The following is a 56,196-nucleotide window of genomic DNA, read 5'->3' as shown; positions in this document are numbered from 1 at the left end:
TCATGATGATGGCTCGTCAAAAACAGCAGAAGCGCCATTGTGGCGCTTCTGTCATGGGGCTTGCAATCTGTCAGCCGAAGGTCTGGCTCAGTCCCCTGAGCTCGCGGGCCCGCCTGAGCAGCTCCTGGCTGGAGTCGTCCACCGCCTGGATCTTCTGGCTGTTGGCGCGGGAGTATTCGGAGATCTGGTGGATGTTGCGGCTGATCTCCTCCACCACCACCTGCTGCTGCTCCGCGGCGGCGGCGATCTGGGTGGAGAATTCGGTCACCTGATCGATTTCCCCCAGCACCAGGTGCAGGTTGCCTGATCCCTGGCGGGTCATCTCGACACATTCCCGGGTCTGGGCCAGGTTGTCCTGCATCATGCCCTGCCAGCGCTCCAGGGTGTGCTGGATCTGGCTGATGCTGCCCTGGATCTGCTCGGTCGCCTTGTGGGTTCGGGTCGACAGGGTGCGCACCTCGTCCGCCACCACCGCAAAGCCGCGCCCTTGCTCGCCAGCACGGGCGGCTTCGATGGCGGCGTTGAGGGCCAGCAGGTTGGTCTGCTCGGCGATGCCCTGGATTTCACCCATCACGCTGCCAATGCGCTCCGACTCGCTGGCGAGCTCCACCGCGGAGTGGAAGGCCTGCTCCGCCTGGCTGGCCAGCCTGGTCATCTGCTGCTGGGTCTGATCCAGCTGTTCCACCGTGCTCTGGCAACTGCTGCGCGCCTCGGTCACCTGGCCGTTGGTGTCCTGGATGTTGCGGGCAATCTCGTGGGCGGTGCTGGCCATCTGGGTCATGGCGGCCGCCATCTGCTGGGTCTGGGCATCCTGCTCGTTGATGTCGAGGAAGGCGCGGTGTGAGGAGTCTTGCAGATCGGTTGCCAGGGCCTGAAGCGGATGGGTGGCATCGTCGACCCGCCCCAGCACGGTGCGGATCCGGGCTTGCAGCATCTTCAGGTGAAAATCGGCGATGGCACCCGGGGCATCCCCCGAATAGACCAGCCGGGTCAGGCTGTCATATTGCTGACCGAGCTGCCTGAGATAGCGGGGCAGGGCGATGAGCTCGCGCCAGTAGGCGCCCGCGATGGCGAGGGGGGGGAGCAGCATCAGCAGCGCGGTGAGGGGGCCCTGGGTGAGGGCGGCCCAGACCAGCAGCGCCAGCAGCGGCAGGCCGAGCATCAGCGGCCTGAAACGGCGCAGCGAGGGGCGGGCCGGGGTGCCCCGTTGCTCGGCCGAAAGCAGGGCCTGATAGGCCTGGGCGGCAGCCTGCTTGAGCTGGGGGTCGGGCTTGCAGCGCACCGACTGGTAGCCGCTTATCTTGCCGTGCTCGTAGATGGGGGTGACGTAGGCGTCGACCCAGTAATAGCGGCCATCCTTGCAGCGGTTTTTCACCACTCCCCGCCAGGGGTTGCCCTCCTTGAGGCGATCCCAGAGATCGGCGAAGGCGGCCTTGGGCATGTCGGGGTGGCGAACCAGGTTGTGGTTGTGGCCGACCAGTTCATCGACCTGGTAACCGGCGATGCGGCAGAAGGCGGGGTTGGCGTAGGTAATGACGCCGCGCAGATCCGTGGTGGAGACGAGTTGCACGTCGGCGGGAAATTCCACTTCACTGTCCACGACCTGGGCGTGTTTGCGGGCCATAAGGGTAAGCTCCGATCTGTTTGCTGATTGTTATTGTGGCGGAACCGCAGGGAGATGCATCCCCTGTCTGGTTTCATCGGGGGCCTTATTTTGCCAACAAAGGCAGATGAAAAGTAGGGGCTAGGTTGGGTTTTTGTTGTCGATGGGTAAAAAAACGGCGACCAAAAGGTCGCCGAAAAGAAAAAGATAACACTACCTCTGTGGCACCCGGTAACGCACTTGCAACTGGTCGAGGATGTGCAGCTGGCCGGGCAGACGGGCGACGAAGTGCTCCCACACCTTGCGGGCGGGAGTGCTCCAGGCCACCTCTGCCGTGGCCAGCATGCGCGGGAACAACATGTAGTCGAGACGATCGCGAGAGGTGATCAGTTCCGACCACAAGGGGCTCAGCACCCCCAGGATGTTATCGTTGGCATGGAAATCGGCCGGGGCAGGATCGCATGCATGCACCTGCGCCAGGTTGAGGGTACCCGCCCAGTAGAGTCCCGGCTCGTGGATGTCCTGACTCCAGGCGAGATCCAGATAGAGGTGCTGGGCAGGCGCCATCACCACGGGGTAACCGGATGCGGCGGCGTCCAGGCCGGCCTGGAAGCTGGTCCAGGCGAAGACGGTGGCCTCCCGGCTCACCTTGTCACCGTGCAGTATCTCTTCCCACCCCAGCATCTGTTTGCCCTTGCCAGCCAGGTAGTGCTGGCAGTGGCGCAGCAGGTGGCCCTGCAGCTCGCGGCAATCCTGATACCCTTGCTCGGCCATCAGCTGCTGGCAGGCGGGACTGTCGGTCCAGACGCCGGTGGGCACTTCGTCCCCCCCCATGTGAACCTGACTCCCGGGGAAGAGATCGCACACCTCGTCCATCACGGCGTCCAGGAACCGGTAGGTGCCGGGCAGGGCCGGGTTGAGCACGTTGTCGTCGAAATATTGCACCGAGAGGTAGCGGGAGCGGTCTGCCTCTTCCACCAGCAGCTCGGGCAGCGCCTTGATGGCGGCGTGACAGTGCCCCGGGATGTCTATTTCCGGAATGATGGTGATGCCAAGCCCGGCGGCGTAGGCGACCAGCTCGCGCACCTCGCTCTGGGTGTAGTAACCGCCATAAGGGTCGGGGCCGCCGCTCAGCTGGGGCCCCACCGCCAGGCCATGGCCGCGCCAGGCACCCACGGCGGTCAGCTGGGGGAAGGCCTTGATCTCAAGGCGCCACCCCTCGTCATCGGTGAGGTGCCAGTGGAAGCGGTTGAACTTGTAGAGGCTCATCTGCTTGAGCAGGCGCTTGAGGGTGGCGATGGAGTGGAAGTGGCGGGCACAGTCGAGGAAGATGCCGCGAAAACCGAAGCGCGGTGCATCCCGCACCGTCAGGCAGGGCAGGCTCTCTCCGTGTTGCAGCGCCCACTGGGCCAGGCTCACCAGCCCGTGTCGCCAGCCCGCCTCGCCGGCGGCCCGGATGACGATCTCCTCAGGGGTGATGGTGAGCTCATACCCCTCGGGGGGAAGTGTCGCCTCGACGAGGTGGATCTCCGCATCGTGATCCTGGGTCAGGGCCAGGCCTGTCAGCTCGTTGAAATGGGCTAGCAGGGAGGCGAGGGGAACGGGGCCGTCGACGTGGGCCCGCTCGGCCAGCCGGAAGTTGCCTTCTGTATAAATCAGGTGGGCGGGCTGGGGCACGAGGCCATTGACGGCCTCCACCTGTGGCAGGTCGGGGCCCGGGGAGGGCGGGTTGGTCAGGCCAAGGTCTTCCCCCTCCAGCACCAGGGGTTGCAGCTGTCCCTTGCTCTCCAGGCTCAGGAAGAAACCCTTGGGCATATCGGAGTCATGCTTGAGCGGGGTGTTGCGACAACAGAAGAGCAGCTCGCTCACCCCCTCATGGGGCACCATGACCTTGTAACTGCCGCTCTGACGCTCCAGGGTGCCCCCTTCGATCGAGTGGGGATCGATCTGGCGGGCGAGGCAGAAGTGGAGTTTCCAGGGGGCTGCTGGCAGTTGGCTCAGGGTGAAGCGAAACCAGACATCGTCACCGTCACGGTGATCGACCCGGGTGTGGATCAGGGGTGCGGACATGGGAATTCCTCTGATGGGGTGAAGGAAACGGGAACCTGTCCCGCAGGTGTTGTCGGCCCGGCCAGGCTCAGGGATGCAGACATGGCAGCGCCTCCGTCCTGGCAAACAGGATGGCCCCCTCCAGCGCGTCGCGCTTGGGGGCGACCAGATGGAAGTGGCCCAGACGGGGGGCGAGGCGCGTGCCGATGCCGCCCAGCAGGGCGATCCGGTCTGCCCCGAGCTGGGTCATGCCCTCCAGCAGCATGCCGAGCTGGGCACAGGTCTCATCCAGCAGGGCGGTGGCGAGATCGTCCCCGTCGCTCGCGGCATCGAACACCCAGGGGGCGAAGCGGCCATAGTCGGCCGGGATGGCGCGCGCAGCCCAGCGCACCACCTCGGCCTGATCTCGCTTGAAGTGATCCATCAGGCGCACCGCCAGGGTGCTGGGGGGCAGGATGCCGTCGTGGCAGAGCAGGGATTGCTGGATGGCGCGCAGCCCGAGCCAGGCGCCGCTGCCGAGATCCGAGACGGGGAATCCGCGACCCGAGCAGGTGCGAAGGCGTCCCTCCCGGTAGATGAGCCCCGCCGAGCCGGTGCCCGCGATCAGGATGGCCCCCTCCTGGCCGTCGAAGGCGCCGAGGCAGGCACCAAAGGCATCGGAGGTGAGCTTCACCCGCGCAAACGGGAAGGGCATGGTCAGCATGGCGTGGTAGCAGTCGGCGAGCTCGGCGGAGGCGAGTGCGAGCCCGACTCCCATCCGCTGTTCGCTCTCCCTGGGCAGACCCGCGTCGATGCGGGCCTGATCGATGGCAGCCAGCACATGGCCGTGGGCGAGGGCGATGCCCAGCTCCAGATTGGAGCCGGCGGCGCGCCCCTCGCCGAGCAGCTTGCCTGCGTTGTTGCGAATGCGGGCCCGGGTGTGGGTGCCGCCGCCGTCCACCCCGACCCAGAACTCAATCATGGGGGCCTCCCTGCGCGCTTTGCCAGGTGATGGCCAGGGTAAACCTGGCTGGCGGTATGGAGGATCCAGGGCTCTCCCCGGTGCCAGTGATGTGTGAACCGCTCTCAATCATGGTGGCCTCCTTGTGCGCTCTGCCAGGTGATGGCCAGGGCGAACCAGGCGGCGTGCGGGATCCATTGCTCCCCCCAGCGCCAGTTCTGATCCAGCCGATCCTTGTACGCCTCTGGAATAAAGGCCACGTCATTTTCGTCATTGAAGCCGGCGGTGATGCCGTTGCAGATCCCCCCCTGTGCATTGGGGTAGCCGGCGGTGTATTCCGGGTTGTTGATGCCCTGACCCGCCAGCATGCAGGCGTTGAAGGGGTTTTTCCCCAGGATCCAGTCGAGCTGCTGCTGGCCGAAGGTGCGCAGCAGTGCGCTCTGCCCGGGCAGGTGCTGTGCGGCAGCAAACGCCATGGTGGCGAGCGATGCCAGCCGGGCGTTCTCCCCCTGCCACCAGTAACCCGACTCGTTGTGATGGGGCATAAAGAAGCTCACCCGGGGCGCCTCATCGACCCCTTTCACATACTGGCGGGCGAGGGCGAAGGGATTGCCTGCCCGGGCCGCGAGGGCCAGCTCGGCCGCCAGGGCCTGCTCGGCGACGGTCCGGGCCGCCCACTGGCGCGCCGGATCCGGCTCGATGGCGAGATACTCCAGCAGCGCCAGCACCGGCAGGCCCGCCTCGGCGGCGTGGTAGTAGGGGCGAGAGCCATCGTCGTTGGCGGCCCAATGGTGGCCGAGATCGGGGTGGGCGCGCTGGCGGGCGCACAGCCGGCCGGCCCGATCCCGCGCCTCGGCGAGCCACTCGGCGCCCAGCGTTCTGGTGAGCTCGACCGCCGCCAGCAGGGCGCAGTAGTCGTCGATGATGTTCTCGACCCCGTCGTCCAGGTAGGCGAGGTTGTGCTCGCGCAGGTGCAGGTAGCCGCGTCTGGCCGCGTCGGCGTACTGGCTTGTGTCAAGGTCGCCGCCACTCGGTTCCCGGGCGGCGCGGGCAAGGGCGGCGATGGCCATGCCACCCCCCTGGCGAAAGCCCGCCTGCCAGTGGGCGGACTTGATCCCCTGCTGGGTCGAATAGGCGCACAGCTCCCGCTGCTCGGGATCCTTGCTCCACTTGTCGAACAGGGTCATGTAGAAAAAGCCGCTCTCGTCCTGCATCCGGCAGAGAAAATCTGCCCCGTGCAGCCCCTCGTCATTGAGCCGTTTACACAGGTTCATCCCGTCGATATCGCGACGTGTCGCCAGGAGTTCCCTGCACTTGAGCAGGGACCAGACCACCATGGGGGTCTGCTGGGGATTGAGGTAGTTGGCGTAGGATAGGTGACTCAGGTACTTGCTCATGTCGCCGCTGGCGTCGAACCAGCCGCCATGTACGTCCCGGCGCTGATCGGTGCCAAAGAGGCGTGCCCTGCGGTCCGCCCGGTCGAAGGTGCCGCTGGCGCGTTGTCCCTTGAAGTAGTGGATGACATCGGAGAGGCAGCGGCGCGCCAGCAGCCCCCGGTCGATGGCAAAGGGGGTGGAGCGCACCAGGCGCTCCTGCGCTTCCGTGGTCACGACGGCCTCCAGCCGGTAGTGGCCGGGCTCGGTGAAGGCGGAGAAATCGGCCCGCCAGTAGTGGCGCCCCTGCCAGCCGGGGACGCATCCCGCCGCCACCAGCGGCGTCTCCAGCAAAAGGTGGTCGTCCTGCTGGCGCAGCAACCTGACGTGGCCGCGGATATCGAGGTCGGCGCCGCACTGCAGCAGGGCGCTCTTCTCCCCGTGACATTCGTAACCCACCTGGTTGATCAAAAGTTCCATCAAGGTCTTACTCCGAAGGCTCGCCCCTGGCGGGCGAGGCTCATTGCGGGGCCTTGCGGCCCCGACGCGAGGCATGGCCGGGCGACGGCGCACGGCCGCGGGCCTGCTTACCCCTGTTCGTGGAGGTAGCAGCGCACGAAGTGGTTGTCGGCGAGCCGGGTCACCGGGGGCAGGCTCTCCTTGCAGCGGGGCATGGCCTGATGGCAGCGCCCGGCAAAGGGACAGCCACGGGATTCCGGGGTCCAGAGCGGGATCTCCCCCTTGCGGCCTCCCTCCAGCTCGGCGTGGATGCTCTTCTCGGGATCCGGCACCGCCGAGATGAGCAACTGGGTGTAGGGGTGCTGGGGGTGGTGCAGGATCTCGTCCACCTCTCCCCACTCCACCATGTGACCCACGTACATCACCGCCAGATCTTCCGCCACGTAGCGGGCGGTGGCGATGTCGTGGGTGATGTAGAGCATGGAGATGCCGAGCTCGTTCTTCATCTGCTCCATCAGGTTGAGGATGCCGATGCGAATGGAGACGTCGAGCATGGAGGTGGGCTCGTCCGCTAGCACCACTTCCGCCTCCACCGCCAGGTTGCGGGCGATGTTGACCCGCTGGCGCTGGCCGCCGGAGAGCTGGTGTGGGTACTTGGCCGCGGTCGCCTTGGCGGGAGTCAGCCCCACCTTTTCAAGGAGGCCATAGACCATGTCGGGCAGATCCCGCTTGTCACTCACCTTGCTGTGCAGCAGCAGGGGGCGGGCGATGTGGTGGTAGATGGTGTGGGTCGGATTCAGTGAACCGAACGGATCCTGCCACACCATCTGCACGCTCTGGCGATAGTCCAGCAGGGCGGTGCCCTTGTTGAACTCCTCGAGGTCGCGGCCACGGTAGAGGATGCGGCCGTTGGAGAGCTTGTACATCTTGGCGATGATCTTGGCGATGGTGCTCTTGCCGGAGCCGGATTCCCCCACCACTGCCAGGGCGCGGCCCCGGTGCAGGTTGAAGGTGATGTCGGACAGCGCCCGCATCTTGCCGCTCTTGATGGCGTTGGAGTTGACGGCGAAGTCCTTGTAAAGGTGCTGGACCTCGATGATGGGCGCGTCGGTTTGGGCGATTTGCATGACAGACATCCTTAACAGCCTGCGGCCTTGTCCAGATGGATCGGAAGATCCGGTTGTTCCTCTGCTGCCTCATGAAGGTGGCAGGCAGCCTGTTGGCCGGGCCGGATCTCGGCCAGCCGGGTGTATTCCTGGCGGCAGCGCTCGTGCACCTTGGCGCAGCGTGCCTGAAAGCGGCAGCCCACCGGCACCTCCAGCAGATTGAGTGGGCTGCCAGGGATCCCCTCCAGCACGGTCTTGGGCCCTTGCAGGGGGGGGAAGGAGTTGCCAAGGCCCCGGGTGTAGGGGTGCAGGGGCGCGGTCAGGATCGCTTTGGCCGGCGCCACCTCCACCAGTTCCCCCGCGTACATGATGCCGATGCGATCGCAAAATTCGACCATCAAGGAGAGGTCATGGGTAATGAAGAGGATGGAGAAGTTGAACTTCTCTTTCAGTGCATAGACCTTCTGCAGGATCTCCCGCTGCACCACCACATCGAGCGCCGTAGTGGGTTCGTCCATGATGAGCAGCTCGGGGTTGAGGGCCATGGCGATGGCGATCACCAGCCGCTGGCGCATGCCGCCGGAGAACTGGTGCGGGTAGTCCTTGAGCCGGCTCGGGTGGATGTCGACGATCTCCAGCAGCTCCTGGGCGCGCTTGATCGCCTCATAGCGGGTCATGCCGGGGTTGTGGGCCAAGAGCACGTCGCAGAACTGCTCCTCCATGCGCAGCACGGGGTTGAGCGCATTCATGGCGGACTGGAACACCACGCTCGCCTGGCGCCAGCGGTAGCTGCGCAACCGCTCGTCATCGAAGCCGAGGATGTTCTCTCCCTTGAACAGGATCTCGCCGCCGCTGATGTAGGCGGGCGGCTTGTGCAGCCTGGCCACAGAGAAGGCGACCGTGGACTTGCCGCAGCCGGACTCGCCGGCGAGGCCGAACACCTCACCCGGCATGATGTCAAAGCTGACCGAATTGACGGCGCGCACGTCGCCGCTCTCGGTGATGTAGTCGACGCAGAGCTGGCGCACCGACAGCAGGGGTTGTTGCATGGTCATGCTGTCTTCTCCTGAGCAGTGATGGGAGTGGCAAGCTGCTTCCAGCGACGCAGGCCCTTGTGGGAACGAAGCTGCGGGTTGGCAATTTCGTCGATGGCGAAGTTGAGCATGGCGAGGCCCGCCCCCAGGGTGGCGATGGCGAAGCAGGGGGCCAGGATCTCCCACCAGGCGCCCACCAGGATGGCGCTCGAGGTCTGGGCGTTGTAGAGCATGATGCCCCAGCTGACCACGGTCGGGTCGCCGAGCCCCAGGAACTCCAGGGTCGCCTCGGTGACGATGGCGTAGATGATGGACCCGATGAAGCTCACCCCGATGATGGAGATGAGGTTCGGCAGTATCTCCACCAGGATGATGCGCCAGGCCGGTTCACCCAGCACCTCGGCGGCGATGACGAACTCCTTTTCCCGCAGGGCCAGGGTCTGGGCGCGGATGACCCGGGCACCATAGGCCCAGGAGGTCAACCCTATGATGAGGGCGATCACCATGGGGGAGGCCTCTCCGATGAAGCTTGCCAGCACCAGCAACAGGGGGAGGTTCGGGATCACCAGCACCACGTTCATCAGGAAGGTGAGGCACTCGTCCACCACGCCGCCGAAGTAGCCGGCGGTGATGCCCACCGTGATGGCCAGGGCGCACACCAGCAGGCCTGCCCCGAAGCCCACCATCAGGGAGATGCGGGCGCCGTTGGTGAACTGGGCCCAGAGATCGTGGCCCATGCGGTTGGAACCCATCACCAGCTCCACGCTGGGGGGCTGGTGGGGGCGGGCGACCCGCTTGGTGGGTTCGTTGCTGGCGAGCAGCGGGGCGAACAGGGCCATCAGCACGAAGGTGACCACGATGGCGAGGCCGAAGGCGGCCTTCTTGTTGCCCAGCAGGATTTTCAAGATAGTCGGCATACGCATCTTATTTGCCTCCTGTACGCAGACGGGGATCCAGGAAGACGTAGAGCACGTCCGCCAGGAAATTGAAGCTGAGCATGGTGATGGTCATGATGAGCAGTTGCCCCTGGATGAGGGGGTAGTCACGTGCCAGGATGCCCTGATAGAGGGTCAGTCCCAGACCGGGGTAGTTGAAGATTACCTCGGTGATGAGGGATCCGCCGATGACGAAACCGAGCGCCATGGAGAGGGCGGTGACGCTGGGCAGCACGGCGTTGCGGGCGCCGTAGTTGAAGATCACCCGGTTGCTGGAGAGCCCCTTGGCCTTGGCCATGGTGATGTAGTCCTCGCCCAGGAGGTTGATCATGTTGTTGCGCATGGTGATGAGAAAGCCCCCTACCTGCACCGCGGCCAGGGTGCCCACCGGCATGATGGCGTGCAGCAGGATGCTCTTGATGTGTTCCCAGCCAAAATCGGCGGGGATCTCGGGGCTGTAGGCGTAGCCGATGGGCAGCCAGCCGAGGCTCACGCCGAACAGGAAGAGGGCGAGCAGGGAGACCACCACGGGGGGGATGGCCTGCATCACCAGGGTGAGCGGGGAGAGGATGCTGTCCATGCGTCCGCCCCGGTACCAGGCGGCGAAGATGCCGACGATGGAGCCGATGGAGAAGCTCAGAATGGTGGAGGTGCCCACCAGAAACAGGGTCCAGCCGATGGCGCGGCCGAGGACGTCGGCAACCGGTTGGGGGTAGTAGCGCACCGAGGTGCCGAGATCCCAGGTGAAGACGCTCTTCACATAGGTGAGAAACTGGGTGCCGATGGGGCCGTCCACGAAACCGAAGGTGGCTTTGAGGGCTTCCAGCGCGGCGGGTTCCATCATGGCGCCGGCCCGGGCAAACATGACGGAGACGGGGTCCCCCGGCATGGCTCTGGGTAGCAGGAAGTTGATGGTGGCGGCCACCAGGAAGGCGACCAGATAGAAGGAGAAGCGTCTAAGTATAAATCCCATGGTGATACCTTTTACTGCAAGCCTGCCCCGCGCCGGGCAAAGCTCCCCCAACCCCGGCAGGTGCGGGGGATGGAAGACATGGCGGGGAAGAGGGCCCCCCGCAGGGGGCCGGGGTGATTAGCTGTTTGGCTTGAGTGACAGCACGTGCAGCAGACGCTCCGGGGTGTCCGGGTGAACCTGCGGCTTGGCGACCGGGTTGTCGGCACTGAACCAGCCGTTGAAGCGCTTGGTGCTGTATTCGTACCAGGTCGGGTTGTTGAACACCGGGATGATGGTCTGGTTGGCCCCGACACGCTCCTGGATGGCGAACATGATCTCCTTCTGCTTGGCCGCATCGGCGGTCTGGGTGAAGTCGTCGATCAGCTTGTCGAGTTCGGGATCCTTGTAGCGGGGCGCCGCGAAGCGGTTGCCGCGCTCACCCATGTTGCGGGAGTGGAAGGCGGTCTCGAAGTACTTGTGCGGGTTGGCACCGGCAAAGTAACCCTGCAGGGCGACGTCGAAGTCACCGGTGATCAGGGACTCGGTCCAGACGGTGGCTTCCGGGGTGGCGGTCTTGGCGTTCAGGCCCAGGGCCTGCAGGCCTTCGACCCCGATCTGGACGGTGTTGACCCAGTCGGTCCAGCCGTTCGGTACCAGCACCTTGAACTCGATCTTCTTGCAGCTCGGGGTGTCGAGGAACTTGTCGCCGTCACAGTCCTTGTAGCCCGCCTGTTTCAGCAGGGCCTTGGCCCCTTCCAGGTCGAACTTGTTGTACTTGCCGTACTTCTTCTCGACGTCCGGGTTGTCCCAGGAGGCGAATGCCTTGCCAAGCCCTGACGGGTACTCGTTGACGGTGGGGTAGCCGTAGCCCGCGATGTCCACCATGGACTGGCGGTCCATGGCCATGGAGAAGGCGCGGCGGAAGTTGATGTCGTTGAAGGCTTCGTGGTTGCCCGGGTTCTTGCTCTGGAAGTTGACGTTGAACGCCACTGTGCCGGAGGCGGGGAACCAATACTTGTTGTTCTTGGGATCGTTGCCGACGTAGAGACGCTCGATGTCCGGCACGAAGGAGCCGAACCAATCCACGTCACCCTTCATCACGGCGGCCAGTACCTGGTCGTTGGTGGCCATCTGCGGCATGCGCAGGCAGTCGATGGAGAGGCTGGCGTTGTCCCAGTAGTGCGGGTTGCGGCACTGGGTGTAGAGCTGGGCGGAGAAGTTGTCCACTTCGGTGAAGGGACCGGTCCCGACCGGCTTGTCGTTGGTGAAGGCCACCGGGTCTTTCACCGACTTCCACTGGTGTTCCGGCACGATGGGCACCAGCACCAAGTCGTTCACCACGTTGGTGTTGATCTCGGCCAGGTCGAATTTGACCTTGTGGTCACCCAGCTTCTCGACACCCTTGATCTGGGTCCAGATGGAGCGCTCGTCCAGCGCCTTGTTGGCCTTGACCAGGTTGAAGGAGAAGAGGATGTCGTCGGCGGTGAAGGCTTCACCATCGGACCACTTGACCCCTTCGCGCAGGTCGAAGGTGACGGATTTCAGATCATCGCTGAAGGCGTAGTGGGTGGCCAGACGATAGACGGGTTTGCCACCCTGCATATCGTTGAAGATCACCAGCGGCTCATAGATGAAGTGACGGGTGGTGTGGAGCAGACCCGCTTGCAGGAAGGGGTTGAAGTTCTTGACCCATGCGGTTTCCTGCTGGGCAACCAGTGTCAGCACCGTCTTGTTGTCGGCGGCCATGGCTGTGCCGGTGGCACCGGCAAGCAGAGTTCCCAGCATGACTGAGGTTGCGATTTTGGATACTTTGGCAAGCATATTTTTTCCTTTCTTATTGGTCTTCCATGGTTTTGGAATGGAGCACCGACATCGCATGCTTGGATACCGGCCCTCGCTGTTGGTCAGGTTTTGCACCCTTGTAGTTGTGTCGTCCAACGCCCTTAGAAAAGCAGAATTAACAGGAAAACAACAACCCTTCATTTCGTCGATATCGTAAAAATTGCACGGCGTACGTCATTATCGTCAAAATGCATTTTAAATCCTTTTAAATTATAAAGTTGCGTTAATTCTCACAAAGTAAAAAGTCTCCTTGCCACTCCCTGTGGCAACGATAATGTGAGCTGGATCGTGCTCGTTTTTTCCCCGTTGACACGGCTTATTTTTGTGCAGGAAACAAGCGGCTCATGTGGCAGGAGAGAAGTGTGCGCTGGTTCACGGGCGCGTGCGAAAAGAGGGAGGGGAGGGAGACCGGTGATGAGGGGTGGGACAGGGGATGACATGGGGGCATGCAAGAGCCTGACGGGCGGCGGACATTAAAAAAGCCAGTCGGTGAGACCGACTGGCTTTGAGGGGGAGTGGCGTGATTATTCCACCAGGCTGGCCCAGAGGTCGTACTCGTCCGCTTCGTCGATGCGGACCTTGACCATGTCGCCGGGCTTGAGGCCGGTTTCACCGTTCAGGTAGACCAGGCCGTCGATCTCGGGGGCATCGGCGGCGGAGCGGCCGGTGGCGCCCTCTTCGTCCACCTCGTCGATCAGCACCAGCATCTCTTTGCCCACTTTACGGGCCAGCTTGCGGATGGAGACCTGCTGTTGCAGCTCCATGAAGCGCTGGAAGCGTTCTTCCTGCACCTCGGCTGGCACCGGATCCGGCAGCTCGTTGGCCTTGGCCCCCTCGACCGGGCTGTATTTGAAGCAGCCAACCCTGTCCAGCTCCGCCTTGTCGATGAAGTCCAGCAGCATCTGGAACTCTTCTTCGGTCTCGCCGGGGAAGCCGACGATGAAGGTGGAGCGCAGGGTGATCTCGGGGCAGATCTCGCGCCACTTCTGGATGCGCTCCAGGGTGCGCTCGACGGAGCCGGGGCGCTTCATCAATTTGAGGATGCGCGGGCTGGCGTGCTGCAGCGGGATGTCGAGGTAGGGGAGGATTTTGCCGTCGCGCATCAGGGGGATGACGTCATCCACGTGCGGGTACGGGTAGACGTAGTGCAGGCGCACCCACATGCCGAGCTTGGCCAGCTCTTCGCACAGGGCCACCATGCTGGTCTTGACCGGCATGCCGTCGTAGAAACCGGTGCGGTGCTTGACGTCCACGCCGTAGGCGGAGGTGTCCTGGGAGATCACCAGGATCTCCTTCACGCCGGCCTCTTTCAGGCGCTTGGCCTCGGCTAGTACTTCGCCGATGGGGCGGCTCACCAGATCCCCGCGCATGGAGGGAATGATGCAGAAGGTGCAGCGGTGGTTGCAGCCTTCGGAAATCTTGAGATAGGCGTAGTGGCGCGGGGTCAGCTTGACGCCCTGGGCCGGCACCAGGCTGGTGAAGGGGTTGTGGGTGGGTTTTTCCACGTATTTGTGGACGTGGCCCAGCACCTCTTCATAGGCGTGGGGACCGGTGATCTCGAGCACCTTGGGGTGGATCTCGCGGATCTGGTTCTCTTTGGCGCCGAGGCAGCCGGTGACGATCACCTTGCCGTTCTCGGCCAGGGCTTCACCGATGGCTTCCAGGGACTCCTGCACCGCGCTGTCGATGAAGCCGCAGGTGTTGACCACCACCAGCTCCGCATCGTCATAGCTGGGCACCACGTCGTACCCTTCGGTACGCAGCTGGGTCAGGATGCGTTCGGAATCGACCAGGTTTTTGGGGCAACCCAAGGAGACGAATCCTACTTTGGGGGCCTGTTTTGTGTTGGACATCGCTCAATCACTCTTAGGTGGCTCTTATTCAAGGGCGCGGATTTTACCGGAATGGCTAACCAAAAACTATACAGCCGACACGTCGGAAGCGAACAATCTCTTTGCCCGGGGAAGCGGGGTGGGGCGGCGTGACATGACCACGGGCAGGGAGGGGACCGTCGCCAGTGCGGGCGGGATCACGATCCCTGTGCGCCGTCACCATTTGGCAGGAGGGGCAAAACGGGTGTCACTATACTCCCAACAGGCCTATCAGAAGGATGTGCGGGATGGAGAGTTCATTTGGTGAGAAAGTGCAGAACGTGCACGCCCCCCTCAGGCAGCGCTTTGACAAGTTGAGCCGGGTAGCGATCGCCATCTACGACCCGCAGACGGACCAGCTCAAGACCTTTGCCCACAGCACGGACGGGGGCTCGCCGCTGTTGCAGTACGAGGTCAGGCTGAGCGAGGTGCCTTCCCTGCGCTACCTGGCCGAGCACCAGCGGCCCAGGGTGCTCGACACCCTGGATTCCCTGCTGGGCTCCCCCTCCGAGCACAGCCGAAAAGTGCTGGCGGCCGGTTACGCGTCGAGCTATACCGAGCCGCTGCTGCTCAACAGTCGCTTGTTCGGCTTTCTGTTTTGCGATGCCAAAGAGCCCGGTTACTTCGATGGCGCTATTTGCGGTGAGCTGGCGGCCTATGCCCAGATCCTGGCGGCCATCATCGCGGTGGAGTTCTTCTCCATCCAGACCCTGAACGGGGCCCTGACCACGGTGCGGGAGTTCAGCCGCTACCGGGACGAGGAGACCGCCAATCACCTGCACCGCATGTCGGCCTATTCGCGGCTCATCGCCCGGGAGGTGGCGGCCCATTACCCCTTGAGTGACGAGGAGGTGGAGTTCATTCACCTTTTTTCCGAGCTGCACGATATCGGCAAGATTGCGGTGCCCGACGCCATCCTGCTCAAGCCGGGCAAGCTCACGGCCGAGGAGTACGGGGTGATGAAGACCCACCCCTTCAAGGGGAGGGAGATGATCGCCCTGATGATCCGCGAGTTCGGCCTCGACGGCATCCATCACACCGACATGCTGAAGAACATCATTGCCTACCACCACGAGCGTTTCGACGGTCAGGGCTACCCGGAAGGACTGGCGGGGGAGGCGATCCCCCTGGAGGCCCGCATCGTTGCGGTGGCAGATGTGTTTGACGCCCTCACCAGCGAGCGCCCCTACAAGCAGGCCTGGCCCCTCGAAACGGCCTTCGAGTACCTCAAGACCCATGCCGGCAGCCAGTTCGACCCTGTCTGCGTCGCGGCGGCGCTGCAAAGCCGGGAGGCGTTTTGTGCCATCCATCGGCAATATCGGGATCCCGTGATCACCTGATTGCGCCTCTCTCTCCTCCCCGGCTTCCCCCGGATTCCCCAGGCCCCGTCATCTGATGGCGGGGCCCTGGGGCCCTCTCGTTTCATCGCCTTTTGGTGCATCCGGCGCCGGGGGTTGTTCTGCGGCATTGCGGCTTTGCGGCGGGGCAGGGCGCCGCAGTGAGCGGGGCGGCCAACGGGAGGATTGTCCGGGGTAAGGTCATAAGAGTGCCTTATAAAGAGAGGCCAGATATTAGCCGTATGACTGACATGAGGCCGCTGGCGGGCACGACATGGCCGGGGCGGCGCCTCTGGCGGCCCGTCCCGTCGCGATGTGGGCTCGGTGGTGACGCTTTGATCATTTCAATAATTCTTGTATAGTTGAAATAAAGCATCCAAGGGGGGAGACCCATGAACAAAGAGACGGCCACCAAGGTCTTTGAATCGCTGGCTTCCGGGATCCGGCTCGAGGTGTGGCGGCTGCTGGTCAAGGCCGGGCTGGAGGGGCGGGTCGCGGGGGAGCTGGCCGGCGAGCTCGACATCGCCCCCAATACCCTCTCGTTTCACCTCAAGGGGATGCTCAACGCCGGGTTGCTGTCGGTGGAGCAGGAGGGGCGCTTTCTGCGCTACCGCGCCAACATCCCCCTGATGCTGGGAGTGATCGCCTACCTCACCGAGGAGTGCTGCGCCGGTCATCCCGAGGCGTGCGGCCTGCTGCCCGCCGGGCCCGGCAGCGCTTCCCGCGCCGAGGGGCCGTCGCCCTGCTGCGGCGAGTCGTAACGGGCCAGGGCTGTCGATGCCCATGTGCCGTGTCATTCATCTATTCAACCTGGGGTGCGAGCGTGGATCGCACCGGGAGTCATCATGTCTGCAAGCTGTGAGGCCAAGGCAGCCCCTGCCATCGGCTTTTTTGAACGTTATCTGACCGCCTGGGTCGCCCTCTGCATCCTGGTGGGCATTGGTCTGGGGCAGGGGTTGCCGAGTCTCTTCAAGGCCATCGGCGCCATGGAGGTGGCCAGGGTCAACCTGCCGGTGGGGCTGCTTATCTGGGTGATGATCATCCCCATGCTGCTCAAGATAGATTTTGGCGCCCTGCATCAGGTGAGGGGGCACCTCAAGGGGATTGGGGTCACCCTCTTCATCAACTGGCTGGTCAAGCCCTTCTCCATGGCCTTCCTCGGCTGGCTCTTCATCCGCGTGCTGTTTGCCGACTGGCTGCCGGCGGATCAGCTGGACAGCTACGTGGCGGGTCTCATCCTGCTGGCAGCGGCCCCCTGCACCGCCATGGTGTTTGTCTGGAGTCGCCTCACCAACGGCGATCCCTACTTCACCCTGTCGCAGGTGGCGGTGAACGACCTCATCATGGTGTTTGCTTTTGCTCCGCTGGTGGCGCTGCTGCTCGGGGTCTCCAGCATAGTCGTGCCCTGGGATACCCTGCTCACCTCGGTGGTGCTCTACATCGTCATCCCCGTCATCCTCGCCCAGCTGCTGCGCAAGGCCTTGCTGAGAAAGGGGCAGGCCCATTTTGACGGCGTCATGACCCGCATCCAGCCCTGGTCGGTGGCGGCCCTGCTGCTCACCCTGGTGCTGCTGTTCGCCTTCCAGGGCAACGCCATCATCGAGCAGCCGCTGGTCATCGCCCTCCTGGCGGTGCCCATCCTGATCCAGGTGCTGTTCAACTCAGGGCTCGCCTACTGGCTCAACCGCAAGGTGGGGGAGAAGCACTCGGTGGCCTGCCCTTCCGCCCTGATCGGGGCCTCCAACTTCTTCGAGCTGGCGGTGGCCGCCGCCATCAGCCTGTTCGGCTTTCATTCCGGCGCGGCGCTCGCCACCGTGGTCGGGGTGCTCATAGAGGTGCCGGTCATGCTGCTGGTGGTGCGCGTGGTCAACGCCAGCAAACCCTGGTACGAGGCGGGACTAAGGCGCTAACGGATGGCCGCTAACCCATTTCTATTCACTTGAGTCATGAGAGACAGGCAAATGAGTGCAATCACCCTCTATCACAACCCGGAGTGCGGCACCTCCCGCAACACCCTGGAGCTTATTCGCAACAGCGGCGTGGAGCCCACCATCATCCACTATCTGGAGACGCCCCCCTCCCGCGACGAGCTGGTGGCCCTGATCGCCGCCATGGGCATGCCGGTGCGCGATCTGCTGCGAAAGAACGTGCCCCCCTACGAGGCGCTGGGGCTGGCGGAAGAGCGTTTCAGCGACGATGAGCTTATCGACGCCATGCTGGCCCATCCCATCCTCATCAACCGGCCCATCGTGGTCACCCCCCTCGGCACCCGGCTGTGCCGCCCGTCGGAGGTGGTGCTCGATATCCTGCCCGACCCGCAGCAAGGGGCGTTTGCCAAGGAGGATGGCGAGCAGGTGGTGGACGGTCAGGGCAAACGGCTTCGTTGAGCCCCTGCGCGTCAGCGTCTGACCCGCGCCGGGGGGATGCCCTTAACGGGCAGGCGCCAGATCTGCTACTGTGACCTTCGACTCATCACAGAGGGTGGAAACAATGAAGATTCGATTCCTGGTGATAGCCACGGCACTGGCGCTGGCGCTGGCCTCAACCCCCGGTCTGGCCGACTGGGCAAAGCTGAAGGAGGCCGCCTCCGAACTCGGTACCGCGGTGAGCGATACCAGCATGGAGGCGTGGAAGGGGATCACCGATTTTTCCAAGGAAACCTGGGAGTCGGTGTCCAGCTGGGGGGCCGAGGCCTACAACAAGGCGGGGGCCTGGACGGCAGAGAGCGCGGCCACCGGCAAGGAGTGGCTGACCGCCGCCGACAAGAAGCTCGACACCATGCTCGAGCCCAAGACCCCGGAGGAGGCGAGAACCGCCCTCGATACCATGGCCGATACCGCCCTGGTGCGGCTGTTCAACGAGCAGCCCTCGGCCAAGTTGCTGTTTGACAAGGCTTATGGCTATGCGGTGTTCGACTCGCGCAAGTTCTCCCTGATGATCCACACCAATCAGGGGGCCGGGGTGGCCGTCAATCGCACCAGTGGCAAGCACACCTACATGAAGATGTTCGGTGCCGGTCTTGCGGCCGGGATCGGCGGCAAGTTCTACCAGCAGGTGATCCTGTTCGAGGACAAGGCGAGGTTCGATGCCTTCGTCAGCAAGGGGTGGGAAGCCACCTCCGAGGTGGGCGCCGTGGCGGGCAAGGAGAGCGCCGAGCTCACCGCTAAGTACAATGGGGGCATGGCCATCTACCAGATTGGCGAGAAGGGGCTGTTGCTGGACGCCAACATCTCGGGCTCCAAGTACTGGCTGGATGATGACCTGAACAAGTGATCCCTGCCGATCTGACTCGTTTTTTCTTGGAGGAGATCGAGGTGCACTCTGTTTAATTGTCGGGACTTGCAGTAAAAAGAGGGCCTTGGGCCCTCTTTTTCATGGGCGCCGTACAGAGTCCGGCGACAAGGAGAGCAAGATGACCCATGAGGCCGAACAGGAGCGGATGGCTGCCCACCGCCGGGAGTGGGACAAGCAGAGCATCTATCTGCGCCTGCAGGAGGGGATCCCGGCCGCGTTCTGGGTCTGGGGGGATCTGGTGGCACCGCTCGAACCCTGCCTGACACAGGGTGATCAGGGGGCATCCTTCGGTTGGGGGGAGGCCGACGAGGCCTGCCTGGCGCTTTCCCATGCCATCATCGCCAGGCTGGTGAGCGTGGGGCTGGTGGCCCCCGAGCAGGCGGGGGAGAAGGCCCGCTACCTGCGCGACGAGGTGCTGGCCAAGCTGCCTGCAGGCGAGCACTACGATCTGCACCTGAGTTACCTGCGGCTGCTGCTGGGCGATCCCCCCGGATCGGCAACCTGATCCCCGGATGGCCGGTGCCCGCCGGCCTGATCGCGCCCCGCTTTTATCCCTGATCTCGAGATCCCACTCTGGTTGGCACCTTTATTGCTTCAAGCCAGTCAGTGTCAATGATTTGTCTGGGAAGGGAAGATGGAAATTAGCGCAAGCAGCCTGATGCAAGAGATGCAGGCCCTCAAGGTGGAAGCCGGTGCCACGCCGTTGACCCAGCCCGGTCGTCCGGTCAGCTCGGATTTCGGCCAGATGCTGCAACAGGCCCTGGACAACGTCAACGAGTTGCAGGGCACCGCCAACGATCTGCGTACCCGCTTCGATCTCGGCGACAAGTCGGTGGATCTCTCCCAGGTGATGATCGCCGGCCAGAAATCCTCCATCGCCTTCGAGGCGACGGTGCAGGTGCGCAACAAGATGGTCGATGCCTACAAGACCATCATGAACATGCCGGTGTAACTCGGGCCCATGGCGACCGAGCATCATGAACATGTCAGCAACAAGGACATAAACCGTGGCAACTGATCAAAACGGCGATCTGCTGATCAACAACGAGGGGGCGGCCGCCCTCGACGAGCACGAGCAGAAGAGCTCGGCGCTGGGCTTCCTGTCCAACACCGATGTGTTGCGTCAGATCACCCTGATCCTGGGGCTGACCATCTGTCTGGCCATCGCCGTCTTCATCCTCTTGTGGGGCAAGGAGCCGGAGATGCGTCCCCTCGGCACCTTCACCACCCAGGAGCTGGTCTCCACCCTGGATTACCTGGATCAGCAGAAGATCCCCTATCAGGTGGATGGCAAGAGCGTGCTGGTCAGTGCTGAAAACTATGCGGACATCCGGTTGCGCCTGACCCGCGCCGGTCTGGCCAACAACAGCGACGCCAGCAACGACGGCGAAGCCATCCTGCTCAAGGACTCCAGCTTCGGCGTCAGCCAGCGCATGGAGAGCGAGCGCCTGAAACTGAGCCGCGAGCGCCAGCTGGCGAGCGCCATCGAGCAGTTCCAGAACGTCGCCAAGGCCCAGGTGCTGCTGGCTATCCCGAAAGACAACGTGTTCGCCCGCAACGAACGCAAGCCCAGCGCGACTGTGGTCCTGAGCCTCAAGGGCAACGCCCTGGGCCAGGGTGAGGTGGACTCCATCGTCGACATGGTCGCCTCCGCCGTTCACGGTCTGGAGCCGACCCGCGTCACCGTGACCGACCAGAACGGTCGCCTGCTCAACTCCGGTTCCCAGGATCCCCTCTCTGCCCAGACCCGCAAGGAGTTTGCGATGCAGCAGAAGCAGGAGCTCGAATACAAACAAAAAATTGACGCCATCCTGATCCCGGTGCTGGGGGCCGACAACTATACGGCAGAGGTGGATCTCTCCCTCGACTTCTCCCAGCAGGAACAGACCCGCAAGACCTACAACCCGGACTTGCCGGCGGTGCGCTCCGAAATGACCATGGAAGAGAACAGCGCCAGCGGCAGCAACGGCGGGGTACCCGGCGCCCTCTCCAACCAGCCGCCCGCTGCGTCCAACATTCCCGAGCAGGCAGCCGGCGCAGAAGGAACCGCCTCTTCCGGCCGTTCCCGCAAGGAAGCGACCCGCAACTTCGAACTGGACACCACCGTCAGCCACATCCGGCGCCAGCAGGGCGGCATTCGCCGCATGACGGTGTCGGTGGCGGTGGATTACAAGGCCATCCCCGGCGCCGACGGTGCCGTGACCCGGGAAGCCCGCAGCCAGGCCGAACTCGATACCCTGCGCCGTCTACTGAGCGGCGGTCTGGGCTTTGACGTGACCCGGGGGGATACCCTGGAGGTGGTCGCCATTCCGTTCAACCGCCCGGAACTCGAGACCGTGGCCGACATCCCCCTCTACGAGCAGCCCTGGTTCTGGCGCGCGGTGCGCATCGCCGCCTCCGTGCTGGTCATCATAGTGCTCATCGTCACCGTGGTGCGGCCCATGCTCAAGCGCCTGCTCTACCCGGACGCCAAGCCGGAAGGGGAGCTGGACTTCGACAACCACACCGTGCTGGGTGGCGACGACGAACTGAGCCTGCTGGCCGCCCAGGCCGAGGCCGAACCGGTATTCGGTCTGCGGGATGGTCAGCTCAAGCTGCCTGACCTGCACCGTGACGAGGATCTGCTCAAGGCCGTGCGCGCCCTGGTAGCGAACGAACCTGACCTGGCCGCCCAGGTCATCAAAGAATGGGTAACCAAAGATGCCTGAAGAGAATAAAAGCCAGGTCACCGGCAACGACATCACCGAAAGCCAGCGTTTGATCCTGGATCAGATGGGGGGCATGGAGATGGCGGCGGTGCTGATGCTGAGCCTCAACGAGGAGGACGCGGCCCAGATCTTCCGTCACCTCGAGCCCAAGCAGGTGCAGCGGCTCGGCATGTCCATGGCCTCCATGTCGGATTTCAGCCACGATCGGGTGGCGGCGGTGCATCGTCAATTTATCGACGACATCCAGAAGTACACCAACATCGGCATCGGCAGTGAAGACTTCGTGCGCAAGGCCCTGGTGGCGGCGCTCGGGGAGGACAAGGCCAGCAACCTGGTGGATCAGATCATCCTGGGGTCAGGCGCCCGCGGCCTCGACTCCCTCAAGTGGATGGATGCCCGCCAGGTGGCCAGCATCATCCAGAACGAGCACCCGCAGATCCAGACCATCGTCCTCTCCTATCTGGAGCCGGAGCAGTCCGCCGAGATCCTGAGCCAGTTCCCGGAGCAGGTGCGCCTGGATCTGGTGATGCGCATTGCCAACCTCGAAGAGGTGCAACCGGCGGCGCTGCAGGAGCTCAACGACATCATGGAGAAACAGTTCGCCGGTGCGGCCGGTGCCCAGGCGGCCAAGATGGGCGGCCTGAAGGCGGCGGCCAACATCATGAACTACCTGGACACCAACATCGAAGGGCAACTGATGGACTCCATCCGCGAGTCGGACGAGGAGATGAGCCAGCAGATCCAGGATCTGATGTTCGTGTTCGAAAACCTCATCGACGTGGACGATCGGGGCATCCAGACCCTGCTGCGGGAAGTGCCCGGGGATCTGCTGCAACGGGCCCTCAAGGGGTCGGACGACCAGATGCGGGAAAAAGTATTCAAGAACATGTCCAAGCGGGCCGCCGAGATGCTGGCGGACGACCTCGAGGCCATGGGGCCGATCCGGGTCTCCGAGGTGGAAGCCGCCCAGAAGGAGATCCTCTCCACCGCGCGCCGCCTGGCGGATGCGGGCGAGATCATGCTGGGGGCGGGTGGTGGCGAAGAGTTCCTCTAAGCCATGGGCCATGGAATGTGCGATGATGTCGGCCCCTGTACCCGGCCCTCGATAGGAGTCTCTTCGGCACATGAATGACAAGAACAGCAAACTGCGCGGCTATCTGAGGCCCGAGTCCGACACGGCGCAGATTGAGACCTGGGGCTGGCCAGAGATGGAGACCGAAGCAGAGGTCGAGACCAATGCCCTGGGGCTGGCTCCTGACTGGTATCGTCAGGAGCAGGCCGATGCGGCCCTGCCGGAAGAACAACCCGAAGAACCCGCCCCCAGCATCACCGCCGAAGAGGTGGAGGCGATTCGTCAGGCCGCCTGGGAAGAGGGGATGCGCGATGGGCGCGAGGCCGGTTTTGCCAAGGGGCTGGAAGAGGGCAAGCTCGAAGGCTTGCAGCAGGGCCACCAGGCCGGGCTGGAGCAGGGCAGGGAAGAGGGACTCGCCATGGGGCGGGAGCAGGTGGAGCTGGAGATAGCCCGCTGGCAAGCCCTGGTCTCACGCCTGGCCACTCCCCTTGGCGAGATGGACGAGGCGGTGGAGCAGCAGCTCATCGCCCTGGTGCAGCAGCTCGCCCGCGCCCTCATCCGCCATGAGGCGCAAACCTCCCCCACGCTGCTGCTGGAGGCCCTCAAGCAGGGGTTGGCCCTGCTCCCTGCCGCCGAGCAGGGGGTCACCCTGATGCTGCACCCGGAGGACGTGACCCGGGTAGAGGCCGCCTTTGGCGCCGAGGAGTGCGCCAGGCGCCACTGGCGGCTGCAAAGCGAGCCCACCTTCTCCCCCGGCGATCTGCAACTGGCCACCGAGCTTTCCAGCATCGATCTCACCCTCTGTGGGCGCATCGATCAGCTGCTGCGCAATTTCCTGCGTGACAACGCGAGCTGAGCCATGGCCCGGTTCGAACCCGTCGTGCAGCGTCCTGCTGACGGCATCATCAGGCACTCATCGTCGGAGGCGACATGACGGCACCCCTTCTTGATCGGCTTAAAGGCTACCGGGTTCGCGAGCAGGCCCCCATACCGCCGGTGGCGGGCAAGCTCACCCGGGTGGTGGGGTTGACCCTGGAAGCCATCGGCTGCCGCGCCGCCATCGGCTCCCTGTGCCGCATCGATACCCAGGATGGGGCCCTGGAGGCCGAGGTGGTGGGGTTTGCCGGGGATCGCCTGTTCTTGATGCCGAGCGAGCAGCTCAAGGGGGTCATTCCCGGCGCCCGGGTGGTGCCCGTCACCGAAGATCACGGCATCCCGGTGGGCATGAGTCTGCTTGGCCGGGTCATCGATGGCATCGGCCAACCCCTTGACGGGCTCGGCCCCATCCTCTCGTCTCAGACGGTGCAGTTCGCCCAGCACCGCATCAATCCCCTGGCCCGTCGCCCCATCCATCAACCCATGGACGTGGGGGTACGGGCCATCAATGCCGTGCTCACCGTGGGCCGGGGTCAGCGCATGGGTCTGTTCGCCGGCTCCGGTGTCGGCAAATCCGTGCTGCTTGGCATGATGACCCGGGGCTCGGTGGCGGATGTCGTCGTGGTGGGCCTCATCGGCGAGCGGGGCCGGGAGGTGAAGGAGTTCATCGAGGAGATCCTCGGCGCCGAGGGGCGCGAGCGCGCCGTGGTGGTGGCCGCCCCTGCCGATGCCTCGCCGCTGATGCGCCTCAAGGGGTGCGAGACGGCGCTCGCCATCGCCGAGTATTTCCGCGAGCAGGGGCTCAACGTGCTGCTGCTGATGGACTCCCTCACCCGCTACGCCCAGGCACAGCGGGAAATTGCACTGGCGGTGGGGGAGCCGCCGGCCACCAAGGGCTATCCCCCCTCGGTGTTTGCCAAATTGCCGGCGCTGGTGGAGCGGGCCGGCAACGGCAGCGACGGCCAAGGCTCCATCACCGCCTTTTTCACCGTGCTGACGGAGGGGGACGATCTGCAGGATCCCATCGCCGACGCGGCCCGGGCCATCCTTGACGGCCACATCGTGCTGGCGCGGGAGCTGGCGGATGCGGGCCACTATCCGGCCATCGACATCGAAAAATCCATCAGCCGGGTCATGCCCATGGTGACCTCACCGGAGCACATGGAGCTGGCGCGCACCTTCAAGCAGTTCTACTCCCTCTACCAGCAGAACCGGGATCTCATCACCATCGGCGCCTACAGCCAGGGATCGGATCCGCGCATCGACCGGGCCATCATCCAGAAACCCTATCTGGATCAGTTCTTGCAGCAGAAAATGCGCGAGGTCATTCACTACGATGAAGGCCTGCAATCCCTGCAACTGGTGGCCATGCCCCTGATGCGTTGACCGGTGGAGAGCCCTTATGAGTAAAGGATTGACGTTGCTGGCGAGTCGGCTGGAGGAGGCCGAACAGCAGGCCGCCATGGCGCTTGCCAAGGCCCAGCAGGATCTCAAGCTGTTCATGGATCAGCAAAACGCCCTCAGCCAGTACCGCCAGATCTACCACCAGCAGTGGACGGAGCGCGGTCTGCAGGGGATCAGCCCCCAGCAGAACAGCCAGTATCACGCCTTCATCAACAAGCTCGAAAACGCGGCGACCCAGCAGTACCAAGGGGTGTTGCAGGTGCGCGAGGCGCTGGCCGAGTGCCGCACCCAGTGGCTCGAAGCCCAGCAGCGGCGCAAGGCGGTCGAGCTGCTGCTGGAGAAGAAGGCGGACAAGGTGCGCCAGAAGGCCCAGCGCCAGGAGCAGAAGATGCTGGATGACTACGCCATCCTGCGTCGTTATCACCAATCTGGCCTGTAATTTGCTTTCTTCCGGTCATGCGAGGCCGATGGGCCAAGCCATGACCGCACGTGCGGCCGTCACCGAATCGTCGTCAGGGATCCCAGCATGATACAGACCCCCTTGATTAGCACTCTCCCCCAGGCGCCTTCTGCCGATGGCAGCGCCACCCTGCTGGCTCCCACCGTCGGGGGCGAAGGGGGCGTGCAGCCGTCAGGCGAGGGCAAGGCCGCCTTCTCGCAAGCCATGGCCATGGCCCAGCTGATGGGCAAGGCGCCAGCCAGTCAGGGCAATCCACCACTCCAGGGGCCCGCCGAGGGCGCCCGGGAGGGGCTTGCCCCGGCTGCCAAATCTTTGGCGTCTGACGAGCCCGCCACCGAGTCTGCGTCTTCCTTGAAGGGAGCGGACGACGAGGGCGAGCTGCCTCCCGACGACTTCCTGCAACAGTTGCAAGCCTCCCTGCGCCAGGATGTGAGCCTGGTGGTGCCCCCGACATCGCCCGCCATGGCCGGTGAGGCGGCGGTGCCTGTGGACGGCAACCCCTTGCCGCCTGGCGCCGCTGCGCCTGGGATGGCAGAGGGGGTGGGAATGGCAGAGGACGTGGGGTTGGCAGAGGGCGTGGAGGCGGCAGAGGGGAGCGCCTCCCTGCCGCAGATGACGCCAGAGCGTCAGCATGAAGGGAACAAAACGAAGGCAGCTCCCGGTGCGGCCCAAGGCGCCAGCGCCGTGCCGAGCGGTCAGGGGGCTCTGCCGCTGGGGGCCGAAGAGCCCCCCTTGGCCGATGACACTGCCGTGGCAGACCAGGGCGGGGTGACCCGCCAGCCCATGGCAGGCAAGGGAGCGGAGCCGGATGCCAAGGGGGGGGAGCCCCCTCTCTCGGGTCAGGAGCGTGCCGCCCTGCTCGCCAAAGTGGTGGCTGGAGAAAACGCCCAGGCTTCCACTGTCACCCGGGCTGACTCATCGCAAGAGGCACAGGTGACCAATCCCCTGGCGTCGGCCGGACAGGGGGCAACCGCTTCCCGTGCCACCAGCGCCTATGGCGATGGCGTGATCCGGACGGTGGCGCAGGGGCCGGCCCCTGCAGCCACACCGGAGTCCGCCCCGCCCGCGACGGCGGCAGGGGCAGAGAAGGACGCCCCTGTCGCCGGTGAGGCCAGACAGGCTGAGGCCGCGAGCGGGCAGGGAGCCCGTGCAGGGGCCGAGCCTGCGGTGAATGCAGGGAGCAGCCAGCCCGTGACGACGGAAGACCCGGCCCCAGTCCAGGTGGCGCCGCAGATCCTGGCTCGTCATGAATCCCAGGGGGCACAGGCCCCCCTGACGGCCCTCTCGGCGGGCCTGGACCAGATGGAGAGTGCCCCCGTGGTGGCCGCCGGCGCTGCCGTGTCGGTGAAGCCCGCGGTGGACAAGTCCCGGCTCGATGAGCTGGGTAAACAGTCGGGGATGGAGGTCAAGGGCAGTGAACCCGCCGAGGTGAGCCAGCCTTTGCATCAGGCACAGAGCCAGGTCGGCGAGAACAGACCGCTGGCCGAGGCGACCGTCAGACGGGAGCCTCAGAGCCTGCCCCACCTCAAGCTGGCGACCCCTGAGGCCCCCGAGCAGCTGCACCACAAGGTGAACCTGATGCTGGCGGACAAGCTGCAGCAGGCGGAGATCCAGCTAGACCCCCTGGGGCTTGGCAAGATGAAGATCCAAATCCAGATGGATGCCTCCAGCCAGGCCAGCGTGCACTTCGTGGTGCAGCATGGCCAGACCCGTGAGATGCTGGAGCAGGCCATGCCGCGCCTGCGCGACATGCTGGCAGGGCAGGGGATCCAGCTCGGCCAGACCGTGGTGCAACAACAGGCGCAGCAGCAAGCCTTCCAGCAGCAGGGGCAGTCATCCTCCCAGGGTCAGTCCGGTTTCGGTGACCAGGGGCGACAGGGGGGAAATGGTGGCGGCAGCGATGGCAGAGAGGCCGAGGGGAGCGCTCGCAACCTCACGCTGCTGGTGGAATCGGCAAACGATGCCGGAATCGATTTCTATGCTTGATGCATTCTTAAGTAAGTTTATGATACCGAACAAGTTTGAGACTAGGGTGGACAAGGGATGGCAGACGATAACGAACTGACGCTGAAGGATCCGGCGGCAGGCAAGAAAAAGAAGCTGATCATGATAGTCGCCCTGGCCGTCGTGCTCCTTGGTGGGGGTGGCGCCGGCGCCTGGTTCATGCTCGCCGGTGGGGATGAGCCCGCTGCCGAAAAAAGCGAGGCCAAGCCGGAGGCGAACACGCCCCAGCCCTCGCTCTATGTGGGCATGCCCCGTCCCTTCGTGTTCAACGTGGCGGGAGGCCAGCGGGATCGGCTGGTGCAGATCAAGATCCAGCTGATGGTGCGCGGCACCGCCGACGAAACCCTGGCCAAACAGAACATTCCCCTGATCGAAGGCACCTTGCTGCGGGTCTTCAGCTCGGCGACCGCCGAACAGCTGATGACCTTCGAGGGCAAGGAGAAGCTGCGTCAGGATTCGCTGGAAGAGTGCCGCCGGGTGCTGAACGACCTGGTCTCTTCTCCCGTAATCGAACAAGTGCTGTTTACCGGCTTTGTCATGCAATGAAAGGTGAAGCGTGAGCGATCTGTTAAGTCAGGACGAGATTGATGCCCTGCTGCACGGCGTCGACGATGTCGAGGAGGAGGAGCTGGGAGCTGCCGGGGATCCCGGTATCGCCCAGTTCGACTTCTCCTCCCAGGACCGCATCGTCCGCGGCCGCATGCCGACCCTGGAGCTGGTGAACGAACGGTTTGCCCGCCACATGCGCATCAGCCTGTTCAACATGATGCGGCGCACCGCCGAGGTCTCCATCAACGGCGTGCAGATGCTCAAGTTTGGCGAATATGTCCACACCCTGTTCGTGCCCACCAGCCTGAACATGGTGCGTTTCCGCCCCCTCAAGGGGACGGCGCTCATCACCATGGAGGCGCGGCTCGTCTTCATCCTGGTGGAGAACTTCTTTGGCGGTGATGGCCGCTACCACGCCAAGATCGAGGGGCGGGAATTCACCCCCACCGAGCGGCGCATCATCCAGATGCTGCTCAAGCTGGTGTTCGAGGACTACAAAGATGCCTGGGCGCCGGTGATGGACGTGGGCTTTGAATACCTCGACTCCGAAGTGAACCCGGCCATGGCGAACATCGTCAGCCCCACCGAGGTGATCGTGGTGAGCTCCTTCCACATCGAGCTGGACGGCGGTGGCGGCGACTTCCACGTGGCCATGCCCTACTCCATGCTGGAACCCATCCGCGAACTGCTGGATGCGGGGGTGCAGAGCGACAAGGGGGATACCGACGTGCGCTGGAGCAAGGCCCTGCGCGACGAGATCATGGACGTCAAGGTGGAGCTCAAGGCCAAGCTGCTGGAGACCGAGCTCTCCTTGCGTGAGCTGATGGAGCTCAGACCCGGGGACATCATCCCGGTGGAGATGCCGGAGAACCTGCTGGTCTTTGTGGAGGATCTGCCCACCTTCCACGCCAAGATGGGGCGCACCAAGGAGAACGTGGCGCTCAAGATCACCGACAAAATCAAGCGCCCTGACGGGGTCAAGACAGAGATGCATCTGGTGACCCGCGGGGGCGTGCGCATTGATGGCGAAGCCGAGCTGGAAGAGCTTGAGCGAAGCATCTCTGACAAACACCCTGATTGATCCTCCCCCCGGGGAGGTGTTGCAACACTGAGGAATTGAAGATGAGCGGAACCGATGACGAGCAGGATTTGATGGCTGACGCCTGGGCGGCCGCACTGGAGGAGCAGGTCACGGCCGAAGCCAAGCCTGCCCCCCTGGAGGAGTTGAAGGACGAAGCCCCCATCAGCGCCGAAGAGCGGCGCAAGCTGGACACCATTCTGGACATCCCGGTGACCATCGCCATGGAAGTGGGCCGCAGCCAGATCAGCATTCGCAACCTGCTGCAACTGAACCAGGGCTCGGTGGTGGAGCTGGATCGGGTGGCGGGTGAGCCCCTGGACGTGCTGGTCAACGGTACCCTGATCGCCCACGGCGAGGTGGTGGTGGTGAACGACAAGTTCGGTATCCGCCTTACCGACGTCATCAGCCAGATTGAAAGGATCAAGAAGCTCAAATGATCCGTGTGCTCCCGTTGTGGCTGTTTTCCCTGCCAGCCCTGGCCAACCCGGGGGTAGGGGCGAATCCCCCCAGCCTCACCTCCTGGCTGCTCTCCAGCCTGATGGTGATCGGCCTCATTCTGGTGCTGGGCTTCCTGCTCAAGAAGAGCAAGCTTTCCCAGGTGATGGGAGGGGGCCAGATGAAGGTCATCGCCACCCTGCCCCTTGGCTACAAGGAGAAGCTGATGGTGGTCAAGGTGGGCGGCCAGCAGCTGCTGGTCGGGGTGACGCCGCAGCAGGTCAACTTCCTCTATCGCCTGGAGGAGCCGCTGGACGAGAGCCAGCCCCAGGCGTTCTCCGAGCAACTGGGCAAACTGATGGGCAAGCATGAAAAACGTTAACTGGACCCGGTGGCTGGCACTGCTCTCCCTGGTGCTCTCGCCCCTGGCGATGGCCCAGGACGGCATGTCGGCACTCACCGTCAAGACCATGGCGGATGGCAGTCAGGAGTACAGTCTGACCCTGCAGGTGCTGGCGCTGATGACCGCGCTCTCCTTCCTGCCGGCCATGGTGATCATGATGACCTCCTTCACCCGGATCATCGTGGTGCTCGGCATCCTGCGCCAGGCCATCGGTCTGCAGCAGAGCCCCTCCAACCAGGTGCTGATCGGCATCGCCCTCTTCATGTCGTTTTTCATCATGTCGCCGGTGCTGGATCGCATCAACAACGAGGCGTTGCAGCCCTATCTGGCCGAGACCATCGGGGCCAAGGAGGCCCTGGAGAAGGCGGAGCTGCCCATTCACCAGTTCATGCTGGCCCAGACCCGGGTCAAGGATCTCAATACTTTCATGGAGATAGCGAACGTGCAGGTAGCCGAGCCTGCGGACGTGCCGCTGCGGGTGCTGATCCCGGCCTTTGTCACCAGCGAGCTCAAGACCGCCTTCCAGATAGGCTTCATGCTGTTTCTGCCCTTCCTGGTCATCGATCTGGTGGTCGCCAGTATCCTGATGGCCATGGGGATGATGATGCTCTCCCCCATGCTGGTCTCCCTGCCGTTCAAGCTGATGCTGTTCGTCATGGTGGATGGCTGGAACCTTATTCTGGGCTCCCTGGCCACCAGCTTCGGGCTGGGCTCGGGTGGTTAGGGGAGGGCAGACCCTCCCCCTGGCTCTCCCCTTCACTCGGGGAGGGCGCGAGGCCTCTCTTTCTCTCGAAGGAGGAGGCCGGGAGGATGCGGCCTTGGGCAAACCCATCACAAGGAGCGAGCAATGAGTCCTGAAACCTTCGTCGACGTCTTTCGCGAGGCGCTTTGGCTGGTGACCATCATGGTGTGCGCCGTGATCCTGCCGAGCCTGATGGTGGGGTTGGTGGTCGCCATCTTCCAGGCCGCCACCTCCATCAACGAACAGACTTTGAGCTTCCTGCCCCGTCTGGTGGTCACCCTGCTGGCCCTGGGGGCGGGGGCTCACTGGGGATTGCAGAGTCTGATGGACTTCTTCCAGCTGATGGTGAGCCAGATCCCCGAGGTGGTGGGCTGATGCCAGCCAAGGGCCACCCTTTCGCTCTGGCAGACCGGTGCCTGCGTCCTCCCGTTGGCCTGCCCCTGCCGGGAGTGTTGCTGTCATGACCTACACCACGGCGCTCATCATGGAGTGGCTCTCCTCCATCCTCTGGCCCCTGGCCCGGGTGAGCAGTCTCCTGATGGTGATGGCGGTCTTTGGCAGCCGGCTCGCCCCTGCCCATATCCGCATCGGCCTGGCGCTGGCGATCACCCTCATCATCGCCCCCCTGCTGCCCCCCATGCCGAAGATCGAGCTCTTCTCCCTCGGCAGCTTCCTGGTGCTGGGGCAGCAACTGCTCATCGGCATCGCGCTCGGCCTCATGACCCAGTTCCTGCTGGAGACCTTCGTGATGGCGGGTCAGGTCATCGCCATGCAGACCAGCCTGGGCTTTGCCACCCTGGTGGACCCCATGAACGGCCAGTCGGCTCCCGTGGTGGGCCAGTTCTACCTGATGCTGGCGACCCTGGTGTTTCTCGCGGTGGACGGCCACCTGCTGATGCTGCGCATGGTGGTGCTGAGTTTCGAAACCCTGCCGGTATCTGACAGCGGGCTCACCCTGCCTGCCATCCGCAGCCTGGTGAGCTTTCTCGGGGTCATGTATCAGGCTTCTCTGGTGATGGCGCTCTCGGCCATCATCGCCCTGCTGCTGATCAACTTCGCGTTCGGGGTGATGACCCGTGCGGCCCCCCAGCTCAACATCTTCAGCATCGGCTTTGCGGTGAGCATGATGTCGGGCCTGTTCATCCTCTGGCTCACCATCGGTGGCTTCATGGGGCACTTCGACGCGCTCTGGGAGCGGGTGCAGGAGACCAGCTGCGAGCTCATCAACGTCCAGTGCTTCGGGGGCCAGCATGACTGAGGCCCTCCCGGTTGCGGCCCTTTTGACGCCACTCTGGCGGGCCGCCAGTCGGCTGATGCCGGCAGGAGGCCAGCATGGCTGATACCGATCAGGAACGCACAGAGCAACCCACGGGCAAACGACTGCAACAGGCCCGGGAAAAAGGGCAGATTGCACGTTCCAAGGAGCTGGGTACCGCCAGCGTCCTGCTGGCGACCGTGTTCGGCCTCCTGATGATCAAGGAGAGTCTGGCAGGGGCCATGATCAAGGTGCTCACCATGGGCTTTACCCTGGACCGGGACCAGGCGTTCGACCCCAATGCCATGGGGGCCATGGTGCCCGCCCTGCTGGGGGAGCTGATCCAGCCTCTGGGGCTGCTGTTCATGCTGGTGATCATCGCCGCCTTCGTCGGCAACACCCTGCTCGGCGGGATGAACTTCTCCTCCGAGGCCATGCTGCCCAAGTGGAGCAAGCTGAGCCCCCTGAGCGGCATCAAAAGGATGTTCGGGGTGCAATCCCTGGTGGAACTTGTCAAATCCATCGCGAAAGTGGTGTTTATCAGTCTGTTCGCCTGGTGGATGCTATCAAGCCAGTTCAACCATCTGCTGAATCTCTCTCTCGAGGGCTTTCCCGGCGGCATCGTCGATGCCCTGGACCTGCTGCTCTGGATGCTGATCATCCTCTGCTGCGCCCTGATCCCCATTGTCGCCATCGATGTGCCGTTCCAGAGCTGGAACCACAATCGCCAGCTGAAGATGACCAAGCAGGAGATCAAGGACGAGTTCAAGGACAGCGAAGGCAAGCCCGAGGTCAAGGGGCGGATACGCCAGTTGCAGATGCAGATGGCCATGCGCCGCATGATGGGGGATGTCCCCAAGGCCGATGTGATCATCACCAACCCGACCCACTACTCGGTGGCGCTCAAATACGATGCGGGCAAGCCGGGGGCGGCGCCCAAGGTACTGGCCAAGGGGGTCGACGAGGTGGCGATGAAGATCCGGGAGATCGGGCGCGAATACGACATCCCCGTCATGTCCTCCCCGCCGCTCACCCGGGCCCTTTACCACGCCACCGAGATTGGCCAGGAGATCCCGGAGGGGCTCTTCGCCGCCGTCGCCCAGGTGCTGGCCTATGTCTATCAGCTCAAGAAGTTCCGCCGTGGTCGCGGCCGGCGCCCGACCCCCATCGCCACGGATCTGCCCATTCCCCCCGAGTTTCGCAAATAACGCAGGGGTGGCAGCCTGATCCCGGGTTCTCTCCCTTGTGCCCCCGCGTTTCGCAAATAAAGCGGTGGGATGGCCCCACCATCCGGTCTCTCCCTGTGTCGCAAACAAGGCCGCAATCTCCCTGTCGAGGCGCGTCGCCTCGCCCCATGGCCTGGGCTGGCCTTTGGCCTGCTTGGTGAAGGCAGCTTCCCCCCTGTCACCATTCCCCGTGACGCCAACGACGGACTTCTGACAGCGTTAAAATAAAAACCATATAAATCAATGCATTGAATCCTTGGCTTGATATTTGCTTTAATCCGCTATTGGCAGTTTATCATTGAGATGCACGATGGGATTCAAAGCGGGACTGGGCCGTTTCAAAGAGTACAAGTGGCTGCTCAGCAGAGGGGTAGGGACGCCGCTGCTGGTATTGGCCTCTCTGGGGATGGTGGTACTCCCCATTCCGCCCCTGATGCTGGATATCCTCTTCTCCTTCAATATCGCCCTCTCCATCGTGGTGCTGCTGGTGGCGGTCTATACCCGCCGCCCCCTGGAATTTGCCGCCTTCCCCACCGTCTTGCTGATCGCCACCCTGCTGCGGCTCGCCCTCAACGTTGCCTCCACCCGGGTGGTGTTGCTGGAAGGCCACAACGGCAGCGCGGCGGCAGGCCATGTGATCGAGGCGTTCGGCAACGTGGTGATCGGCGGCAACTATGCCGTGGGCATCATCGTCTTCATGATCCTGGTGATCATCAACTTCGTGGTGGTCACCAAGGGTGCGGGCCGGATCTCCGAGGTGAGCGCCCGCTTCACCCTTGACGCCATGCCCGGCAAGCAGATGGCCATCGATGCGGACCTGAACGCCGGTCTCATCAACCAGGAAGAGGCCAAGAAGCGCCGTCAGGACGTGACTCAGGAAGCGGACTTCTACGGCTCCATGGACGGTGCCTCCAAATTCGTGAAGGGGGATGCCATCGCCGGCATCATGATCCTCTTCATCAACATCATCGGCGGCTTCATCATCGGCATGATGCAGCACCAGCTCACCTTCGGCGAAGCGGCCCAGGTCTATACCCTGCTCGCCATCGGTGACGGTCTGGTCGCCCAGATCCCCTCGCTCCTGCTCTCCATTGCCGCGGCCATCATCGTTACCCGTCAGAATACCGACCAGGACATGGGGACAGCGGTACTCGGCCAACTGTTCGAAAATCCCAAGGCGCTGGTGATCTCCGCCGGCATCCTGCTGATGATGGGCAGCGTACCCGGCATGCCGCACCTGGCTTTCCTGAGCTTGGGGGCGGTGGCGGCGGCGGGCGCCTGGTGGCTGCTGCGCCGCGAGAAGCAGAACAAGGCGAAGGCGGCGAGCGGCGAACTCATGCCGGCCCAGGGGGATGCCCCGGTGGAGCAGAAGGATCTCAGCTGGGACGACGTCATGCCGGTGGACATCATCGGCCTGGAGGTGGGTTATCAGCTGATACCTCTGGTGGACAAGAATCAGGGGGGCGAGCTGCTCAACCGGATCAAGGGGGTGCGCAAGAAGCTCTCCCAGGAGCTGGGCTTTCTGGTGCCTGCCGTCCACATTCGCGACAACCTGGATCTTGCACCCAACCAGTACCGCATCACCCTGATGGGCGTGAGCACGGGGGAAGCCACCGTCTATCACGACAAGGAGATGGCCATCAACCCGGGGCAGGTGTTCGGCCAGATCCACGGTATCGCTACCCAGGACCCGGCGTTCGGGCTGGAGGCGGTCTGGGTCGCCAAGGAGCAGGTCTCCCAGGCCCAGACCCTTGGCTACACCGTGGTCGATGCGGCCACCGTGGTGGCTACCCACCTGAGCCAGATCCTCTCCAACCATGCGGCGCTGCTGCTGGGTCATGACGAGGTGCAACAACTGCTCGACATGATAGGGAAGCATCAGAGCAAGCTGGTGGAAGGACTGGTTCCCGAGGTGATCAGCATGGGCAACCTGGTGAAGGTATTGCAGAATTTGCTCAATGAAGGCGTGCCAATTCGCGATATGCGCACTATCCTGCAGACCCTCGTGGAATATGCGCCCCGCAGCCCGGACCCGGAAGTGCTGACCGCAGCCTGCCGGATCGCCCTGCGCAGATTGATTGTGCAGGAGATTGCCGGCCCCGAGCCCGAGCTGCCGGTGATCACCTTGTCACCAGAACTGGAACGTATATTGCATCAATCCCTGCAAGCAGGTGGGGGAGATGGCGCCGGTATCGAACCGGGACTGGCGGAGCGGATGCAACGCTCCCTGGTGGAAGCCACTCAACGACAAGAACTGGAAGGCCAGCCGGCCGTGCTTCTGACATCGGGGATATTGCGCAATACCCTGGCGAAATTTGTCAAGAATGCCATTCCTGGATTACGCGTGCTGTCCTATCAGGAAGTGCCTGACGACAAGCAGATCCGCATCGTCAGTGCGGTGGGACAGGGCTAGTTAGCGGAGATGACGGGTGAAGATTAAGCGGTTTTTTGCCAAAGACATGCGCACGGCGCTGGCCGAGGTCAAGGAGACTCTCGGACCCGATGCCGTCATCATGTCCAACAAAAAGGTCACCGGTGGGGTGGAGATAGTCGCGGCCGTCGATTATCAATCCCAGGTACCGGGGCCCAAAGACGCGCCGGTTCGCCGTCAGTTGAATGAAGAGAGCGTCAATATCTCGTCTGCGGGCAAGCAGATGACGAGGTCGGCGCCACCCAAGGAACAGAACGAATACTACGCCGATACCCTGGCGGCCCTGCTGGCACGCCAGCAGAAGCTCAATCCGGCCAACCCGGCGGGTGGCAATGGCGCCCCGGGATCATGGTCTGGCAACGGAGGCAACGGTCAGCCAGCTTCGGCCTCCTGGCCCGCCAATGGCGCTGCCGGCACCCAGTCCGCCGGACTGGCGGGCGCGGCCAGTGCTCCCAGAACCCTGGCCGAACAGGGCCAGTGGGGCGCCGCTCCCGAACCCGCCAAGCCCAAGGCCCGTCCTGCCGCCGCCCCGCGCCAGACCCAGTCAGCCCAGCGGGATCAGGAGATGGAGGGGATGCGCAAGGAGATGGCCAGCATCCGCAAGCTGCTGGAGCACCAGATCTCCGGCCTGATGTGGCAGGAGGTGGAGCGCCGCGAACCCATGCGCGCCCTGCTCATCAAGGAACTCAAGAAGATGGGGTTCGACGATGCCTTCGCCGATCAACTGGCGGGCCTCATCCCCGAAGACATGCCGATCCATCAGGCCATGGCCCAACTGGCCGAGGTGCTGACGGCCCAGCTCAAGATCAGCGAGGACGAGATCCTGCGTCAGGGAGGGGCGGTGGCCCTGCTCGGACCGACCGGGGTGGGCAAGACCACCACCATCGCCAAGCTGGCGGCCCGCTTTGCCATGAAGTATGGCGCCGAGCAGGTGGCGCTCATTACCACGGACAACTACCGGATCGGGGCCCACGAACAGTTGCAGACCTATGGTCGCATCATGGGTTGCCCGGTGCGTCAGGTGCGGGACGCCGAAGAGCTGGCCAGTGCCCTCTATCAGTTCCGCCATCGCCGGCTGGTGCTCATCGACACCGCCGGGGTGGGTCAGCGGGATATCCGCCTGACCGAACAGCTCGACACCCTGGTGAAGAATGCCAAGGTGCGCATCCGCAGTTATCTGGTCATGTCGGCCACCTCCCAGCGACGGGTGATGCAGGAGGCGGTGGATCACTTCCGGCGCATTCCGCTCTCCGGCTGCATTCTGACCAAGCTCGACGAGAGCCTGAATCTGGGTGAAGTGATCAACGTGTGCATTCAAAACGCCCTGCCCATCAGTTATATCACCGACGGGCAACGGGTGCCGGAAGATATTCAAGTTGCCAACGCGGCGCTGCTGGTCGGTGCCGCCATGGGGTCGCTGGAACGGGAAGCAGAAGATCCCTATTTCTGGGGATCGGGTTTTGGCGAATCCGAAGATTCGGAGTTTTATGAGTAACATGTATATGGATCAGGCGAGTGGTCTGCGCAAAATGCGTCAAAACAATCGAGTGAAAGTGATCGCCGTGTCCGGAGGCAAGGGGGGCGTCGGCAAGACCAACGTGACCCTGAACGTGGCGGGAGCCATGGCCGCCCAGGGCAAGCGGGTGTTGGTGCTGGACGCCGACCTTGGTCTGGCCAACGTCGACGTCATGCTGGGGCTGAGGGTGCATCGCAACCTCTCCCATGTGCTGGCGGGGGAATGCACCCTGGACGACATCATCGTCGAGGGGCCCTACGGCATGATGATAGTGCCAGCCACCTCGGGCACTCAGTCCATGGTCGAGCTCTCCCCGGTACAACATGCCGAGCTCATCCGCGCCTTCAGCGAGATGAAGACCCAGGTGGACGTGTTGCTGGTGGACACGGCGGCGGGGATCTCCGACATGGTGCTGAGTTTCACCCGTGCCGCCCAGGACATCATGGTGGTGGTGTGCGATGAACCCACCTCCATCACGGATGCCTACGCGCTCATCAAGATCCTCTCCAAGGATCACGGTGTATTCCGCTTCAAGGTGGTGGCCAACATGGTCCGCTCTCTGCGCGAGGGGCAGGAGCTGTTCGCCAAGCTGACCCGGGTCACCGACCGCTTCCTGGATACCTCCCTGGAGCTGGTGGCCTGCGTGCCTTACGACACCAACCTGCGGGCCGCGGTGCGCAAGCAGAAACTGATAGTTGAGGCGTTTCCAAAATCCCCTGCCGCCCTGGCATTTCGTGCCCTGGCGAACAAGGCGGCGAGCTGGCCCATCCCGAATCAGCCGGGCGGCCACCTCGAATTTTTCCTGGAAAACTTGTTGCAAAAGCCGGTCATAACACAGGAAGACTCCCGTGAATAAAGCCCAAGCATACTTGCGTCATCAGGATTCCTACGTGCTGGTCGAGCGACACGCTCCGCTGGTCAAGCGGATTGCCCAGCATTTATTGGCTCGCCTGCCAAGCAGTGTCTTGCTGGATGACCTGATCCAGGCAGGTATGATTGGGCTGCTCGAAGCTTCCCGCAACTTTGACGGCAGCAAGGGCGCCAGCTTTGAAACCTATGCCGGCATCCGCATCCGTGGTGCCATGCTCGACGAGATCCGCCGTGGGGACTGGGTGCCCCGCTCGGTGCACCGCAACAGCCGTGCCATCGCTGAAGCGATCGAGAACGTGGAGCAGGCCCATGGCCGGGATGCCAGAGACACCGAGGTGGCCGCCAATATGGGGGTGTCCCTCGGGGAGTACCATGCCATGCTGCAGGATGTTTCATGCGGCAAGATCATCGGCATCGAGGATCTGGGCGTCAGCGAAGATGTCATCGGTCATCCCGATGAAGGCAACGGTCAGGGAGGATTCGACGATCTGGCGGCTGAACGCTTCCAGGGCGCCCTGGCGGAGCACATCGCCCGCCTGCCGGAGCGGGAGGCGCTGGTGCTGTCCCTTTATTACGATGAAGAGTTGAATCTGCGCGAGATCGGTGAAGTATTGAGTGTGAGTGAGTCTCGCGTGAGCCAGATTCATAGTCAGGCCATGCACAGGCTGCGCGCCCGTTTGCGAGATTGGAATTTATAAGTGGTTGTACTGGCTACACTGGAGCACAACTCTAAGGCATAATCCGCACCATAAAACCTGCGATCTGCATCATGTAAGTGAGCCGTCTTGGCGGCTATTTAGGAGGAACTTTGGACAAGAACATGAAAATCCTCATCGTCGATGACTTTTCAACGATGCGCCGGATTATCAAGAACTTGCTGCGTGACCTGGGATACAACAATACCCATGAAGCAGACGATGGCAACACGGCGTTGCCGATGCTGAAAAATGGCGACTTCCAGTTCGTGGTCACCGACTGGAACATGCCCGGCATGCAGGGCATCGACCTGCTCAAGGCGATTCGCCTCGACGACAAGCTCAAGCACCTGCCGGTTCTGATGGTCACTGCCGAAGCCAAACGCGAGCAGATCATCGAAGCCGCCCAGGCCGGGGTCAATGGCTATATCGTCAAGCCGTTCACCGCTGCCACCCTCAAAGAGAAGCTCGACAAAATCTTTGAACGTATCGGCTAAGGAGCGGCAGGGATGAAGGCCAAAACGAGTGCCATGATCTCGCTTGACCAGGCAAGGATGCTGGTTGCCCACCTGGAGCGGGAAGAGTTTGAACAGGCCGATACCATCCTCGCCGATGTGTGCGCCCCCAATGCGGCGGCCCTGTTTGACAAGGTGGGGCAGCTGACCCGCCAATTGCATAACTCATTGCAGGATTTTCGCCTGGATCCCAGGATCCCCGACCTGGCCACCCATGAGATCCCGGATGCCCGGGAGCGTCTGAGCTATGTCATCGACATGACGGACAAGGCGGCCAATCGCACCATGGATGCGGTCGAGGCAAGCCTTCCCATCGCCGATCGACTCAACGACAACATTCAGCTGGTCATGCCCAACTGGAATGCCCTGATGAGCCGGGATCTCGAGCTGGGTCAATTCAAGGCGCTGTGCCATCAACTGAATGATTTTATTAAGGCTTCTGAGACGGATGCCGATAAGTTACGACAACTGCTGACGGAAATTCTGATGGCTCAGGATTTCCAGGACCTGACCGGTCAGATGATCCGCAAGGTGATCAAGCTGGTGCAGGAAGTTGAAACGAAGTTGATAGAGATGCTGACCATGTTCGGTGAGGGCGTTAGCGACAATTCGGCACGTAGCCTGCCTGTGAGCGGCATCGAGGCGGAAGGCCCCATCATGAACCCGCAGACCCGCTCAGATGTGGTCAATGGTCAAGATGATGTGGACGATCTGCTGTCTAGCCTGGGATTCTAATGGAGTGACGCATGGCCTTCGAAGTTGATGAAGACATACTGCAAGACTTTTTGGTCGAAGCATCAGAAATATTGGAACAGTTGTCTGAACAACTGGTCGACTTGGAAAAGCGGCCCGATGACAAGAACCTGTTGAACGCCATCTTCCGCGGCTTCCACACCGTCAAGGGGGGAGCGGGCTTCCTCTCCCTCACCGAACTGGTGGATGTCTGTCACGGTGCCGAGAACCTGTTCGACATGCTGCGCAACGGCAAGCGGGCCCTCAGTGCCGAGCTGATGGATGTCATCTTGCAGGCGCTGGATGCCATCAACGTCATGTTTGCCCAGGTCCAGAACCGCGAAGAGATAAGCCCCGCTTCTCCCGATCTGCTGCACGATCTGCACGAGCTGTGCAAGCCGGAAGGGCAGGAGCAGCTGCGTACCGCCAGCGTGGCGGCCCAGCCAGCACCCGAGCCTGAGCCCGAACCCGCACCAGAACCCGAGGTCATCGCCGAGGTGGCGCCTGTCGCCGTCAATGGCGGTGGCTCCATCGACGAGATCTCCGCCGACGAATTTGAACGCCTGCTCGATGAGCTGCACGGTGTCGGCAAAGCGCCGACGGTCTCTGCCGCCCCCGTGCTGAGCGGGTCAGGTGACATCACAGACGACGAATTCGAAGCCCTGCTCGACCAGCTCCATGGTCAGGGCCAGCACGGTGGTGCCCCCGATCTGGCCCCCCTGCAGTCGGTCCAGAAAGAGGTGGACGAGCTCATCGACGACGATGAGTTCGAGCGCCTGCTGGATGAACTGCACGGCCGTGGCCAGGCGCCCCAGCACAGTCTGGCACCTGCTCCTGCGCCCGAACCCGAACCCAAGGCCCCGGCACCCGCTGCCCCCGCAGCCCCGGTGACGCCGCCCAAGGCGCCAGTGGCCGCCAAACCTGCGCCGGCAGAGCCCACAGCGCCAGCCAGGGCCGCCCCTGCCAAGCAGGCCGCTCCCGCCGAGAGCAGCGCGGTACAGAGCGATACCACTGTGCGGGTGGATACCAAGACCCTGGACGTCATCATGAACATGGTGGGCGAACTGGTGCTGGTGAGAAACCGCCTGGTGAGCCTCGGCATCGCCAGCAATGACGAAGAGATGTCCAAGGCTGTCGCGAACCTCGACGTCGTGACCGCCGATCTGCAGGGCGCGGTCATGAAGACCCGCATGCAGCCTATCAAGAAAGTATTCGGCCGCTTCCCGCGCGTGGTGCGCGATCTGGCTCGTACCCTCAAGAAGGAGATCGAGCTGGTGATGGTGGGTGAGGACACGGATCTGGACAAGAACCTGGTGGAGGCCCTGGCCGACCCCCTGGTTCACCTGGTGCGCAACTCCTGCGACCATGGCGTCGAGATGCCGGACGTGCGCGAGAAAGCGGGCAAGCCCCGTCAGGGCACCATCACCCTGAGCGCTTCCCAGCAAGGGGACCACATTCTGCTCTGCATCGAGGATGACGGCGCAGGGATGGACCCGGAGAAGCTCAAGTCCATCGCCATCAGCCGTGGCGTGCTCGATGCTGACAGCGCGGCGCGCATGAGCGACAACGATGCCTACAACCTGATCTTCGCCCCCGGCTTCTCCACCAAGTCGGAGATCTCCGACATCTCCGGCCGTGGAGTGGGCATGGACGTGGTGAAGACCAGCATTGTCAGCCTCAATGGCTCGGTACACATCGATTCCACCTGGGGCAAGGGCACCCGTCTCGAGATCAAGGTTCCCCTGACCCTGGCCATTCTGCCGACCCTGATGGTGGAGGTGGGTCAGCAGACCTTCGCCTTGCCCCTCGGTTGCGTGAATGAAATTTTCCACCTGGATCTGAAAAAGGCCAACGTGGTGGATGGCCAGCTCACCATCATCGTCCGTGACAAGGCGATTCCGCTGTTCTACCTGCACAAGTGGCTGGTACGCGGTGTCGGCAAGACGGCCCGCCAGGACCAGGGGCACGTGGTCATCGTCCAGATAGGGACCCAGCAGGTGGGCTTCGTGGTAGACAACCTCATCGGTCAGGAAGAGGTGGTGATAAAGCCCCTGGACAACCTGCTGCAAGGTACCCCCGGCATGGCCGGCGCCACGATTACCAGCGACGGCGGCATCGCCCTCATTCTGGATGTGCCCAGCCTGCTCAAGGCCTATGCCCGTCGCCACTGAGCGCCAGGCTCAAGGAGTTAAAAGAATAACAATGGCAGTCAAGGTATTAGTGGTCGACGATTCGAGTTTCTTCCGCCGTCGGGTCAGCGAAATCATCAATCAGGATCCCCTGATGACGGTGATCGACACGGCCCAGAACGGGCGGGAGGCGGTAGACAAGGCGCAGCAGTTGCGGCCCGACGTCATTACCATGGACATTGAAATGCCGGTGCTCGACGGCATCAGCGCCGTGCGCGAGATCATGGCCAAGTGTCCGACCCCCATCCTGATGTTCTCCTCCCTGACCCACGAGGGAGCCAAGGCAACACTGGATGCGCTGGATGCGGGCGCCCTCGATTTTCTGCCCAAGAAGTTTGAAGACATCGCCCGCGACAAGGACGAAGCCGTCAACCTGCTGCAGCAGCGGGTCAAGGAGATCGCTCGCAAACGCTTCCTGATGGCGACCCGGCCCCGTGCCCCCGAGCCTGCCGCCCGGCCCGCCGTCACGGGGACCCTGAATCGTCCCTTGGCCGAACGCCAGTCCGAGCCTGCGCGGGCAGCGGCGGCTCCCGCCGCGTTCAAGCGCAGTGGCAAGAGTTACCAGCTGGTTGCCATCGGTACCTCCACCGGCGGGCCGGTGGCACTGCAGAACGTGCTGACCAAGCTGCCGGGGGATTTCCCTCATCCCATTCTGCTGATCCAGCACATGCCGGCCACCTTCACCGCTGCCTTTGCCGCCCGCCTCAACGGGCTGTGCCAGATAGGGGTCAAGGAGGCGCAGGATGGCGACGTGCTCAAGCCGGGTCAGGCCTATCTTGCCCCCGGTGGCAAGCAGATGCTGCTGGAAGGGCGCGGGCCCGGTGCCCGTCTTCGCATCATCGATGGCAATGACAAGGTCAACTACAAACCCTGTGTGGACATCACCTTCGCCTCCGCCGCCAAGACCTATGGCGACAAGGTGCTGGCCATCGTCCTGACCGGCATGGGCGCGGATGGCCGCGACGGTGCCCGTCTGCTCAAGGAGCAGGGGGCGACCATCTGGGCGCAGGATGAAGCCTCCTGTGTGGTCTATGGCATGCCCCAGGCCGTTGCCAAGGCGGGCATAGCAAGCGAATCCCTGCCGCTGGATCGGGTGGCCCAGCGCATTCTGGTCGAGTTGGGTCGCTGACCATGAGCATGCTCGGCCTGGTGCTGGCGCTGGGGGCCGTCGCCATCGCCCAGTGGTGGCATGGCGGGAGCCTGCTGACCCTGCTGGATGGCCCGGCCTTTGTCATCGTCGTCGGGGGAACCTGGGGGGCGGTGATCTTGCAGACTCCCCGCAGGTACCTGCTCAGTGCCCTGAGGCAGGCAACCTGGATGCTGTTTCCGCCGCAGCTGGATCTTGCGGAGCAGGCCGAGCGCCTGAAGGCGTGGGCCCAGTTCGCCCGCCAGCAAGGCTTGCTGGCGCTGGAAAACCAGGCCGAGGCCGAGCCCGATCCCTTCACCCGCCAGGGGCTTTCCATGATTGTGGATGGCGTCTCCATCGAGGATATCCGCAGCCTGCTGGAGGCGGATATCGACATCGAGCAGGAGCGCAACGAGCACTCGGCCAGGGTGTTCGAGTCCATGGGCGGGTACAGCCCCACCATCGGCATCATCGGGGCCGTGATTGGCCTCATCCAGGCCATGTTTCATCTGGAGGAGCCAGGCACCCTGGGGGCGGGCATTGCCGTGGCCTTCGTCGCCACCATCTACGGGGTGGGCTTTGCCAACTTGCTCTATCTGCCGATTGCGAATCGGTTGCGCGCCTTCCACTACCATTACGGCCTCTATCAGGAGATGACCCTGGAGGGGCTTCTGGCCATCGCCCACGGGGAGAACGGCCCGCAGGTTGAAAGGCGGTTACGGGCTTATCTGAAAGGGGAGTAGCCATGCGCAAGCGCTATCGTTTGCACCTGCAAGGGCGAGAGCATCTCGATCGCTGGCTGGTCTCCTATGCCGATTACATGACGCTCATCTTCGCCCTTTTCGTGGTGCTCTACTCCGTTGCCATCGTCAACAAGGAGGAGTACCGCGCCGTCATCGAGGGCATGACCCAGGCCTTCAACCAGGCGCCGCGCAGCGATGGCCTGCTGGAAGGGCGGGGCAATTCCTTGCTGGACAACCCGGTGTCGGCCGCCCCCAGCCTGCTGGAGAGCCAGGCCTCTGCGTCCCCTTCGCGGGCCCCCATCACGGGTACGCCCGTCTCGCAAGATGGCACGGCTCTTGCGCAGATCGACATGCAGATCCAGGAGTCCATGGGCGCCCTGGTCGATGCGGGGGTGGTGAAGCTTGCGCAGGATGATAACTGGCTGACGGTGGAGCTGAGTTCAGGTCTCCTGTTCAACAGTGGCAGCGCTTTTCTGGGTAACAATGCCGCCCCTGTGCTCGATACGCTTTCAGGTATTCTCAAACCGGTCGATAACTATGTCAGGGTGCGGGGCTACACGGATAACCAACCGATAAACAACGAAATTTTCCGCTCCAACTGGACATTGTCAGCGGCCCGCGCCGAGGCAGTGCTCAATGCCCTGGTGGGCAAAGGGGTGGCTCCCGGTCGGCTCGCCTACGAGGCGTACGGAGAGTTTTCCCCCTTCGTCGACAATGGCACCGAGCAGGGACGATTACAGAATCGCAAGGTGGTGGTCGCCATATCCAGGTTCGCCTGGGTGCCGCCAGCCCCCGTCAAACCGCTGACGGGGGCACCGGTGCAGGACGCACCGCAGAGTGTCGACAGTGAAAAGATCAGGGTGATCGCGCTGCCCGGTGGGGGCATACGCATAACAACAAGGCAGGATTGATACAGTGATTGTTTGGACGGTTGCCAATCAGAAAGGTGGAGTCGGTAAAACCACCACGGTCGTCTCCCTGGCGGGCATTCTGGCCCAGCGTGGCCAGCGGGTACTGCTGATCGACACCGACCCCCACGCCTCCCTGACCTCCTATCTCGATTTCGACTCGGACAGGCTGGAAGGCACCCTGTACGAGTTGTTCCAGGCGGCCAAACCCAGCGCCGAGCTGGTCAACCGGATGACCCTCAAGACCCGATTCGAGAACATCAGCCTGCTGCCCGCCTCGATTACCCTGGCCACGCTGGATCGGGTGATGGGCAACCGGGAAGGGATGGGGCTGGTGCTCAAGCGCGCTCTGCTGCGGGTGCAGGATCAGTTCGACTACGTGCTCATCGACTGCCCGCCGGTGCTGGGGGTCATGATGGTGAACGCGCTGGCGGCCTGCGATCGCATCCTGGTGCCGGTACAGACCGAATTCCTGGCCCTCAAGGGGCTGGAGCGGATGATGAAGACCTTCGAGATCATGCAGCGCTCCAAGCGGGAGAAGTTCCGCTACACCATCATTCCGACCATGTTTGACAAGCGTACCCGCGCCTCCCTGATGACATTGCAGTCCATCAAGGAGCAGTATGGGGAGGCGGTGTGGAATGCGGTCATTCCCATCGACACCAAATTCAGGGATGCCAGTCTGGTGCACATTCCTCCCTCCATCTATGCACCGGGCAGCCGGGGCACCTATGCCTATGAGACCCTGCTCAACCATCTCGACGCGCTGGAGCGTCAACGGACCCAGGAGGTGATGCCGTGAGAGAGACCACCCAGGTTCGGGCCATGGACGACTATTTCCACTCCCTGCTGCTGGACGATGCCCTGCTGCGGGAAGATCCCGAAGACGAAGCACCGGCCCCTGCGTTGCAACGTCAGACCGTCGCCGTGCCGGAGGTGGCTGCCACCCCCTATCTTGAAGCCGATACCCGACTGGCCCAGCTGAGCGAGCTGCTTGCCCAGGTGGGACAGGTCCAGTTCGAGATGGATGCCCTGAGCCACGAAGAGGTGCATGTCGAACCATTCCAGCTCGAGGCAGAGGTGGTTGACAGTGAGCCTCTGGTCGCCCTGGCAGAGCCGGTGGTGGAAGCCGTAGTGGAGGAGGTCGAGCCCGTCGCCCTCGCGGTGGCGGAACCCGCGCCCGCCCTCGAAGCGGCGCCCGCACCGTCGACCTGGGAGAACCTGGATACCGGCAACGAGTTTCAGGCGCTCTTCTTCGACGTGGCCGGGGTGACGTTTGCGGTGCCTCTGACCGAGTTGGGGGGCATCCATCAACTGGGGGAGGTGACCTCTCTCTTCGGCCAGCCGGGCTGGTACAAGGGGATCATGACCTCCCGCGAGCAGAAGATGAACGTGGTGGACACGGCCCAGTGGGTCATGCCGGGCCAGCATCTGGAGATGGACGATTACAAATATCTGATTATGCTGGGAGAATCACCCTGGGGATTGGCCTGTCACCAGTTGAAGGGCACAGAACTGCTGCACCGGGACCAGGTGAAGTGGCGCCATCAGGAGGGCAAGCGCCCCTGGTTGGCCGGCATGGTCAAGGAGAAGATGTGTGCCCTGCTGCACGTCAGGGAGCTCTTGCTGCTGCTTGGCCGGGGCGTGAACATCGAAGGCCGCTGACAACGTCGGCATCGCCATGGTTTTATTGCTAATTTTACCCGTTGACGGGTTCATACAAGGATCAAGAAGATGACAGAGAAGCGCAATATTGCACAGAATCTGGCCGAAGACGAAGTGCTGCAGTGGGTGACCTTCCAGTTGGAAAACGAGACCTATGGCATCAACGTGATGCAGGTTCAGGAAGTGTTGCGCTACACCGAGATCGCTCCGGTCCCGGGTGCACCTGACTACGTGCTGGGCATCATCAACCTGCGTGGCAACGTGGTGACCGTCATCGATACCCGCTCCCGTTTCGGCCTGCCGGCCGGGGACGTGAGCGAGAACTCCCGCATCGTCATCATCGAGGCGGAGAAGCAGGTGATCGGCATCATGGTGGACAGCGTGGCCGAGGTGGTCTATCTGCGCTCCTCCGAGATCGATGCCGCCCCGGCGGTAGGCACCGAGGAGAGCGCCAAGTTCATCCAGGGCGTCAGCAACCGTGACGGCCAACTGCTGATCCTGGTGGATCTCAACAAGCTGCTCTCCGACGAAGAGTGGGAAGACATTGGTTCCCTGTAACAGGGACGGGAACGTGCGGACGGGGGCGATGGCACCTGTCCGCCTCCCTGTGACGGTAAGGTGATGGTTTGATGATTGAATTTGCAGCCTTGGGGTTGTCCTTGCTCGCACTGGTGCTGGCCCTTTACGGGATCCTGGGGCACCGTCGTCGCCAGCGAGAGTCCGAGGCCAGGGTGGAAGCGCTGCAGGGGCAGCTCGAGAGTCTGCGCAAGCAGATGATGGAGTTGCACACGGGCGCCATCGGCATGGGCCAGCGTCTGCAAGCCGCAGAAGGGGCCATGCAGAAGATCCACGACAGCCAGCAGGAGCTGACGTTGCAGGATCCGGAGCGCCGCCTCTACAGCCGCGCCGCCAAGATGGTGGAGCTTGGTGCCGATCTGGACGAGGTGATGAGCGAGTGCGAGTTGCCCCAGGCGGAAGCGGAGCTGCTTATTTCCTTGCGAAAGGGACGCAGCTGACGGATGTGTCGCGGGGAGGCCGGTGCCTCCCCGCTTTCTGTTCGGCCCGTGGCCACTTCTTTCTCGATGCCGGGACGGTGATAATCCTTTGGCATCAATCTCTTTGGTGGAGGCGCGATCTTCCCCACAAATCCTGTTGATTATTGGCATCTTTGAAAAGACGCCTCCGGATCCTGTGTTAAGATGCAGGCCGCCTCATTTTCAACGATTACATCCCCATGCTGCTTCAAGCGAACAATCTGAGCTGCGTGCGTGAAGATCGCACCCTGTTTGAACATCTCTCCTTCGCGGTGCGTGCCGGGGATTTGATGCAGATTGAGGGTCCCAACGGGGTGGGCAAGACCAGCCTGTTGCGCCTGCTCACCGGCCTCTCCCAGCCCTTTGCTGGCGAGGTGTGCTGGAATGGGGAGAATATCCGCCATTGCCGGGATGAATACCACGCCAGCCTGCTTTACCTGGGCCATCAGCCCGGCGTCAAGGCGATCCTGACCCCCCTTGAGAATCTCTCCTTCTACCAGAAGCTTCATGGCCCTGCCGGGGACGGCGTGGATCTCTGGCGGGTGCTGGCCCAGGTCGGCCTCGCCGGTTTCGAAGACTATCCCGCGGGGCAGCTCTCCGCCGGGCAGCAGCGACGGGTGGCGCTGGCCAGGTTGTGGCTGAGCGAGCGACCGGCGCTCTGGATCCTGGACGAGCCCTTCACCGCCATCGACAAGCAGGGGGTCAGAGTGCTGGAGCAGTTGTTCCTCGCCCACGCGGACAGGGGGGGCATGGTGGTCCTTACGACCCACCAGGATCTGACCCTGATGCAGGGACGGCTCAAGACCCTCTCTCTGACCTCGCTGTTGCAGGAGTAGCCCATGCTGCGCGCCGTCATACACCTTATTCACCGCGAGTTGCTGATGGCCCTGCGCCAGCGCGCCGACATCTTCAACCCGCTCTGGTTCTTCCTCATCGTCATCACCCTGTTTCCATTGGGGATTGGGCCCGAGCCCCAGTTGCTGGCCCGCATCGCTCCCGGCATCATCTGGGTGGCGGCCCTGCTGGCGGCCATGCTCTCCCTGGAGCGGCTGTTTCGTGACGACTTCAGCGACGGCGCCCTGGAGCAGATGATGCTGATGCCCCATCCCCTGGGGTTGCTGGCCCTGGCCAAAGTGATCGCTCACTGGTTGCTGACCGGTCTGCCGCTGTTGCTGGTCTCCCCCTTGCTCGCCATCCTGCTCTCCCTGGAGCTGAAGACCTATCTGGCCGTGGTGGCCACCCTGGCGCTCGGTACGCCGGTGCTGAGCCTGCTCGGGGCGGTCGGAGTAGCGCTGACCGCAGGGCTGCGCAAGGGGGGCGTGCTGCTCAGCCTGTTGCTGCTGCCGCTCTATATTCCGGTGCTTATCTTCGCCACGTCCGCCATCGACGCGGCGAGCATGGGACTGCCCTATGCCGGCCAGCTCGCCATCCTGGGGGCCATGCTGGTGGGGGCATTGACCCTGACGCCCCTGGCTATCTCGGCGGCGCTGCGGGTGAGTGTCAACTGATTGATTTGGTGAAAAGATTTTCGTTTGAAGCCTTGTTAGGGGCGAGATAGTTGAGATAGATCAAGGGGATGGCTGCTTATTGCTTTCGGGGGATATGATGTTTTTCCCCCATGGGTATGGTAGCCCTCGCCACTTAAAAATTAATAACTGAAAGGTTTCGTGAGCTATGTGGAAATGGTTGCACCCTTATGCCAAACCCGAGCGCGCCTATGGGCTGGCCGGCACCCTGCTGCCCTGGTTTGCCGTGACAAGCCTGCTTGCCTTCATCATCGGCACCGTCTGGGGGCTGGCTTTTGCACCCGCCGATTACCAGCAGGGCGACTCTTTCAGGATCATCTATATCCATGTGCCTTCCGCCATCCTCTCCATGGGCGCCTACTCCACCATGGCGGTGGCCGCCTTCATTGGCCTGGTGTGGCAACTGCGCATGGCAGACATGACGGTGGCGGCCATCGCCCCGGTGGGGGCCGTCTTCACCTTCATTGCCCTCTTTACCGGCGCCGCCTGGGGCAAACCCATGTGGGGCACCTGGTGGGTGTGGGATGCCCGGCTCACCTCCGAGCTCATCCTGCTGTTCCTCTATCTGGGTGTCATCGCCCTCTACAACGCCTTCAGCGACAAGGTGGTGGCGGGCCGCGCCGCCGGCATCCTGGCGCTGGTCGGGGTGATCAACCTGCCCATCATCCACTACTCGGTGGAGTGGTGGAACACCCTGCACCAGGGGGCCACCATCACCAAGTTTGACAAACCCTCCATCTCCCCCGAGATGCTGTGGCCGCTGCTCATCATGATCCTGGCGTTCGCCGCGTTTCTCGGTGCCCTGACCCTGATGCGTTTTCGCAATGAGCTGCTGATGCGGGAGTGGCACCGCCCCTGGGTCGCCGACATCGCCAGGCAGGAGAAGTAAGCATGCACTTTGCCTCGTTCAGTGATTTCATGGCCATGGGAGGCTATGCCTTCTACGTCTGGCTCTCCTTCGGTCTGACCCTGCTCTGCCTGGTCGGCATCGTCATTTCCACCCGATTGAAGACCCGCAGCCTGCTCGGCGAACTGCGCAACAAGCAGGCTCGGGAGGCACGCCGCAAGGCGGCCCAGCAGATGGAGAACACCCTATGAACCCGCGCCGCAAGAAACGCCTCACCATCATCCTGGCCATCAGCCTGGGCCTTGTCAGCGTGACTGGCCTGGTGCTCTATGCCCTGAGCCAGAACATCGACCTCTTCTACACCCCGAGCGAGCTGGTGGAAGGGAAGGGGCCGGAGAAGATCAAGCCCGAGGAGGGGCAGCGCCTGCGCATCGGTGGCCTGGTGGTGCCGGGGTCTGTGGTGCGGGATCCCCAGAGCCTCAAGGTAGCCTTCAAGCTGGTGGACAACGGCGGCCATCTGGTGACGGTGGAGTTTGACGGCATCCTGCCGGATCTCTTCCGGGAAGGGCAGGGGATCGTCGCCCAGGGCACCCTCAAGGATGCCACCACGGTCGCCGCCTTCGAGGTGCTGGCCAAGCACGACGAGAACTACATGCCGCCGGAAGTGGCCGACGCCACCAACGGCATGCACTTCAAGCCCGAATACACAGAGGCACAGTTGCAGGGAGCCAAGCAATGATGCCGGTATGCGCCAAGAATTCACTTCTTTATACCGCCAAATCGGCAGGTTTCTCCGTGCAATCGAGAGGGAATAGTCAATGATCCCGGAATTAGGGCAGTTCTCACTGATCCTGGCCTTCGCCACCGCCCTGCAGCTGGGCAGTTACCCGCTGATCGGGGCCCATCTCGGTCGTCTTGGCATGATGTCGGCGGCCCGCCCGCTCGCCTACAGCCAGTTCCTGCTGCTGCTGCTGTCGTTTATCTGCCTCACCTGGGCCTTTATCGACAACGACTTCACCGTGCAGTACGTGGCCACCAACTCCAACAGCCTGCTGCCGCTGGCCTATCGCATCTCGGCGGTGTGGGGGGCCCACGAGGGGTCCCTGCTGCTCTGGGTACTGACCTTGGGGGGCTGGACCGCGGCCGTCGCCCTCTTCAGCCGCCGGCTGCCGCTGGATGCGGTGGCACGGGTGCTGGGGGTGCTCGGCCTCATCTCGGTGGGCTTCACCGCCTTCGTGCTGTTCACCTCGGATCCCTTCACCCGCACCCTGCCGTACTTCCCGGTGGACGGGCGTGACCTCAACCCCTTGCTGCAGGATCCCGGCCTCATCTTCCACCCCCCCATGCTCTACATGGGTTACGTGGGCTTCTCGGTGGCCTTCGCCTTCGCCATCGCCTCCCTGATGACGGGGCGCCTCGACGCCACCTGGGCGCGCTGGTCCCGCCCCTGGACCATGGCGGCCTGGGTCTTCCTGACGCTGGGCATAGTGCTCGGCTCCTGGTGGGCCTATTACGAGCTCGGCTGGGGCGGCTGGTGGTTCTGGGATCCGGTGGAAAACGCCTCCTTCATGCCCTGGCTGGCGGGCACTGCCCTGCTCCATTCCCTGGCGGTGAGCGAGAAGCGCGCCACCTTCAAGGCCTGGACAGTGCTGCTGGCGCTCTCGGCCTTCTCCCTGAGCCTGCTGGGGACCTTCCTGGTGCGCTCCGGCGTGCTGGTGTCCGTCCATGCGTTCGCCTCCGACCCGACCCGGGGCCTCTTCATCCTGGGCTTCCTGCTGGCTGTGATAGGCTCATCCTTGCTGCTGTTTGCCTTCAAGGGCTCCCAGGTGAAGAGCCACGGCAAGCACGAGCTGTGGAGTCGCGAGACCCTGCTCCTTGGCAACAACATCCTCCTGGTGGCGGGCCTGCTCACCGTGCTGCTCGGCACCCTGCTGCCCCTGGTGCACAAGGAGCTGGGGCTCGGCAGCATCTCCATCGGCACCCCCTTCTTCAACCACATCTACAGCTGGCTCATCATCCCGTTCGCCCTGCTGCTGGGGGTGGGCCCCCTGTTTCGCTGGCGCCGCCAGGAGCTGGGGGAGCTCAGGCTCAAGGTGGTGGTCGCCCTGGTGCTGAGCCTGGCCGCCGCCTTCCTGCTGCCCCTCGCGTTCGCGGAAGACTTCAAGCCCTGGGCCGCACTCGGCATCGGTCTGGGCGTCTGGATCATCGTCACCAGCGTGCAGGAAACCTGGGCGCGGGCCACCCACAAGCACGGCTTCGCCACCGGCGTGCGCAGGCTGGGCAACAGTCACTGGGCCATGATCCTGGGCCACGTGGGGCTCGCGGTCAGCATCATCGGCATCGCCTGCACCCAGAACTACAGCATCGAGAAGGACCTGCGGATGCAGGCCGGGGATCGCGTCCAGTTTGCCGATTACGAGTTCGTCTTCACCGGCATCAAGGAGAAGAACGGTCCCAACTACGACGGCTTCAAGGGTGTGCTGGAGGTGCACCGGGACGGCAAGCAGGTGGCCCTGCTCAAGCCCGAGAAGCGGATGTACACCGTGAGCCGCATGCCGATGACCGAGGCGGCCATCGATGCGGGCTTTACCCGGGATCTCTATGCGGCGCTCGGCGAGCAGCTCGACAACGGCGCCTGGGCGGTGCGGATCTACTACAAACCCTTCGTGCGCTGGATCTGGTTTGGCGGCGTCTTCATGGCCATCGGCGGCGTGCTGGCCATGCTGGACAAGCGCTACCGGTTCGGCCGTCGTGACGAGGAGGTCAAGGCATGAACAAGAAGACCTGGCTCTATCTGCTGCCCTTCATCATCTTCCTGCTGGGGGCCCTGTTCCTGTTCAAGGGGCTCTACTCCGATCCCACCAAGCTCGAGTCCGTGATGGTGGACAAGGAGGTGCCCGTGTTCACCCTGCAGGACATCTACGATCTCGGCAAGCAACACGACAGGAGCATCCTCAAGGGACGCCCCATGCTGCTCAACGTCTGGGCCACCTGGTGCCCGACCTGCTACGGGGAGCACACCTACCTCAAGGAGCTGGCGGGGCAGGGGATCTACATCGTCGGCATGAACTACAAGGACGAGCGAGACAAGGCCATCAAGTGGCTGGCGGAGCTCGGCAACCCCTACCAGATCAACCTCTATGATCCGGACGGCATGCTGGGGCTGGATCTCGGTGTCTACGGCGCACCCGAGACCTTCTTCATCGACAGCCAGGGCATCATCCGCTATCGCCACGTGGGGGACGTGAACCCGGAAGTCTGGGCCAGTACCCTCAAACCCATCTTCGATGCCATGAAGTGAGGCCTCCCCGATGAAAACACTGATCGCATCCCTGTTGCTGCTGGCAGGCCTCCTTGGCGCCGGCCAGGCCAGCGCCGCCATCGATGTCTACACCTTCGACAGCGACGCCCAGGAGCAGACCTTTCGCGAGCTGACCCGCGAGCTGCGCTGCCCCAAGTGCCAGAACCAGGACATCGCGGACTCCAACGCCGGGCTCGCCAAGGACTTGCGGGACAAGACCTACCAGATGGTGCGGGAGGGCAAGGAGAAGCAGGAGGTGGTGGACTACATGGTGGCCCGCTACGGCAACTTCATCCTCTATGATCCCCCCCTGATGGCCTCGACCCTGATCCTCTGGCTTGGCCCCTTGCTGGTCATCGTGATTGGCGTCGTCACCGTGGTGGTGCGAAGCCGCCGCCATGCCCCTGCTCCCTTGCAACAGCCTGAAGGCACCCTGAGTGCAGAAGAGCAGGCCAGGCTGTCCGCCCTGCTCAAAGAGGAAGATAAACCATGACCCCATTCTGGATACTGGGTGCGGCCCTGCTGGTGCTGGCGAGCCTGGCGCTGATCGTGCCGCTCTGGCGCGGCGAGGGCAGGCAGAGCATCAGTCGCTCGGCCCTCAACAAGCAGCTCTATCGCCAGCGCCTGCTGGAGATAGGGGAGGAGCGGGAGCAGGGGATACTGGCGGAGGAGCCGGAATCCCTGGTGGAGCTGCAGCGCAGCCTCCTGGACGACATTCCCGACGTGGAGCAGACCGCCCGTGGCGGCAAGAGCCTGATCTGGATCCCCGGTGTGCTGGTGCTGGCGGTGGTGAGCATCGGCCTCTACGCCAAGCTCGGCGCCTGGCAGGAGGTGAGCCGCTGGCAGGATGCCAGCAGCCGGTTGGGGGAGCTCAGCAATCGCATCCTGGTGGAGCGTGATGCCCGGGTGACCGAGCAGGATCTGCTGGACTTCACCCTGGCCCTGCGAACCCGGCTGAAAGAAGAACCGAACGACTACCGTGGCTGGCTGCTGCTGGGGCGCCTGACCCTGGATGGCAATGATCCCGAGATGGCCCGCGAGGCGCTGGAGCGTGCCTACGCCCTCGCGCCCCAGAAGGCCATGGTGGCGGTGCCCTATGCCCAGGCCCTGATGATGACGGGGGAGGAAGCCCGTGCGGATCAACTGTTGCAGGCGGTCATTGCCGAGGACCCGGCCAACATCGAGGCTCGCTCCGTCCACGCCTTCATGGCCCTGCAAAAAGAGGATTTCCAGACCGCCCTCGACCGCTGGCAGGGGATGTTGCCGCTGCTGGAGCCGGGCTCGGCCCGCTACACCATGGTGGAGCGCTCCATGGAGTACGCCAGGCAGCAGCTTGGCCAGCGTGGCATCGCCGTGACCACCCCGTCTGCCGAAGGCCAGGCACAAGCCGGGGTGCTGGCGGTGAAAGAGGGGGAGTTCCCCCTGCACATCACCCTGGCGCCGGGTATAAAGATGCCGGAAGATGCCCATCTGTTCGTCTTTGCGGTGATCCCCAACGGTCCGCCCATGCCCATCGCGGTCAAGCGCATTGCAGGCCCGCATCTCCCGCTCACCCTCTCCCTGGGGGACGGGGATGCCATGATGGAGGGGAGCAAGCTGGCGGCCCATGCCGAGCTGCAGTTCAAGGCGCGCCTCTCCCGGGGCGGCAACGTCATGAACAAGGAAGGCGCCTTTGAAGGGGTTTCGGTCACCGTGCCGACCAGCACCATCCCCACAGCGCCGATTGACATCCGCATCGATCACGCCCTCTAATACGCTTTTGGCCCACCCCTTGGGGTGGGCCCCCTGTATAATTCATATCAATACCCAAAAAAATCTTAGGACTTTCATATGTATCTGCGTTCAGGAGCATTGGCGGTGGCATTGCTGCTCGCGGGCTGTGCGGGCGGGCCTCCCAAGCCGGGCCCGGAGAGCCTGGATCTCGGCGAGACCCCGAGCCGCCCCGGGGCATCCAGCACGGCCAGCGATCCTCGCGACCCCTTCCAGGGGCCCAACCGTGCCATGTGGGCCGTCAACTATGACGTGCTGGAGCCCTATGTGGCGCGCCCCGTGGTACACGGCTATGCCCGCTATGTCCCGCAAGGGGTGAGGGACAGCATCGAGAATTTCGTGGACAACTTCGACGAGCCGAGCAGCATGGTAAACCACCTGCTGGTGGGTGATCTGAAAGGGGCCGGTACCAACCTGGGCCGCTTCACCCTCAACACCACTGTGGGCCTGCTCGGTCTGTTCGATGTGGCCAAGCATGCGGGCCTGGCTCGCAACACGCTGGAGATGGACACCGTGCTCGGCAAGGCCGACATCGGGGATGGCGCCTATCTGATGGTGCCGGTCTACGGTCCCACCACCACCCGGCAACTGGTAGGGGATACCATTGATACCATCTACTTCCCCTATGCCCTGCTGACCTTCCCGCTGAAGGTAGTGCACTGGGCGCTGGATGGCCTCGGTACACGCTCCAAGCTGATCGATCAGGAGCGCATCATCGACAACGCGCTGGATCCTTACGCCCTGACCAAGGACTTCTACTTGCAGTACAACGATGGCAAGGTGACGGGCCGCAAACCCGAGCTCCAGGAGCAGAAACCAGAGGCGGCGGATGATGGCAACCTCGACGATTACATGGACGAGATAGACCAGTAAGCACGGTCATCTTCCACAAGGCGCCTGCGGGCGCCTTTGTTGTCGATGGCAGGTATTCGACCATAAAAAAACGCCCCGCAAGTGCGCAATGCTGTTCACTTAAGCGGAGCCGCATTGCGATTTACCGGAAAACGGGTCTTTGATATCTTCACCGCCCTGGGTCTCGATGGCCTGGGGCGTTTTTCTATGAACATGACGCCTATGCAGCCCCGCAACTCCGCCAACCTCCGTGGCGTATGGGCTGGCGATAACGCGCCCGCCATCACTGCCATCTGGTTCGCGATGAACTGACAGGCAAACTTAAGGTTCTTCGCGGGATCTTGGGGAAGTGGAAGTTGACAGACAGGGTGCTGGTAAACTGGCTGTCTCCAAACACACCACCACCATCACCCTGCTGTCGCCGTGCATCATATTGATATTGCCTCCTTCTGGCCAGGTTATACCG

57 protein-coding genes and 1 pseudogene (1 of these 58 only partly in view) are annotated in these 56,196 nt (G+C 63.2%); 45 read left to right on the top strand and 13 right to left on the bottom strand.

Translation table 11 applies throughout. The features are described 5' to 3' along the window. The 11 genes from PG892_RS02390 to rimO all read right to left on the bottom strand — a co-directional run. Positions 1–4 carry the start of an MGMT family protein gene (locus PG892_RS02390; protein WP_010673897.1) on the bottom strand. Its footprint begins 347 nt before the window's first position, so the window shows 4 of its 351 coding nt (coding positions 1–4); its start codon is at positions 2–4; the stop codon falls past the left edge of the window. 66 nt (positions 5–70) lie between these two features. After that, on the bottom strand, positions 71–1,624 hold the full coding sequence (locus PG892_RS02385) for a methyl-accepting chemotaxis protein (RefSeq protein WP_010673898.1): 1,554 nt from the start codon (positions 1,622–1,624) through the stop codon (positions 71–73). Positions 1,625–1,816: 192 nt separating this feature from the next. Beyond that, positions 1,817–3,673, bottom strand: a complete 1,857-nt coding sequence (locus PG892_RS02380) for a beta-N-acetylhexosaminidase (protein ID WP_010673899.1) — start codon at positions 3,671–3,673, stop codon at positions 1,817–1,819. 67 nt (positions 3,674–3,740) lie between these two features. Beyond that, positions 3,741–4,613 (bottom strand): BadF/BadG/BcrA/BcrD ATPase family protein, encoded by an 873-nt coding sequence (locus tag PG892_RS02375; protein ID WP_010673900.1) that lies wholly within the window; start codon positions 4,611–4,613, stop codon positions 3,741–3,743. A 104-nt stretch (positions 4,614–4,717) separates the two neighbouring features. Continuing rightward, on the bottom strand, positions 4,718–6,445 hold the full coding sequence (locus tag PG892_RS02370) for a glycoside hydrolase family 9 protein (RefSeq protein ID WP_010673901.1): 1,728 nt from the start codon (positions 6,443–6,445) through the stop codon (positions 4,718–4,720). 107 nt (positions 6,446–6,552) lie between these two features. Beyond that, positions 6,553–7,551, bottom strand: coding sequence for an ABC transporter ATP-binding protein (locus tag PG892_RS02365; RefSeq protein WP_010673902.1), 999 nt, complete (start codon positions 7,549–7,551; stop codon positions 6,553–6,555). Positions 7,552–7,562: 11 nt separating this feature from the next. Continuing rightward, positions 7,563–8,585, bottom strand: coding sequence for an ABC transporter ATP-binding protein (locus PG892_RS02360; RefSeq protein WP_010673903.1), 1,023 nt, complete (start codon positions 8,583–8,585; stop codon positions 7,563–7,565). Continuing rightward, the gene (locus PG892_RS02355; protein WP_010673904.1) at positions 8,582–9,487 is read right to left on the bottom strand and encodes an ABC transporter permease; all 906 of its coding nucleotides are present in this window, start codon (positions 9,485–9,487) and stop codon (positions 8,582–8,584) included. Before PG892_RS02355 ends, PG892_RS02360 begins: the two co-directional genes overlap by 4 nt. Before the next feature lies 1 nt (position 9,488). Continuing rightward, the gene (locus tag PG892_RS02350) at positions 9,489–10,472 is read right to left on the bottom strand and encodes an ABC transporter permease (RefSeq protein ID WP_010673905.1); all 984 of its coding nucleotides are present in this window, start codon (positions 10,470–10,472) and stop codon (positions 9,489–9,491) included. A gap of 117 nt (positions 10,473–10,589) precedes the next feature. Next, a complete protein-coding gene (locus tag PG892_RS02345) occupies positions 10,590–12,272 on the bottom strand; it encodes an ABC transporter substrate-binding protein (protein WP_010673906.1) in 1,683 nt (560 codons plus the stop codon). 545 nt (positions 12,273–12,817) lie between these two features. Beyond that, positions 12,818–14,146 (bottom strand): 30S ribosomal protein S12 methylthiotransferase RimO, encoded by a 1,329-nt coding sequence (rimO, locus tag PG892_RS02340; RefSeq protein WP_010673908.1) that lies wholly within the window; start codon positions 14,144–14,146, stop codon positions 12,818–12,820. Positions 14,147–14,412: 266 nt separating this feature from the next. Between rimO and PG892_RS02335 the strand changes: the two genes are divergently transcribed. From PG892_RS02335 to PG892_RS02115, 45 genes are all read left to right on the top strand, one after another. Continuing rightward, positions 14,413–15,504 (top strand): HD domain-containing phosphohydrolase, encoded by a 1,092-nt coding sequence (locus PG892_RS02335; protein WP_010673909.1) that lies wholly within the window; start codon positions 14,413–14,415, stop codon positions 15,502–15,504. A gap of 389 nt (positions 15,505–15,893) precedes the next feature. Further along, a complete protein-coding gene (locus tag PG892_RS02330; RefSeq protein ID WP_010673910.1) occupies positions 15,894–16,262 on the top strand; it encodes an ArsR/SmtB family transcription factor in 369 nt (122 codons plus the stop codon). Between the two features lie 84 nt (positions 16,263–16,346). Further along, the gene (arsB, locus tag PG892_RS02325; RefSeq protein ID WP_010673911.1) at positions 16,347–17,411 is read left to right on the top strand and encodes an ACR3 family arsenite efflux transporter; all 1,065 of its coding nucleotides are present in this window, start codon (positions 16,347–16,349) and stop codon (positions 17,409–17,411) included. Positions 17,412–17,462: 51 nt separating this feature from the next. Further along, on the top strand, positions 17,463–17,888 hold the full coding sequence (gene arsC / locus PG892_RS02320) for a glutaredoxin-dependent arsenate reductase (RefSeq protein WP_010673912.1): 426 nt from the start codon (positions 17,463–17,465) through the stop codon (positions 17,886–17,888). 103 nt (positions 17,889–17,991) lie between these two features. Then, positions 17,992–18,774: a beta cell expansion factor BefA gene (gene befA, locus PG892_RS02315; protein WP_010673913.1), complete on the top strand. Its 783-nt coding sequence runs from the start codon at positions 17,992–17,994 to the stop codon at positions 18,772–18,774. A 139-nt stretch (positions 18,775–18,913) separates the two neighbouring features. After that, complete coding sequence (locus PG892_RS02310; protein ID WP_010673914.1) at positions 18,914–19,300, top strand: hypothetical protein; 387 nt, start codon at positions 18,914–18,916, stop codon at positions 19,298–19,300. A 129-nt stretch (positions 19,301–19,429) separates the two neighbouring features. Beyond that, complete coding sequence (gene fliE, locus PG892_RS02305) at positions 19,430–19,747, top strand: flagellar hook-basal body complex protein FliE (protein WP_029314161.1); 318 nt, start codon at positions 19,430–19,432, stop codon at positions 19,745–19,747. Positions 19,748–19,802: 55 nt separating this feature from the next. Next, positions 19,803–21,503, top strand: a complete 1,701-nt coding sequence (gene fliF / locus PG892_RS02300) for a flagellar basal-body MS-ring/collar protein FliF (RefSeq protein ID WP_010673916.1) — start codon at positions 19,803–19,805, stop codon at positions 21,501–21,503. Then, entirely contained in the window at positions 21,496–22,557 is a 1,062-nt protein-coding gene (gene fliG / locus PG892_RS02295) for a flagellar motor switch protein FliG (protein ID WP_010673917.1), read from the top strand. The genes fliF and fliG overlap by 8 nt, the downstream gene beginning before the upstream one ends. A 70-nt stretch (positions 22,558–22,627) precedes the next feature. Next, positions 22,628–23,431 (top strand): flagellar assembly protein FliH, encoded by an 804-nt coding sequence (gene fliH / locus PG892_RS02290; protein WP_010673918.1) that lies wholly within the window; start codon positions 22,628–22,630, stop codon positions 23,429–23,431. Between the two features lie 74 nt (positions 23,432–23,505). Further along, positions 23,506–24,837: a flagellar protein export ATPase FliI gene (gene fliI, locus PG892_RS02285; protein ID WP_029314163.1), complete on the top strand. Its 1,332-nt coding sequence runs from the start codon at positions 23,506–23,508 to the stop codon at positions 24,835–24,837. Positions 24,838–24,853: 16 nt separating this feature from the next. After that, positions 24,854–25,294, top strand: a complete 441-nt coding sequence (gene fliJ, locus PG892_RS02280; RefSeq protein WP_029314164.1) for a flagellar export protein FliJ — start codon at positions 24,854–24,856, stop codon at positions 25,292–25,294. Between the two features lie 87 nt (positions 25,295–25,381). Continuing rightward, positions 25,382–27,301, top strand: a complete 1,920-nt coding sequence (locus PG892_RS02275) for a flagellar hook-length control protein FliK (protein WP_010673921.1) — start codon at positions 25,382–25,384, stop codon at positions 27,299–27,301. A 57-nt stretch (positions 27,302–27,358) separates the two neighbouring features. Further along, the gene (fliL, locus tag PG892_RS02270; protein WP_010673922.1) at positions 27,359–27,865 is read left to right on the top strand and encodes a flagellar basal body-associated protein FliL; all 507 of its coding nucleotides are present in this window, start codon (positions 27,359–27,361) and stop codon (positions 27,863–27,865) included. Between the two features lie 10 nt (positions 27,866–27,875). Continuing rightward, positions 27,876–28,949 (top strand): flagellar motor switch protein FliM, encoded by a 1,074-nt coding sequence (gene fliM / locus PG892_RS02265; protein ID WP_010673923.1) that lies wholly within the window; start codon positions 27,876–27,878, stop codon positions 28,947–28,949. A gap of 41 nt (positions 28,950–28,990) precedes the next feature. Beyond that, on the top strand, positions 28,991–29,386 hold the full coding sequence (gene fliN, locus PG892_RS02260) for a flagellar motor switch protein FliN (RefSeq protein WP_010673924.1): 396 nt from the start codon (positions 28,991–28,993) through the stop codon (positions 29,384–29,386). Beyond that, complete coding sequence (fliO, locus tag PG892_RS02255; protein ID WP_010673925.1) at positions 29,383–29,766, top strand: flagellar biosynthetic protein FliO; 384 nt, start codon at positions 29,383–29,385, stop codon at positions 29,764–29,766. The genes fliN and fliO overlap by 4 nt, the downstream gene beginning before the upstream one ends. Then, positions 29,753–30,511: a flagellar type III secretion system pore protein FliP gene (gene fliP / locus PG892_RS02250; protein ID WP_010673926.1), complete on the top strand. Its 759-nt coding sequence runs from the start codon at positions 29,753–29,755 to the stop codon at positions 30,509–30,511. Before fliO ends, fliP begins: the two co-directional genes overlap by 14 nt. Positions 30,512–30,634: 123 nt before the next feature. Beyond that, a complete protein-coding gene (gene fliQ, locus PG892_RS02245) occupies positions 30,635–30,904 on the top strand; it encodes a flagellar biosynthesis protein FliQ (protein ID WP_010673927.1) in 270 nt (89 codons plus the stop codon). Between the two features lie 85 nt (positions 30,905–30,989). Continuing rightward, positions 30,990–31,787, top strand: coding sequence for a flagellar biosynthetic protein FliR (gene fliR / locus PG892_RS02240; RefSeq protein ID WP_010673928.1), 798 nt, complete (start codon positions 30,990–30,992; stop codon positions 31,785–31,787). Between the two features lie 74 nt (positions 31,788–31,861). Beyond that, entirely contained in the window at positions 31,862–32,992 is a 1,131-nt protein-coding gene (gene flhB, locus PG892_RS02235; RefSeq protein ID WP_010673929.1) for a flagellar biosynthesis protein FlhB, read from the top strand. A 328-nt stretch (positions 32,993–33,320) separates the two neighbouring features. Then, positions 33,321–35,423 carry a flagellar biosynthesis protein FlhA gene (gene flhA / locus PG892_RS02230; RefSeq protein WP_010673930.1) on the top strand — a complete coding sequence of 701 codons (2,103 nt, stop codon included), beginning with the start codon at positions 33,321–33,323 and terminating at the stop codon, positions 35,421–35,423. A gap of 16 nt (positions 35,424–35,439) precedes the next feature. Then, positions 35,440–36,936 (top strand): flagellar biosynthesis protein FlhF, encoded by a 1,497-nt coding sequence (gene flhF / locus PG892_RS02225; RefSeq protein ID WP_010673931.1) that lies wholly within the window; start codon positions 35,440–35,442, stop codon positions 36,934–36,936. Between the two features lies 1 nt (position 36,937). Further along, on the top strand, positions 36,938–37,813 hold the full coding sequence (locus PG892_RS02220; protein ID WP_010673932.1) for a MinD/ParA family protein: 876 nt from the start codon (positions 36,938–36,940) through the stop codon (positions 37,811–37,813). Continuing rightward, a complete protein-coding gene (locus tag PG892_RS02215) occupies positions 37,806–38,525 on the top strand; it encodes an RNA polymerase sigma factor FliA (RefSeq protein WP_029314170.1) in 720 nt (239 codons plus the stop codon). The genes PG892_RS02220 and PG892_RS02215 overlap by 8 nt, the downstream gene beginning before the upstream one ends. A gap of 122 nt (positions 38,526–38,647) precedes the next feature. Further along, positions 38,648–39,019, top strand: a complete 372-nt coding sequence (gene cheY, locus PG892_RS02210; protein WP_425278782.1) for a chemotaxis response regulator CheY — start codon at positions 38,648–38,650, stop codon at positions 39,017–39,019. Positions 39,020–39,031: 12 nt separating this feature from the next. Continuing rightward, positions 39,032–39,772: a protein phosphatase CheZ gene (locus PG892_RS02205; RefSeq protein ID WP_041212633.1), complete on the top strand. Its 741-nt coding sequence runs from the start codon at positions 39,032–39,034 to the stop codon at positions 39,770–39,772. 11 nt (positions 39,773–39,783) lie between these two features. Then, on the top strand, positions 39,784–41,940 hold the full coding sequence (locus PG892_RS02200; RefSeq protein ID WP_119196868.1) for a chemotaxis protein CheA: 2,157 nt from the start codon (positions 39,784–39,786) through the stop codon (positions 41,938–41,940). Positions 41,941–41,971: 31 nt separating this feature from the next. Beyond that, entirely contained in the window at positions 41,972–43,087 is a 1,116-nt protein-coding gene (locus PG892_RS02195) for a protein-glutamate methylesterase/protein-glutamine glutaminase (RefSeq protein ID WP_113979055.1), read from the top strand. A gap of 2 nt (positions 43,088–43,089) precedes the next feature. Continuing rightward, the gene (locus PG892_RS02190; RefSeq protein ID WP_029314173.1) at positions 43,090–43,827 is read left to right on the top strand and encodes a flagellar motor protein; all 738 of its coding nucleotides are present in this window, start codon (positions 43,090–43,092) and stop codon (positions 43,825–43,827) included. Between the two features lie 2 nt (positions 43,828–43,829). Beyond that, positions 43,830–44,738, top strand: coding sequence for an OmpA family protein (locus PG892_RS02185; RefSeq protein ID WP_010673939.1), 909 nt, complete (start codon positions 43,830–43,832; stop codon positions 44,736–44,738). Between the two features lie 4 nt (positions 44,739–44,742). Next, positions 44,743–45,537 (top strand): ParA family protein, encoded by a 795-nt coding sequence (locus tag PG892_RS02180; RefSeq protein ID WP_010673940.1) that lies wholly within the window; start codon positions 44,743–44,745, stop codon positions 45,535–45,537. Continuing rightward, a complete protein-coding gene (locus PG892_RS02175; protein WP_010673941.1) occupies positions 45,534–46,400 on the top strand; it encodes a chemotaxis protein CheW in 867 nt (288 codons plus the stop codon). Before PG892_RS02180 ends, PG892_RS02175 begins: the two co-directional genes overlap by 4 nt. 69 nt (positions 46,401–46,469) lie before the next feature. Next, entirely contained in the window at positions 46,470–46,958 is a 489-nt protein-coding gene (locus PG892_RS02170; RefSeq protein WP_010673942.1) for a chemotaxis protein CheW, read from the top strand. Positions 46,959–47,029: 71 nt separating this feature from the next. Beyond that, positions 47,030–47,416: a DUF2802 domain-containing protein gene (locus PG892_RS02165; RefSeq protein WP_010673943.1), complete on the top strand. Its 387-nt coding sequence runs from the start codon at positions 47,030–47,032 to the stop codon at positions 47,414–47,416. A gap of 218 nt (positions 47,417–47,634) precedes the next feature. Then, positions 47,635–48,270, top strand: a complete 636-nt coding sequence (gene ccmA / locus PG892_RS02160) for a cytochrome c biogenesis heme-transporting ATPase CcmA (protein ID WP_119196866.1) — start codon at positions 47,635–47,637, stop codon at positions 48,268–48,270. A 3-nt stretch (positions 48,271–48,273) separates the two neighbouring features. Beyond that, on the top strand, positions 48,274–48,942 hold the full coding sequence (gene ccmB, locus PG892_RS02155) for a heme exporter protein CcmB (protein WP_010673945.1): 669 nt from the start codon (positions 48,274–48,276) through the stop codon (positions 48,940–48,942). 166 nt (positions 48,943–49,108) lie between these two features. Then, on the top strand, positions 49,109–49,849 hold the full coding sequence (locus PG892_RS02150) for a heme ABC transporter permease (protein WP_010673946.1): 741 nt from the start codon (positions 49,109–49,111) through the stop codon (positions 49,847–49,849). Between the two features lie 2 nt (positions 49,850–49,851). Beyond that, positions 49,852–50,058, top strand: a complete 207-nt coding sequence (gene ccmD, locus PG892_RS02145; protein WP_039039901.1) for a heme exporter protein CcmD — start codon at positions 49,852–49,854, stop codon at positions 50,056–50,058. Then, on the top strand, positions 50,055–50,546 hold the full coding sequence (gene ccmE / locus PG892_RS02140; RefSeq protein ID WP_052815847.1) for a cytochrome c maturation protein CcmE: 492 nt from the start codon (positions 50,055–50,057) through the stop codon (positions 50,544–50,546). The genes ccmD and ccmE overlap by 4 nt, the downstream gene beginning before the upstream one ends. Positions 50,547–50,625: 79 nt before the next feature. After that, the gene (locus PG892_RS02135; protein ID WP_119196865.1) at positions 50,626–52,581 is read left to right on the top strand and encodes a heme lyase CcmF/NrfE family subunit; all 1,956 of its coding nucleotides are present in this window, start codon (positions 50,626–50,628) and stop codon (positions 52,579–52,581) included. Next, the gene (locus tag PG892_RS02130; RefSeq protein ID WP_119196864.1) at positions 52,578–53,108 is read left to right on the top strand and encodes a DsbE family thiol:disulfide interchange protein; all 531 of its coding nucleotides are present in this window, start codon (positions 52,578–52,580) and stop codon (positions 53,106–53,108) included. Before PG892_RS02135 ends, PG892_RS02130 begins: the two co-directional genes overlap by 4 nt. A 10-nt stretch (positions 53,109–53,118) precedes the next feature. After that, positions 53,119–53,601 carry a cytochrome c-type biogenesis protein gene (locus tag PG892_RS02125; RefSeq protein WP_119196863.1) on the top strand — a complete coding sequence of 161 codons (483 nt, stop codon included), beginning with the start codon at positions 53,119–53,121 and terminating at the stop codon, positions 53,599–53,601. Next, positions 53,598–54,860, top strand: coding sequence for a c-type cytochrome biogenesis protein CcmI (gene ccmI / locus PG892_RS02120; protein WP_104455540.1), 1,263 nt, complete (start codon positions 53,598–53,600; stop codon positions 54,858–54,860). Before PG892_RS02125 ends, ccmI begins: the two co-directional genes overlap by 4 nt. Before the next feature lie 78 nt (positions 54,861–54,938). Then, positions 54,939–55,751 carry an MlaA family lipoprotein gene (locus PG892_RS02115; protein WP_029314176.1) on the top strand — a complete coding sequence of 271 codons (813 nt, stop codon included), beginning with the start codon at positions 54,939–54,941 and terminating at the stop codon, positions 55,749–55,751. Between the two features lie 95 nt (positions 55,752–55,846). On the opposite strand, the pseudogene PG892_RS02110 reads toward PG892_RS02115, so the two are convergent. Together PG892_RS02110 and PG892_RS02105 are read right to left on the bottom strand one after the other, a co-directional pair. Beyond that, positions 55,847–56,059: pseudogene (locus PG892_RS02110) on the bottom strand (IS4 family transposase); the annotation flags it as partial. Next, a partial coding sequence (locus PG892_RS02105) for a hypothetical protein (protein WP_270825099.1) occupies positions 56,014–56,196 on the bottom strand: 183 nt, incomplete at its 5' end. The pseudogene PG892_RS02110 and the gene PG892_RS02105, both read right to left, overlap by 46 nt.

The organism is Aeromonas sp. QDB68 (assembly GCF_027707405.1).
GTDB classification, from domain to species: Bacteria; Pseudomonadota; Gammaproteobacteria; order Enterobacterales; family Aeromonadaceae; genus Aeromonas; species Aeromonas caviae.
This window is presented reverse-complemented; position numbering and strand designations above follow the sequence as displayed.

Bases quoted from the DNA above. Each gene is read 5' to 3' on its own strand.
- PG892_RS02385 (WP_010673898.1), bottom strand. From the start codon at position 1,624: ATGGCCCGCAAACACGCCCAGGTCGTGGACAGTGAAGTGGAATTTCCC.
- PG892_RS02380 (WP_010673899.1), bottom strand. From the start codon at position 3,673: ATGTCCGCACCCCTGATCCACACCCGGGTCGATCACCGTGACGGTGAC.
- PG892_RS02375 (WP_010673900.1), bottom strand. From the start codon at position 4,613: ATGATTGAGTTCTGGGTCGGGGTGGACGGCGGCGGCACCCACACCCGG.
- PG892_RS02370 (WP_010673901.1), bottom strand. From the start codon at position 6,445: ATGGAACTTTTGATCAACCAGGTGGGTTACGAATGTCACGGGGAGAAG.
- PG892_RS02365 (WP_010673902.1), bottom strand. From the start codon at position 7,551: ATGCAAATCGCCCAAACCGACGCGCCCATCATCGAGGTCCAGCACCTT.
- PG892_RS02360 (WP_010673903.1), bottom strand. From the start codon at position 8,585: ATGACCATGCAACAACCCCTGCTGTCGGTGCGCCAGCTCTGCGTCGAC.
- PG892_RS02355 (WP_010673904.1), bottom strand. From the start codon at position 9,487: ATGCGTATGCCGACTATCTTGAAAATCCTGCTGGGCAACAAGAAGGCC.
- PG892_RS02350 (WP_010673905.1), bottom strand. From the start codon at position 10,472: ATGGGATTTATACTTAGACGCTTCTCCTTCTATCTGGTCGCCTTCCTG.
- PG892_RS02345 (WP_010673906.1), bottom strand. From the start codon at position 12,272: ATGCTTGCCAAAGTATCCAAAATCGCAACCTCAGTCATGCTGGGAACT.
- rimO (WP_010673908.1), bottom strand. From the start codon at position 14,146: ATGTCCAACACAAAACAGGCCCCCAAAGTAGGATTCGTCTCCTTGGGT.
- PG892_RS02335 (WP_010673909.1), top strand. From the start codon at position 14,413: ATGGAGAGTTCATTTGGTGAGAAAGTGCAGAACGTGCACGCCCCCCTC.
- PG892_RS02330 (WP_010673910.1), top strand. From the start codon at position 15,894: ATGAACAAAGAGACGGCCACCAAGGTCTTTGAATCGCTGGCTTCCGGG.
- arsB (WP_010673911.1), top strand. From the start codon at position 16,347: ATGTCTGCAAGCTGTGAGGCCAAGGCAGCCCCTGCCATCGGCTTTTTT.
- arsC (WP_010673912.1), top strand. From the start codon at position 17,463: ATGAGTGCAATCACCCTCTATCACAACCCGGAGTGCGGCACCTCCCGC.
- befA (WP_010673913.1), top strand. From the start codon at position 17,992: ATGAAGATTCGATTCCTGGTGATAGCCACGGCACTGGCGCTGGCGCTG.
- PG892_RS02310 (WP_010673914.1), top strand. From the start codon at position 18,914: ATGACCCATGAGGCCGAACAGGAGCGGATGGCTGCCCACCGCCGGGAG.
- fliE (WP_029314161.1), top strand. From the start codon at position 19,430: ATGGAAATTAGCGCAAGCAGCCTGATGCAAGAGATGCAGGCCCTCAAG.
- fliG (WP_010673917.1), top strand. From the start codon at position 21,496: ATGCCTGAAGAGAATAAAAGCCAGGTCACCGGCAACGACATCACCGAA.
- fliH (WP_010673918.1), top strand. From the start codon at position 22,628: ATGAATGACAAGAACAGCAAACTGCGCGGCTATCTGAGGCCCGAGTCC.
- fliI (WP_029314163.1), top strand. From the start codon at position 23,506: ATGACGGCACCCCTTCTTGATCGGCTTAAAGGCTACCGGGTTCGCGAG.
- fliJ (WP_029314164.1), top strand. From the start codon at position 24,854: ATGAGTAAAGGATTGACGTTGCTGGCGAGTCGGCTGGAGGAGGCCGAA.
- PG892_RS02275 (WP_010673921.1), top strand. From the start codon at position 25,382: ATGATACAGACCCCCTTGATTAGCACTCTCCCCCAGGCGCCTTCTGCC.
- fliL (WP_010673922.1), top strand. From the start codon at position 27,359: ATGGCAGACGATAACGAACTGACGCTGAAGGATCCGGCGGCAGGCAAG.
- fliN (WP_010673924.1), top strand. From the start codon at position 28,991: ATGAGCGGAACCGATGACGAGCAGGATTTGATGGCTGACGCCTGGGCG.
- fliO (WP_010673925.1), top strand. From the start codon at position 29,383: ATGATCCGTGTGCTCCCGTTGTGGCTGTTTTCCCTGCCAGCCCTGGCC.
- fliP (WP_010673926.1), top strand. From the start codon at position 29,753: ATGAAAAACGTTAACTGGACCCGGTGGCTGGCACTGCTCTCCCTGGTG.
- fliQ (WP_010673927.1), top strand. From the start codon at position 30,635: ATGAGTCCTGAAACCTTCGTCGACGTCTTTCGCGAGGCGCTTTGGCTG.
- fliR (WP_010673928.1), top strand. From the start codon at position 30,990: ATGACCTACACCACGGCGCTCATCATGGAGTGGCTCTCCTCCATCCTC.
- flhB (WP_010673929.1), top strand. From the start codon at position 31,862: ATGGCTGATACCGATCAGGAACGCACAGAGCAACCCACGGGCAAACGA.
- flhA (WP_010673930.1), top strand. From the start codon at position 33,321: ATGGGATTCAAAGCGGGACTGGGCCGTTTCAAAGAGTACAAGTGGCTG.
- PG892_RS02220 (WP_010673932.1), top strand. From the start codon at position 36,938: ATGTATATGGATCAGGCGAGTGGTCTGCGCAAAATGCGTCAAAACAAT.
- cheY (WP_425278782.1), top strand. From the start codon at position 38,648: ATGAAAATCCTCATCGTCGATGACTTTTCAACGATGCGCCGGATTATC.
- PG892_RS02205 (WP_041212633.1), top strand. From the start codon at position 39,032: ATGAAGGCCAAAACGAGTGCCATGATCTCGCTTGACCAGGCAAGGATG.
- PG892_RS02200 (WP_119196868.1), top strand. From the start codon at position 39,784: ATGGCCTTCGAAGTTGATGAAGACATACTGCAAGACTTTTTGGTCGAA.
- PG892_RS02195 (WP_113979055.1), top strand. From the start codon at position 41,972: ATGGCAGTCAAGGTATTAGTGGTCGACGATTCGAGTTTCTTCCGCCGT.
- PG892_RS02190 (WP_029314173.1), top strand. From the start codon at position 43,090: ATGAGCATGCTCGGCCTGGTGCTGGCGCTGGGGGCCGTCGCCATCGCC.
- PG892_RS02185 (WP_010673939.1), top strand. From the start codon at position 43,830: ATGCGCAAGCGCTATCGTTTGCACCTGCAAGGGCGAGAGCATCTCGAT.
- PG892_RS02170 (WP_010673942.1), top strand. From the start codon at position 46,470: ATGACAGAGAAGCGCAATATTGCACAGAATCTGGCCGAAGACGAAGTG.
- PG892_RS02165 (WP_010673943.1), top strand. From the start codon at position 47,030: ATGATTGAATTTGCAGCCTTGGGGTTGTCCTTGCTCGCACTGGTGCTG.
- ccmA (WP_119196866.1), top strand. From the start codon at position 47,635: ATGCTGCTTCAAGCGAACAATCTGAGCTGCGTGCGTGAAGATCGCACC.
- ccmB (WP_010673945.1), top strand. From the start codon at position 48,274: ATGCTGCGCGCCGTCATACACCTTATTCACCGCGAGTTGCTGATGGCC.
- PG892_RS02150 (WP_010673946.1), top strand. From the start codon at position 49,109: ATGTGGAAATGGTTGCACCCTTATGCCAAACCCGAGCGCGCCTATGGG.
- ccmD (WP_039039901.1), top strand. From the start codon at position 49,852: ATGCACTTTGCCTCGTTCAGTGATTTCATGGCCATGGGAGGCTATGCC.
- ccmE (WP_052815847.1), top strand. From the start codon at position 50,055: ATGAACCCGCGCCGCAAGAAACGCCTCACCATCATCCTGGCCATCAGC.
- PG892_RS02135 (WP_119196865.1), top strand. From the start codon at position 50,626: ATGATCCCGGAATTAGGGCAGTTCTCACTGATCCTGGCCTTCGCCACC.
- PG892_RS02130 (WP_119196864.1), top strand. From the start codon at position 52,578: ATGAACAAGAAGACCTGGCTCTATCTGCTGCCCTTCATCATCTTCCTG.
- PG892_RS02125 (WP_119196863.1), top strand. From the start codon at position 53,119: ATGAAAACACTGATCGCATCCCTGTTGCTGCTGGCAGGCCTCCTTGGC.
- ccmI (WP_104455540.1), top strand. From the start codon at position 53,598: ATGACCCCATTCTGGATACTGGGTGCGGCCCTGCTGGTGCTGGCGAGC.
- PG892_RS02115 (WP_029314176.1), top strand. From the start codon at position 54,939: ATGTATCTGCGTTCAGGAGCATTGGCGGTGGCATTGCTGCTCGCGGGC.